This is a genomic window from Streptomyces sp. NPDC005808 (assembly GCF_042871385.1).
In the GTDB taxonomy this organism is placed as follows: Bacteria; Actinomycetota; Actinomycetes; order Streptomycetales; family Streptomycetaceae; genus Streptomyces.
Genome location: NZ_JBIAIK010000003.1, coordinates 56756 through 114426, shown reverse-complemented (window position 1 = coordinate 114426; position 57671 = coordinate 56756). Strand labels below are relative to the sequence as shown.

Annotated in this window: 47 protein-coding genes, 1 tRNA gene and 1 pseudogene (2 of these 49 running past the window's edge); 6 read left to right on the top strand and 43 right to left on the bottom strand. The window is 69.4% G+C overall.

Annotated elements, in window-relative coordinates:
• The 3 genes from ACFYPC_RS07515 to ACFYPC_RS07505 all read right to left on the bottom strand — a co-directional run.
• Positions 1-526: the 5' portion of an RNA polymerase sigma factor gene (locus ACFYPC_RS07515; protein ID WP_388672315.1), read on the bottom strand. Its footprint begins 11 nt before the window's first position; only the first 526 of its 537 coding nucleotides appear in the window; its start codon is at positions 524-526; its stop codon lies off the left edge, out of view.
• A gap of 69 nt (positions 527-595) precedes the next feature.
• Positions 596-1261 carry a M15 family metallopeptidase gene (locus ACFYPC_RS07510; protein ID WP_388672312.1) on the bottom strand — a complete coding sequence of 222 codons (666 nt, stop codon included), beginning with the start codon at positions 1259-1261 and terminating at the stop codon, positions 596-598.
• Positions 1262-1343: 82 nt separating this feature from the next.
• The gene (locus ACFYPC_RS07505; RefSeq protein ID WP_388672309.1) at positions 1344-4445 is read right to left on the bottom strand and encodes a BTAD domain-containing putative transcriptional regulator; all 3102 of its coding nucleotides are present in this window, start codon (positions 4443-4445) and stop codon (positions 1344-1346) included.
• A gap of 388 nt (positions 4446-4833) precedes the next feature.
• Here ACFYPC_RS07505 and ACFYPC_RS07500 point away from each other — a divergent pair, with 388 nt between their 5' ends.
• Positions 4834-5721 (top strand): hypothetical protein, encoded by an 888-nt coding sequence (locus ACFYPC_RS07500; RefSeq protein WP_388672306.1) that lies wholly within the window; start codon positions 4834-4836, stop codon positions 5719-5721.
• 83 nt (positions 5722-5804) lie between these two features.
• Positions 5805-6263, top strand: a complete 459-nt coding sequence (locus ACFYPC_RS07495; protein ID WP_388672303.1) for a hypothetical protein — start codon at positions 5805-5807, stop codon at positions 6261-6263.
• 141 nt (positions 6264-6404) lie between these two features.
• Here the strand turns inward: ACFYPC_RS07495 and ACFYPC_RS07490 are convergent.
• From ACFYPC_RS07490 to ACFYPC_RS07460, 7 genes are all read right to left on the bottom strand, one after another.
• Positions 6405-6477: transfer RNA gene (locus ACFYPC_RS07490), tRNA-Ala, on the bottom strand.
• Between the two features lie 116 nt (positions 6478-6593).
• Positions 6594-7265 carry a histidine phosphatase family protein gene (locus ACFYPC_RS07485; protein WP_388672300.1) on the bottom strand — a complete coding sequence of 224 codons (672 nt, stop codon included), beginning with the start codon at positions 7263-7265 and terminating at the stop codon, positions 6594-6596.
• A complete protein-coding gene (rsfS, locus tag ACFYPC_RS07480) occupies positions 7262-7705 on the bottom strand; it encodes a ribosome silencing factor (RefSeq protein WP_388672297.1) in 444 nt (147 codons plus the stop codon). Before rsfS ends, ACFYPC_RS07485 begins: the two co-directional genes overlap by 4 nt.
• A 231-nt stretch (positions 7706-7936) precedes the next feature.
• A complete protein-coding gene (locus ACFYPC_RS07475; RefSeq protein WP_388672294.1) occupies positions 7937-9769 on the bottom strand; it encodes a LytR C-terminal domain-containing protein in 1833 nt (610 codons plus the stop codon).
• A gap of 19 nt (positions 9770-9788) precedes the next feature.
• On the bottom strand, positions 9789-10586 hold the full coding sequence (gene nadD, locus ACFYPC_RS07470) for a nicotinate-nucleotide adenylyltransferase (RefSeq protein ID WP_388672291.1): 798 nt from the start codon (positions 10584-10586) through the stop codon (positions 9789-9791).
• Between the two features lie 68 nt (positions 10587-10654).
• Positions 10655-10819: a hypothetical protein gene (locus ACFYPC_RS07465; RefSeq protein ID WP_192583393.1), complete on the bottom strand. Its 165-nt coding sequence runs from the start codon at positions 10817-10819 to the stop codon at positions 10655-10657.
• A gap of 237 nt (positions 10820-11056) precedes the next feature.
• Entirely contained in the window at positions 11057-11215 is a 159-nt protein-coding gene (locus ACFYPC_RS07460; protein ID WP_388672288.1) for a hypothetical protein, read from the bottom strand.
• A gap of 96 nt (positions 11216-11311) precedes the next feature.
• Here ACFYPC_RS07460 and ACFYPC_RS07455 point away from each other — a divergent pair, with 96 nt between their 5' ends.
• On the top strand, positions 11312-12460 hold the full coding sequence (locus ACFYPC_RS07455) for a M48 family metallopeptidase (RefSeq protein ID WP_388672285.1): 1149 nt from the start codon (positions 11312-11314) through the stop codon (positions 12458-12460).
• A gap of 84 nt (positions 12461-12544) precedes the next feature.
• On the opposite strand, the gene ACFYPC_RS07450 is transcribed toward ACFYPC_RS07455, so the two are convergent.
• The 21 genes from ACFYPC_RS07450 to ACFYPC_RS07350 all read right to left on the bottom strand — a co-directional run bounded on the left by ACFYPC_RS07450 (position 12545) and on the right by ACFYPC_RS07350 (position 39637).
• Positions 12545-13609, bottom strand: coding sequence for a hypothetical protein (locus ACFYPC_RS07450; RefSeq protein WP_388672282.1), 1065 nt, complete (start codon positions 13607-13609; stop codon positions 12545-12547).
• A gap of 195 nt (positions 13610-13804) precedes the next feature.
• Positions 13805-14440: a hypothetical protein gene (locus ACFYPC_RS07445; RefSeq protein ID WP_388672279.1), complete on the bottom strand. Its 636-nt coding sequence runs from the start codon at positions 14438-14440 to the stop codon at positions 13805-13807.
• Between the two features lie 189 nt (positions 14441-14629).
• Positions 14630-15916 carry a glutamate-5-semialdehyde dehydrogenase gene (locus ACFYPC_RS07440; protein ID WP_388672276.1) on the bottom strand — a complete coding sequence of 429 codons (1287 nt, stop codon included), beginning with the start codon at positions 15914-15916 and terminating at the stop codon, positions 14630-14632.
• Positions 15917-15989: 73 nt separating this feature from the next.
• Positions 15990-16448 (bottom strand): hypothetical protein, encoded by a 459-nt coding sequence (locus ACFYPC_RS07435; RefSeq protein WP_365441819.1) that lies wholly within the window; start codon positions 16446-16448, stop codon positions 15990-15992.
• A 209-nt stretch (positions 16449-16657) separates the two neighbouring features.
• A complete protein-coding gene (gene proB / locus ACFYPC_RS07430; protein WP_388672273.1) occupies positions 16658-17764 on the bottom strand; it encodes a glutamate 5-kinase in 1107 nt (368 codons plus the stop codon).
• A gap of 223 nt (positions 17765-17987) precedes the next feature.
• On the bottom strand, positions 17988-20174 hold the full coding sequence (locus tag ACFYPC_RS07425; protein WP_388672270.1) for a hypothetical protein: 2187 nt from the start codon (positions 20172-20174) through the stop codon (positions 17988-17990).
• A 138-nt stretch (positions 20175-20312) separates the two neighbouring features.
• A complete protein-coding gene (locus ACFYPC_RS07420; RefSeq protein ID WP_388672267.1) occupies positions 20313-21812 on the bottom strand; it encodes a D-ribitol-5-phosphate cytidylyltransferase in 1500 nt (499 codons plus the stop codon).
• 225 nt (positions 21813-22037) lie between these two features.
• A complete protein-coding gene (locus ACFYPC_RS07415) occupies positions 22038-23243 on the bottom strand; it encodes a hypothetical protein (RefSeq protein WP_388672264.1) in 1206 nt (401 codons plus the stop codon).
• A gap of 155 nt (positions 23244-23398) precedes the next feature.
• Positions 23399-24835, bottom strand: a complete 1437-nt coding sequence (obgE, locus tag ACFYPC_RS07410; RefSeq protein ID WP_388672261.1) for a GTPase ObgE — start codon at positions 24833-24835, stop codon at positions 23399-23401.
• Positions 24836-24979: 144 nt separating this feature from the next.
• Positions 24980-25234: a 50S ribosomal protein L27 gene (rpmA, locus tag ACFYPC_RS07405; protein WP_028802588.1), complete on the bottom strand. Its 255-nt coding sequence runs from the start codon at positions 25232-25234 to the stop codon at positions 24980-24982.
• Positions 25235-25248: 14 nt separating this feature from the next.
• Entirely contained in the window at positions 25249-25569 is a 321-nt protein-coding gene (rplU, locus tag ACFYPC_RS07400; RefSeq protein WP_081221565.1) for a 50S ribosomal protein L21, read from the bottom strand.
• Positions 25570-25851: 282 nt separating this feature from the next.
• Entirely contained in the window at positions 25852-26646 is a 795-nt protein-coding gene (locus ACFYPC_RS07395) for a class I SAM-dependent methyltransferase (protein WP_388672257.1), read from the bottom strand.
• Between the two features lie 96 nt (positions 26647-26742).
• Positions 26743-27339: a dTDP-4-dehydrorhamnose 3,5-epimerase gene (gene rfbC, locus ACFYPC_RS07390; RefSeq protein WP_388672255.1), complete on the bottom strand. Its 597-nt coding sequence runs from the start codon at positions 27337-27339 to the stop codon at positions 26743-26745.
• A gap of 20 nt (positions 27340-27359) precedes the next feature.
• The gene (locus tag ACFYPC_RS07385; protein ID WP_388672252.1) at positions 27360-28952 is read right to left on the bottom strand and encodes a glycosyltransferase family 2 protein; all 1593 of its coding nucleotides are present in this window, start codon (positions 28950-28952) and stop codon (positions 27360-27362) included.
• On the bottom strand, positions 28949-29848 hold the full coding sequence (gene rfbD, locus ACFYPC_RS07380; protein WP_388672249.1) for a dTDP-4-dehydrorhamnose reductase: 900 nt from the start codon (positions 29846-29848) through the stop codon (positions 28949-28951). Before rfbD ends, ACFYPC_RS07385 begins: the two co-directional genes overlap by 4 nt.
• The gene (rfbB, locus tag ACFYPC_RS07375) at positions 29845-30855 is read right to left on the bottom strand and encodes a dTDP-glucose 4,6-dehydratase (protein ID WP_388672246.1); all 1011 of its coding nucleotides are present in this window, start codon (positions 30853-30855) and stop codon (positions 29845-29847) included. The genes rfbD and rfbB overlap by 4 nt, the downstream gene beginning before the upstream one ends.
• Positions 30852-31919 carry a glucose-1-phosphate thymidylyltransferase gene (locus ACFYPC_RS07370; protein WP_388672243.1) on the bottom strand — a complete coding sequence of 356 codons (1068 nt, stop codon included), beginning with the start codon at positions 31917-31919 and terminating at the stop codon, positions 30852-30854. Before ACFYPC_RS07370 ends, rfbB begins: the two co-directional genes overlap by 4 nt.
• A 277-nt stretch (positions 31920-32196) precedes the next feature.
• Positions 32197-36246: an Rne/Rng family ribonuclease gene (locus ACFYPC_RS07365; RefSeq protein ID WP_388672240.1), complete on the bottom strand. Its 4050-nt coding sequence runs from the start codon at positions 36244-36246 to the stop codon at positions 32197-32199.
• Positions 36247-36491: 245 nt separating this feature from the next.
• Positions 36492-37391 (bottom strand): TIGR03936 family radical SAM-associated protein, encoded by a 900-nt coding sequence (locus ACFYPC_RS07360; RefSeq protein WP_388672237.1) that lies wholly within the window; start codon positions 37389-37391, stop codon positions 36492-36494.
• Between the two features lie 48 nt (positions 37392-37439).
• A complete protein-coding gene (locus ACFYPC_RS07355; protein WP_388672234.1) occupies positions 37440-38663 on the bottom strand; it encodes a hypothetical protein in 1224 nt (407 codons plus the stop codon).
• A 182-nt stretch (positions 38664-38845) separates the two neighbouring features.
• The gene (locus ACFYPC_RS07350; protein ID WP_388672231.1) at positions 38846-39637 is read right to left on the bottom strand and encodes a MerR family transcriptional regulator; all 792 of its coding nucleotides are present in this window, start codon (positions 39635-39637) and stop codon (positions 38846-38848) included.
• A gap of 47 nt (positions 39638-39684) precedes the next feature.
• Between ACFYPC_RS07350 and ACFYPC_RS07345 the strand changes: the two genes are divergently transcribed.
• From ACFYPC_RS07345 to ACFYPC_RS07335, 3 genes and pseudogenes are all read left to right on the top strand, one after another.
• A complete protein-coding gene (locus ACFYPC_RS07345) occupies positions 39685-40164 on the top strand; it encodes a DUF6194 family protein (protein WP_388673374.1) in 480 nt (159 codons plus the stop codon).
• A 281-nt stretch (positions 40165-40445) separates the two neighbouring features.
• Positions 40446-40656 (top strand): annotated as a pseudogene (locus tag ACFYPC_RS07340) (recombinase family protein); the annotation flags it as partial.
• A gap of 136 nt (positions 40657-40792) precedes the next feature.
• Positions 40793-41644, top strand: coding sequence for a maleylpyruvate isomerase family mycothiol-dependent enzyme (locus tag ACFYPC_RS07335; protein WP_388672228.1), 852 nt, complete (start codon positions 40793-40795; stop codon positions 41642-41644).
• 94 nt (positions 41645-41738) lie between these two features.
• Here ACFYPC_RS07335 and ACFYPC_RS07330 read toward each other — a convergent pair whose 3' ends face one another.
• From ACFYPC_RS07330 to ACFYPC_RS07275, 12 genes are all read right to left on the bottom strand, one after another.
• Positions 41739-42104, bottom strand: a complete 366-nt coding sequence (locus ACFYPC_RS07330; protein WP_388672225.1) for a hypothetical protein — start codon at positions 42102-42104, stop codon at positions 41739-41741.
• 471 nt (positions 42105-42575) lie between these two features.
• Entirely contained in the window at positions 42576-44525 is a 1950-nt protein-coding gene (locus ACFYPC_RS07325; protein ID WP_388672222.1) for a TIGR03960 family B12-binding radical SAM protein, read from the bottom strand.
• A gap of 166 nt (positions 44526-44691) precedes the next feature.
• Positions 44692-46260, bottom strand: a complete 1569-nt coding sequence (locus ACFYPC_RS07320; protein ID WP_388672219.1) for a CHAD domain-containing protein — start codon at positions 46258-46260, stop codon at positions 44692-44694.
• A 127-nt stretch (positions 46261-46387) separates the two neighbouring features.
• Positions 46388-47587: a rod shape-determining protein RodA gene (rodA, locus tag ACFYPC_RS07315; protein ID WP_388672216.1), complete on the bottom strand. Its 1200-nt coding sequence runs from the start codon at positions 47585-47587 to the stop codon at positions 46388-46390.
• Positions 47584-49860 (bottom strand): penicillin-binding protein 2, encoded by a 2277-nt coding sequence (mrdA, locus tag ACFYPC_RS07310; RefSeq protein ID WP_388672213.1) that lies wholly within the window; start codon positions 49858-49860, stop codon positions 47584-47586. The genes rodA and mrdA overlap by 4 nt, the downstream gene beginning before the upstream one ends.
• Before the next feature lie 86 nt (positions 49861-49946).
• A complete protein-coding gene (gene mreD, locus ACFYPC_RS07305; RefSeq protein ID WP_388672210.1) occupies positions 49947-50618 on the bottom strand; it encodes a rod shape-determining protein MreD in 672 nt (223 codons plus the stop codon).
• 13 nt (positions 50619-50631) lie between these two features.
• On the bottom strand, positions 50632-51570 hold the full coding sequence (mreC, locus tag ACFYPC_RS07300) for a rod shape-determining protein MreC (RefSeq protein ID WP_388672207.1): 939 nt from the start codon (positions 51568-51570) through the stop codon (positions 50632-50634).
• Positions 51571-51755: 185 nt separating this feature from the next.
• The gene (locus tag ACFYPC_RS07295) at positions 51756-52775 is read right to left on the bottom strand and encodes a rod shape-determining protein (protein ID WP_168528104.1); all 1020 of its coding nucleotides are present in this window, start codon (positions 52773-52775) and stop codon (positions 51756-51758) included.
• A 335-nt stretch (positions 52776-53110) separates the two neighbouring features.
• Positions 53111-53524: a nucleoside-diphosphate kinase gene (gene ndk, locus ACFYPC_RS07290; protein WP_365441692.1), complete on the bottom strand. Its 414-nt coding sequence runs from the start codon at positions 53522-53524 to the stop codon at positions 53111-53113.
• A 103-nt stretch (positions 53525-53627) separates the two neighbouring features.
• Positions 53628-53999, bottom strand: coding sequence for a DUF4233 domain-containing protein (locus ACFYPC_RS07285; protein ID WP_388673372.1), 372 nt, complete (start codon positions 53997-53999; stop codon positions 53628-53630).
• A gap of 5 nt (positions 54000-54004) precedes the next feature.
• Positions 54005-55534: a bifunctional folylpolyglutamate synthase/dihydrofolate synthase gene (locus ACFYPC_RS07280; protein WP_388672202.1), complete on the bottom strand. Its 1530-nt coding sequence runs from the start codon at positions 55532-55534 to the stop codon at positions 54005-54007.
• 173 nt (positions 55535-55707) lie between these two features.
• On the bottom strand, positions 55708-57671 hold the 3' portion of the coding sequence (locus ACFYPC_RS07275; RefSeq protein ID WP_388672199.1) for a valine--tRNA ligase. The gene runs 688 nt beyond the window's last position; the window shows 1964 of its 2652 coding nt (coding positions 689-2652); its start codon lies beyond the right edge, outside the window — the gene reads right to left on this strand; its stop codon occupies positions 55708-55710.

Sequence of the window (57671 nt, the reverse complement as noted above, 5' to 3'; positions counted from 1 at the left end):
GCGCGTCGCGCATCTTGGCCAGGCCGCGCATCCGGTTGCGCTGGACCGTTCCGCGATGGGCACCGAGCCGTTCACCCGCGGTGTCGTGGCTGAGTCCCTCCAGGTCCACGAGGATCACCGCCGCGGCCTCCTTCTCGGAGAGGAGGCCCAGCAGCGCCAGCGTGGTCTGCGACGCCTCATAGGAGGCCAGCCCGCCGTCCCAGCCCGATTCGGGCAGCCGGTCGGTGGCCTGCTCGCGCCGGGAGGGGTGCTGCCACGAGTCGCGCAGCAGGTTCAGGGCGACGGTGCAGGTGTAGGCGTACGGGTGCTGCTGCCGCGTCAGGTTCTGGGCGCGGGCGCGTCGGGAAAGCCGTAGATAGGTCTCCTGCAGCAGGTCGTCGGCGTCGTACGGGTTGCCGGTCAGTGCCAGCAGCCGTCGGCGCAGGCGTGGCATGTCGGCGGCGAAGGACATGTCGAAGTCCCTCGGACTCATCCGGTCGCCGTCCTCGCGCTGCGATGGCGGGACGGCGCAGGTGCTGGTCTCCAATGCTCTTTCCCCCTCGGTCGTAGGCTCGTTCGTACGGTGTGGTCGTGGCGTGTCCCGGCCGGTGGCTGGTCAGACCGTGGAGCCGGGTGGGGCGGCGGGGCCGTAGCGGGCGGCCGGCGCCCGGCGCAGCAGCGCCCAATAGCGGTCGCCGTACGACCAGTGCCACCATTCGGTCGGGTAGTTGACGAAGCCGGCCGCGTCGAGGGCCCAGCTCATGAGGGCCCGGTTGGCGCGTGCCTCGGCGTTGATACCGGACGCCTGGGTGCGGCAGGCGCCTTCGCTCTCTTCGGGAGTCGCGTTGACCTCTGTGCCCAGCGGCAGTTCTCGGCCGTCCCGGTCGCACAGCGTCAGGTCCACGGCCCCGCCGCTGACGTGAGGTGCGACCTCCGGCGGGGAGATGTACGCGCTTGCCAGTTCGCGGATCCGTTCCGGCGAGGCGTCCGGGTTGGCCAGGCGCATGGTCTGCGCGTACTCCTCGAAGTACCGGCGCTGCAGATCGGGCGGCCGGTACCCCTCCACCACCAGGAACCGGACTCCTGCCGGCAGCAGCCGCTGGGCTCGCAGCAGCCGCCGTAGCGCACCGGCCCTGAGGTGGGCGTAGCTGCCGTCGTCGTCGGCCTGCCGGTGGTCGAGCCGCAGGTCGCCCGTTTCGCGCAGGTCGACCAGCGGGTCGCCGCAGTCGTCCTGGGCGACCGCGGCGACCCGGGCGTCGGAGAGCATGATGATCTCTGTCACGCACACCAGCATGGCGGGACCCTCTGCAAGTGCTCTGCAAGTTGCCTGCAAGCACCCACCAGGACTTCTGCAGCGTACGGATCTACCCGGCGCCCGCCGTCGGTTCCTGTGCCTCGCGGCAGCCCAACTCCCGGAAGACGCCGAGTGCTTCGGCCCTGGCCGCCCGTGCCGCCGCCGCGTCGCCGTGTGCCTCCCGTACCTGGGCCAGGTCCCGAAGCGTGCGTGCCCGCCACAGTGGCAGCCGCAGGGCCTCCCAAATCGACAGTGCCCGCTCCAGCGGCTCCTGCGCGCTGTCCGGATCATCGGCGGCCAGATGCCACTCCCCCAGCGTGCGCAGGACGAGCGCCTCGCCGAAGCGGTCCTGGCGCTCGCGGACCACGGTCAGGCACCGGCCGAGCCGCGCCCGTGCCTCGTCGAGGCGGCCGAGCCGCAACTCCGTCTTGGCCAGCGACTGTTCGGTGTACATCACCCCGAAGGTGTCCTGCAGGCCCGAGAAGATCCGCAACGCCTGGTGCAGCAGCCGCTCGGCGTCCGCGAGCGCGTCATCGGCCCGGTGGCACAGAGCCAGCGCCCGCAGCGTCAGCGCCTCGCCGTGCCGGTCGCCCTCCGCGCGGTACAGGTCCATTGCCTGCGCGAAAACCTCCCTGGCCCGCACACCGCGCCCCTGTTCCCGGTGGACACATCCCATGCCGTACAGCACCCGGGCCCGGCTGCCTCGCCCGGCGGACTCCCCGAAGCGTTCCAGCGCTGTGTCCAGAAGCTCCAACGCCTCGGCATACCCGGCCTGTTCGCGGCGGGCCGTCGCCATCCCGACGAGTGCGAGCGCCACACCCTCGGGCACGTCGCCACGCGCCTCGAACAGCCGCAGGGCCTTGCCGAAGTAGGTGTACGACTCCTCGAACTCGTCCTGCTCATAGCGCAGTTGGCCCAGCCCCGCGAGCAGCCACGCCTCTCCCTCGGCATCCCCGCCACGGTGTACGGCGGCCATGGCCGCGGCGTGCGAGCGGGACCACGCGTCGAACTGGTTGTACAGGGCGGCCGAGCTCGCGATCAGCGCTCCGGCCAGGTCGCGGGCGGCGCGGACCATGCCATGGTCGGCGCAGTACTCCACCGCCGCGAGCAGACAGGCCTGTTCGGCGGCGAACCAGGACGTGGGCCGCTCCAGCAGCTCTTCCTCGGTCTCCGCGTCGAGGGGCCGTACGGCGGCCGGTTCGGGGAAGCGCCGGGCGGCTCCGCCCGGGCCGAGGGCGGCCGCCTTCTCGGCCAGCCCCAGCCAGGAGGCCACCAGCCGCAGCACGGCCGTCTCACGCTCCTCGGGGCTCTCCTCGGACAGACAGCGCTCGCGGGCGTGTTCGCGGGCCAGGTCATGGATGCGGTACCGGCTGCGCCCCGTGTCGTCGACGCCGATCACGTCAATGAAGTGGCAGTCCACCAGCCGCTCCACGGCCTCCTCGGCCTCCTCGGTGTCGATGTCAAGGAGCGGGGCGGCGATCCATGCCGCGAAGTCCGGCAGGTCGAGCAGGGCCAGTCGGCGCAGCGCCCGGCGCTCCGGAGGGTCCAGGTCGGCGTAGCCGAGTTCCAGGCTGGTGCGCAACTCCAGGTCGCCGGCGCGCAGTTCGTTGAGCCGGCGGCGTTCGTCGCGCAGTCGTCCGGCGAGCCGGGCGGGCGGCCAGTGCGGGCGGGCCGCCAGCCGGGCGCCCGCGATGCGCACTGCCAGCGGCAGCCGTCCGCACAGCGAGACGATCTCGGCGGCCCGCTCCGGCTCCGCGCTCGTGCGTTCAGGTCCGCCGACGCGGCGCAGCAGTTCGAGCGCCTCCGCCTGGTCGGGCACGGCCAGGTCCAGGTGGTCGGAGCCTTCGAGAGCCACCAGTCGGCGCCGGCTCGTGACGAGGACGGCGCAGCCCGGGCCGGGGGGCAGCAGGGGTCGTACGTGCGCCTCGCCTGCCGCGTTGTCCAGGATCAGCAGGACGCGCCGGTGCCCGATGTGGGTGCGGTACAGCCCCGTCAGTTCCTCGACCGAGGTCGGGAGGGTCTCGGGGTCGGCGCCCATGGCGCGCAGGAGCCGGGCGAGGGCGTCGGCAGGTTGCAGCGGCGTGGTGTCGGCCGCCCGCAGGTCCACGAACAGGCGGCCGTCCGGGAAGAGTTCGGACGTGCGGTGGCCGACGTGCACGGCGAGCGCGGTCTTGCCCGTTCCGGACCGGCCGGAGATCACTCCGACCGGCGGAGCGGTACGGCCTGTCTCATCGACCCTGCCCACCAGAGAGGCGGCCCAGGCGATCTGCGGGGAGCGGCCCACGAAGTCGGCTATGTCCGGCGGGAGATGGGACGGTGCGCGCCACGCCCGGGGGTTGGGCGTGGCGCGGCCGGCGCCCGGCGGCGACTTCCGGGGCCTTGCCGGTTCCCGCCCGGTGCCGTTCGGGCGTGCGGTGCCCGACAGCTGTGTGTCGTTGGTCAGTACCTCCTGGTGCAGTGCCTGTAACTGCGGGCCGGGATCGATGCCCAGCTCCTCGCGCAGGATCGCGCGGCCCTCCTGGTACGTACGCAGGGCGTCGGAGACGCGGCCGGTGCGGAACAGCGCGGTCATCAGCTGGCCGCGCGGCCGTTCCCGCAGGGGGTGGGCGGCGACGTGTGCGAGCAGCGGAGCGATCGTCCGGTCCTCTCGGCCCAGATCGAGTTGCAGTCCGAAGAACTCCTCCTGGGCGATGAGCCGCAGTTCGGCCAGCCTGGCCGACTCGATCCGGGCGAACGACTGGCCCAGTCCTTCCAGCGCTTCCTGGCCGCGCCACAACCCCAGCGCCTCGGGCAGCAGCTCTGCGGCCTCCTCGCGGCGGCCCGCCGCGGCCGAGGCCCGGCCCGAGGTGAGCAGGTCCTCGAATCGGCGGGCGTCGATCTGGAACGGTTGGAGGTCGGCGACATAGCCCGGCGCTCGCGTCCGGACGACCGGGGTCGCCGTGACCTGGGCCAGTGCTCGGCGTACGGCGGAAACATGGGTGGCCACCAGGGCGCCCGCGGTGGCCGGCGCCTGCTCGTCCCAGACGCAGTCCACGAGCCGTTCGGTGGAGAGCACCTCGCCGAGGTGGACGACCAACGCCGACAGGACCGCGAGGGGTCTCACGCCGCCGAGCGGGACCCGCCTGTCGCCGTCCCACACCTCCACCGGACCGAGCAGACGCACTTCGAACATCGTTCCCCGATCGCCGCACCACCCGCCCATGGAGCACGGCAAAAGATATCGGCGAACATGGCCACGACACAGCGATGACCGGACCGCCGTGACTGGATTCGATCGATTCGGCGGACCGGTGTCCCTCACCTGCAAACTCATTGCGGGTAAGGCCTGTTGCTCGCGCCTCGGTCAGCGGTCGGCTCCTCCCTCCTCTCGCCGGTTGGCTGGTTTCCGCCAGCCGACGAGGTCGGTCGTGTGCGGGGAAGACGGTTCGCCCGCCGCTCTCGTATGAGCGCCGGAGGAAGAAAAGAACCTTGTGATCCGGGGGCATACGAACGGGTCGCACGGGGCGTCAACAGCTCGAAAGCACGACGTCCGTTCGACCAGAGCCCCCGGGAGCCGCCCCATGCACCGCTGGACCTTGGCCCTGATGACCGCCGGTCTGCTGGCGACGACGGCCACCGGATGCGCGGGCACCACGACCACCTCCGGGGCGACCGGGAGCAGCACGCCTCAGGCCGCGGGCAGCACGGCGGAGACGCTACGGCTCGCGGAGCAGCTCCTCATCAAGGAGTGCATGGAGAAGGAAGGGCACAAGTACTGGGTCGAGCCGCCCCGGGCGGACGACGTCTCGATCCGGTTCCCCTACGTCGTGGACGACCCGGCATGGGCCAGGGCCCACGGCTATGGCACCGATCTGCGGCGGCAGCGGGAGGCCGAGGTCCAGCGCGATCCCAACCAGCAGTACTTCCGCTCCGCGCCGGCCAGCACCAAAGCTGTTCTGGTGAGCGACCTCAACGGGGCGCAGCCGCAGGGGCTCTCGGTCCGGCTCCCGAACGGCATGCAGGTCTCGCACAGCGACCAGGGCTGCGAGGCCACCGCTGAACGACAGCTGTACGGGGATCTCGAGGCCTGGTTCCGTGCCACCCGGGTGACCGACAGCCTGGCCGGCATACGCCTCGGCCTCGTGACGAACGACAAGCGCTACAAGGCGGCCGTCGAGCCGTGGGCGCGCTGCATGCGCGAGCGGAATTACACCTACGCGGACCCCGCCCGGGCCCGTGCCGCGGCCACCCAGCCACAGGCTCCGTGGCCGCGCGCCAAGGAGGTACGACTGGCATCGGCCGAGGCGGCCTGTGCCGCCTCCAGTGGCCTGTCGTCCGTGGCGGAGTCCCTGGACTCCGAGTACCGGGACCGACTTCGGCGAAGCCACCCCCGAGAGACGGCCGATCTCGCACGCCTCAAGCGCGAGGCGCTGCCCCGCGCCCGTGTGATCGTCGCGCGCGGCGACTGAGCCCGGCTCGCCTCCCCACCGACCACCACGGCCGTCGAGCCGTGGTCGCATCACCCCCATCCACAACGAGAACGAGGGAAACCATGTCCGTCAAGCGTCTCCTCACCGTCGCGGCCTCGGCTGCCGCCGTCGCCGCGCTCTTCTCCCCGGTTTCCAGCGCCAGCGCGCTGGACGCGGGCTCCCAGGGGACCGGATCCGCGCAGCTCGTCGCCGCGGACGGCAAACTCCACGTCTACACCCAGCCGTACGGTGGCGGCCTGGAGTGCTCCTGGACCGGCAACTCCAACGACTGGGGCAGCTGCCGCAACCTGACTTCCGACATCTGGAACAACGGCTACGCGGGCGGCCCCGACGCCGTCGACCTGTACACCGCCCCCAACGCCGGCGGCGCACACGCCTGCATCAGCCAGGGCGACCGCTGGTACGACACCAAGTCCGGCACCTACCGCTTCACCTACGGCGCGGGTCTGGAGCAGTTCGGCGCCAGCGTCAACAACAACATCTCCTCGCACCGCTGGGTGGACTACTGCAGCCAGGGCTGAGGACCCGACGGACTCGCCCCGGTACGCCTGCGCACAGGAATACCGGGGCGATCCCCGGAAACGCGAGATCCCGTCCAATCGAACTCGATTGGACGGGATCTCGTGAACCACCTCTGAGCTGTCCCAAGAACAGCCCTTCTGTGGAGCTAAGGAGAATTGAACTCCTGACCTCCTGCATGCCATGCAGGCGCTCTACCAACTGAGCTATAGCCCCGTGTGTTCTTCCCGCCCGGCGGGGCGAACAAGAAGAACTTTAGCCTGCGACCAGCCGGAAAGTGAAATCCGGTCCCGAGGGGTCCGCGGGACCGGAGACCGGCCTGCCGGGGCCGCTCAGTCGTCGTCGCCGAGCACCGGTTCCGGCAGCGTGCCGGCGTTGTGCTCCAGGAGACGCCAGCCGCGGGCGCCCTCCCCGAGGACCGACCAGCAGCAGTTGGAAAGGCCACCGAGGCTCTCCCAGTGCTGGGACTCCAGACCGAGAAGGCGACCGATGGTGGTGCGGATCGTGCCGCCGTGGCTGACGACCACAAGGGTGCCTTCGTCGGGGAGCTTTTCGGCATGCCGCAGCACTACGGGGGCGGCGCGGTCGGCGACCTCGCTCTCCAGTTCGCCACCACCGCGGCGCACGGGCTCACCGCGCTTCCAGGCGGCGTACTCATCACCGTGCCTGGCGATGATCTCGTCGTGTGTCAGCCCCTGCCAGACGCCCGCGTAGGTCTCGCGCAGGGCCTCCTCGTGGGTGATGTCGAGGCCGGTGAGCACGGAGAGCTCGGCGGCCGTGTCGGCGGCGCGCTTGAGGTCCGAGGCGACGATCACGTCGGGCTTCAGCGAGGCGAGCAGCCGGGCGGCGCGGCGGGCCTGCCCGATGCCGGTCTCGGTCAGCTCGACGTTCGTGGTGCCCTGGAAACGCCGCTCCACGTTCCAGGACGTCTGGCCGTGCCTCCAGAGGATGATGCGGCGGCCTCGGCCGGGCTTCTTCCCGGCCTCGGCACCCGCGGCGCTCACCGCAGCTCTCCGAGCTCGGCGACGTCCTCCGCATCCTGGAGCTTGGCGTGCTCGGCGCCCTTGCCTCGGGTCGCCTTGGCGTCGGCGGGCAGGTCGAGCTCCGGGCAGTCCTTCCACAGCCGCTCCAGAGCGTAGAAGACGCGCTCCTCGCTGTGCTGCACATGCACGACGATGTCGACGTAGTCGAGCAGTACCCAGCGGGCCTCGCGGTCGCCCTCGCGGCGCACCGGCTTGGTGCCGAGCTCCTTGTTCAGCCGCTCCTCGATCTCGTCGACGATCGACTTGACCTGGCGGTCGTTGGGAGCGGACGCCAGCAGGAAGGCGTCGGTGATCGAGAGTACGTCGCTGACGTCGTACGCGATGATGTCGTGCGCGAGCTTGTCTGCGGCCGCCTGTGCGGCGGTCTTGATGAGCTCGATGGAGCGGTCCGTGGCGGTCACTACGCGGCTTTCCGTCGGCGGTCAGTAATGACCCAAGGGTCTCACGGACCGCCGACGACACCCCACGCGTTTCTCCGGCCATGGTCCGGGCTCCCCGGGGAGGGCCGGCGCCCCGCCCCGGGGAGCGGGGCGACGGCCGCCACCGGGGCCGGGGCTCCGCCATACGAACCGCGGGCCACCGGGGCCGGCGCTCCCCCCTAAGAACCGCGACCAGCGACCCCTGACCCGCCCCTACGGCGACGAGGGGTCGTAGTCCTGGCCGAGGACCACGGACACGTCCGCGTTGGAGGTGACCGTGCCCTTCTTCACCGAGGTGGTGGGCAGGCCCAGGGTCTTGGCGACCTCGACGGCGTTGTCCTTCTGGGCGTCGTCCGCGTACGTGATCTGGGACACGCTCTGGGCAGCGGCTGCCGTACCGGAGTCCAGGAAGGTGTAGCCGCCGTTGACCAGGACGACACGGGCCGCCTCGGTGGTGTCCTTGTCGCCGGTGGCGTTCTTGATGCCCACGCGGACGGCTGCACCCTCCTCGGGGCTCTTCACGGTGCCTCCGAGCACGTCCTTGACGACGCTGTCGGTGGCCTCCTCGCTCAGGGTGCCGTCCTGCTGCACGGGCAGCAGCGCCGTCTTGTAGTCACCGCTCTTGGCGTCGTCGGCCAGCTTCGCGAGGAAGGTGCCCAAATCTTTGTCGGTCAGCGACGGGTCGAGGATCTGCGCCAGGGTCTGCACGGTGGTCGTGGCGGCCTGCGGGTCGGAGGACAGTTTGCGCAGCACGCCCTGCATGACCTGACCGAACCGCTCCAGCTGGGCTGTCTGCGACTCGCCGGAGGCCTGGTAGGTGGCGTAGGCGACGGCCATCTTGCCGCTGAGGGACTGGTCCGCGCCCTTCTTCACGAGGGGTGCCTCGCCCTCCTTGTCCGCACTGGGGTCCGGCACCTCTGCGTTGGTGTCGACCTCGATGCTGCCGACGAGTTCGACGAGGTTGTTGAGGTACGGGGTGTCCAGGCGCCAGGTGCCCTCGATATCGGTACCGAGCACCGTGTCGATGGCGTCCAGGGTGCCGGCCGAACCGTCGTCGTCGACGGACTTGGCGAGCGTGGTCGCGCTGCCGTCGTCCCCCGTCAGGGCAAGGGAGTTGGGCAGCAGAACGGTGGTGCCCTGCTTGACGGTGGTGTTGTTGACGAGCAGCATCGTCGAGGTGCCGCTGCCGCTGGTGTTGTGCAGGTGGACGACGATCACGTCACGCTGCTGGGCGGCCGCGGACGTGGCGGTGCCGGTTTTGCCGCTCGCCGTCGACAGGCCGGGGAGCTTGCCCGCGTACCAGAGGTAGCCGACTCCACCGGTCGCGACCAGTGCGAGCGCCACGACCAGGCCGATGATCCGGCCGCGGGTGCGACGCTTGGCCTCCTCACGGCGTTCGGTGCGGTTCTCGGTGAACTTCAGCCAGTCGATGACGTCTTCGGACTCGGCTTCCTGCTCCTCGACAAAGGCGAACTGCTCGGTGCGGTAGTCCCGGTCGGCCCGGGGTTCGCCCTGCTCCGCGGGACCCGCCTGCTGCGGGATGTACGCGGTCTGCTCGGCAACCCGGGGCTGCTGACCGGTACTTGAGGTCTGCGCAGCCTGCCCGGTCCGCCCCACCTGCCCGGCCTGACCCGTCTGACTGGTCTGGCCGCCCTGCCCATGCCTGGTCCGCCCGGCCTGACCGCCTTGCCCTGCCTGCTCGTACGGGTCGTACGCCGTCGACGTTCCGCCGGCCACGGGCGCACCGGCGCCGTACGGGTCGTAGGAGTCGGGCGAGTTGTAGGTGGGGACGGACGGCTGTTGGCCGGTGTCATGGGACGACACCTGTTGCTGCTGACCGGTGTCATACGGCGACACGGGCGGCTGCTGGCCCGTCGCGTAGGGGTCGTAGCCGTAGCCCTGCGGCTGCTGCTGTCCGTAGGTGTCGTAGCCCTGCTGCTGAGGCTGCTGGGGCGACACCTGCTGGTACACAGGCTGCCCGAACTCGTCGTAACCGACGAGCTCGTACTGGTCGCCGCCCGCGTACCCGTCGTATCGGTCGTTCACCGGTGCCCCTCTCGGCTCACTAGCCGCGGTACAGCTCACGCTTGTCGATGTAGCGCACCACACCGTCCGGCACCAGGTACCAGACAGGATCGCCCTTGGCGACCCTGGCACGGCAGTCTGTGGACGAGATGGCGAGTGCGGGGACCTCGACGAGCGAGACACCGCCCTCGGGAAGTCCCGGATCGGTCAGGGTGTGACCGGGCCGGGTGACTCCGATGAAGTGCGCGAGGGAGAACAGCTCTTCCGCGTACCGCCAGGTGAGGATCTGGCCGAGCGCGTCCGCGCCGGTGATGAAGAAGAGGTCCGTGTCGGGGTTGAGTGCGCGCAGGTCGCGCAGGGTGTCCGTGGTGTAGGTCGGGCCACCGCGGTCGATGTCGATGCGGCTCACCGAGAACGTCGGGTTCTCCGCGGTCGCGATGACCGTCATCAGATAGCGATCCTCGGCCGGGGTGACCTTGCGGTCGGTCTTCTGCCACGGCTGCCCGGTCGGCACGAACACCACCTCGTCGAGGTGGAACTGCGCGGCGACCTCACTGGCCGCCACGAGGTGTCCGTGGTGGATCGGGTCAAACGTTCCGCCCATGACTCCGAGGCGGCGCTTGCCCGGATTCAAGGGGGCGTTCCCGGGGCCGATCGTCAGACGCTTCACCACGTCAGGACTCACCTCGCCGGAATTCACCTCGCCGGAATTCACCACGACAGGGTCCACCGCGCCACCACCGACGGCGCCACCACCGACCGCGCCGCTCGCGTTGCCGCCGGCCGCGCCGCTCTCCGTGTCGCTCGCCGGACCGGTAGGCATGTCCTGCTCTCCCATGCGTGCAGACCCTACCGGCCCGACCTACGAGCCCTGATCGACAGGGGTCCTCGAAGGCCCGTCGGGGGTCAGCGATCCCGGTTGAAGCGCGTGGTGATCCACAGCAGCAGGAGGAGAACGAAGAGGGCGCCGCCGCCGGTGAGGTAGGGGCTGAGACTCTCGTGGTTGCCGCCGTGCTCCTCGCCCTCGGCGGCGAGCGTGACCAACTGTGCGGCGGTGCTGTGGAAGCTCATCTCGGCAGACCTATCCGGTGTGGGCGGGATAAAGACGTCGGCCCATCGTAAGCGTGGGCCTCGGCCACGATCACGCCGACTCCGCCGTTGGTGAAGGCGCACGGCGCTCAAGCAATCACCGACCGCCGACGGACCGCTCGGCCGCTACCCGCACCCCCGCCCAGCCACCGCCCAGTCGTCCCGCAGTTGTCGTCCCGCAGTCGTCCCGCAGTTGTCCCGCAGTTGTCCCGCAGTCGTCTAGTCGTCCCGCTTGTAGCCACGCAGCAGGAACCACGCCAGCAGGACGGAGCCCAGCACCATCACGATCAGCACGACACGGAGCAGATCGCCCGACCCCTGTCGGTCGGCGGCGTCGGCCGCCTGGGTCAGCCAGAGGGCCGCGGGAATGTGCTCCATGGGGATAGCTCCTTACGGTGTGCTGCCCCCTCACGGTATCTCCGCCTACTCTGGAGCTCGCTTCGGGGGCACGGCACTCAGAGCATGGGGGAACACATGTCCGATGACAGCCACGAGCAGAGCGGGCACGAGAACGTGCCCAGCAGGCAGCGCAGGCGCTTCGAGGGGATCTCCTCTCGGGCGTACGAGCATCCGGCGGACCGCTCGGCCCTGGTGGCCCTGCGCAAGCTCAGCGGCTTCGACACGGTCTTCAAGGCGCTCAGCGGCCTGCTTCCGGAACGCAGTCTGAGGCTGCTGTTCCTGTCCGATTCGGTGCGCGTCTCGGACGCCCAGTTCGCGCACCTCAACGACATGCTGCGGGACGCCTGTTACATCCTGGACCTGGAGAAGGTCCCGCCGCTGTACGTCAACCAGGACCCGCAGCCCAACGCGATGTGCATCGGCCTGGACGAGCCGATCATCGTCGTCACGACCGGCCTGGTGGAACTGCTGGACGAGGAGGAGATGCGGGCCGTCATCGGGCACGAAGTCGGCCACGCGCTGTCCGGTCACGCGGTCTACCGCACGATCCTGCTCTTCCTGACCAACCTGGCGCTCCGGGTCGCGTGGATCCCGCTGGGCAACCTCGCGATCATGGCGATCGTGACGGCGCTGCGCGAGTGGTTCCGTAAGTCGGAGCTGTCGGCGGACCGCGCCGGCCTCCTGGTCGGTCAGGATCTGCGGGCCTCGATGCGCGGCCTGATGAAGATCGCGGGCGGCAATCACCTGCACGAGATGAACGTGGACGCGTTCCTCGCGCAGGCCGAGGAGTACGAGGCGGGCGGCGACCTGCGCGACTCCGTGCTCAAGATTCTCAACGTGTTGCCACGCACCCACCCCTTCACCACGATCCGCGCCGCCGAGCTGAAGAAGTGGGCGGAGTCCCGCGACTACCAGCGGATCATGGACGGCCACTACCCGCGGCGCAGCGAGGACAAGGACACCTCGGTCGCGGACTCCTTCCGGCAGTCGGCGGCCAGCTACGCCTCCGACGTGCGGAACTCCAAGGACCCGCTGCTGAAGCTCGTCGGCGACATCGCGGGCGGCGCGGGCGACATCGGCGGCCGAGTGCGGCGCGGCTTCGGCGGCTTCGCGAGCAGTTCACCGAAGGACTCGGGCGACTCGCCCAAGGGCCCCACGGCCACCAAGGACCAGGACGCGCCGCCGCGGGCCACCGACGACGAGCGCCCCGACGAAAACAGCTGACCGGACGCCGGCCCAACGAAACACACCGGAGACCAGCCGAACCCGATACGTGAGCCCGGGGCGCCCAAGGCCCAAGCCCCGGGCTCAGACCGTCGGCTGTGCGCTCGTCGCCAACGATCCGCACAGCGCCGTGGCGCTGCCGGTCGCGTAAGGATCCGTACCGGCCGGGCCGCCCGCCTTCGCCGTCTGCCCCGCGAGCAGCGGGCGCAGTTGGTCGACCGAGTCCTCGGAGCAGGCGAGCGGTCCGGCCTGGACGTAGGAGACGACCAGCTCGGCCTGGTGCATGCGGAGGTCGTCGCGGTCGAAGCGGAAGTGCAGCTCGCGCCGGACGGTGAAGAGCGAGGCGTCCGCCTTCTCGTCCGAGCCCGTCGGCTTCAGCGCGTACACGAGGGTGTGGTCGGCGATGACCTCAAGGGTGTTCGAATCGAACTCCGCGGCCTGGAGAGAGCCCTGTACCCGGATCTTGGTGTCGGCGAGCTGGACACTCGGGTCGAAGCGCACCAGCCAGCCGGTGGGGGCGTGCCGTCCGTCGGCGGTCGGGTGGTCGAAGCTCTGGTCGAACTGGTCAAGTTGCTGCGGGTCGAGCAGAATCCGTACGGGCCTGGTGGCGCCGCCCGTGAGCACCTCCGGGTCCAGGGAGGACTCGACAAGGTAGTCCTTGACGGTGGTCAGGGCGGTGACGACCTGGCTGTCGGAGAAGTGGGCGGTGCGCCGTGAGGCGGGCAGCGTGATGCCGTCGGCGCCGATACGGAACTGGGCGGCCGGGCTGTTCGCGTACAGGTCCTCGGGGCTCGTGGCCCCCGGTACGGCGGTCTGCGGCGCGAGCGGGATCACCGTCATCCGCAGTGGCTCGGGGGGCTGGGCCACCGGGGTCTGGTACGGGTGGCGTACACCCATGTAGATCGCGGTTCCGAAAGCGACGGCGATCAGCAGGACCAGGATCAGCGCCTGCCGGGAGAGGCCGCGGTGGCGGGGCGGGCGGCGGCGTACGGCCGGGGCGTGATCGGCGATGCGCTCCTGCGCGGAGAACTCCTGGAGGCGGGCAGCGCGGACGAACGACTCGTCGAAGACGACGGATCGGTACTCGTCCTCTCCACCTGCGGGAGCCCCCTCGGGCGTCCCCTCAGGTGGGTCTCCAGGCCCGCCCATATCTTCAGAGTAGGTCGCGGGGGGCTCCGGTAAACGCCCCGCTGCACGACAAGTTCTGACAGGTTCTCACCAGAGTCGTCCCGGCGTTCGCCCCGGATTCGCCAGGGTGATCACATCAGGTTCGCCCGCACTGATCACATCGCTGATCGCACCACTGACCACGTCGCTGATCGCACCAGCGATCAGGTCAGGTCGTCACGGTGTGCGAGGCACCGCCGACACCGCCGGCTGGGAATAGTCGGCCGATGCGGAAGGACTGCTGCCGGTGACTTTGTCCAGGCCCTGTTCGAGGCCCGTCGAGGCGGGCGACGGGACCTGCTCCTGGCGGCTGGAGGACGCTCCCCGGTAGACCGCCGTGAAGGCCAGCGCGACCATACCGACGCCCATCACCAGGGCGAGCATCCAGGCGACGGGGCGCTGCCAGCGGGTGTGCTTCCCGTAGGCCCTGCCGTACATGCCCGGCGCGCCGTAGCGACGCTCCAGGGTCTCGGAGTCGTCCAGGTCGTCCAGATCCGGGTCATGGCCGAATTCACCACGTCCGTCGGGGCCGAACCCGTCCTCGTAGCGCTCGTCGTCGCCGCGTGCGCCCCGGGTGTGCGCCCGGCGCGCCTCGGCCTCGGAGGCCTCCGCGCGGGCCTGGGCCGCGGCGAGCAGCCGCTCCACGGCGGTCGGCTCGTGGATGGCGGCTGCCCGTACGAAGTCCTCGTCGAAGACCACGGCGGCGAACTCTTCGTCCGCACCCCCGCGGTCGTCGTCGGGCTCCCAGCCGTCGGGAAACGGCGAGCCCCCCACGTCCTCCGGCACGAATCCAGAGTAGACCTGGGGGGTCATTTTGGGCAGACGGTATGGAAATTCATCCGCCTGGCGAGACGCGCCTCACGCACCGCGCGCCCCGCCTCCGCGCCGGACGCGCCCACCGAGAACACCCCTGAACACCCCTGAACGCACCTGAACGCACCTGAACGCACCTGCCGAAATCCGTACGCCACCTCAGCGCCGAACGTGTCCGCCCCCGCCACCTCAGCGCCGGATGTGTCCGTCCCCCGTGACGATGTACTTCGTGCTCGTCAGCTCCGGCAGCCCCATCGGCCCCCGCGCGTGCAGCTTCTGCGTGGAGATGCCGATCTCGGCGCCGAAGCCGAACTGGCCTCCGTCGGTGAACCGGGTCGAGGCGTTGACCGCGACCGTCGTGGAGTCGACCAACTGGGTGAAGCGGCGGGCCGCCTGCTGCGAGGTGGTGACGATGGCCTCGGTGTGGCCGGAACTCCACAGCCGGATGTGCGTCACGGCCCGGTCGAGGGAGTCCACGACGGCCGCGGCGATGTCGTACGACAGGTACTCGGTGTCCCAGTCCTCGGCCGTGGCCTCCACGACGGTGGCCCTGGAGCCCTTGGCGTAGGCGAGGACGCGCTCGTCGGCGTGCACGGTGACCCCGGCGTCCGCGAGGGCGTCCAGGGCCCGGGGCAGGAACTCGGGGGCGATGTCCTGGTGGACCAGGAGCGTCTCCGCGGAGTTGCACACGCTGGGCCGCTGCGCCTTGGAGTTGATCAGGATGTCGATCGCCATGTCGAGGTCGGCGTGCGCGTCGACGTACACATGGCAGTTGCCGGTGCCGGTCTCGATGACCGGGACGGTCGATTCCTGGACGACCGTGCGGATCAGCGAGGCGCCGCCGCGCGGGATGAGGACGTCGACCAGGCCGCGGGCGCGCATCAGCTCGCGGACGGACTCGCGGCCCTCGCCGGGGACGAGCTGGATGGCGTCGGCCGGCAGCCCGGCGCCGCCGACGGCGTCGCGCAGGACCCGGACCAGGGCGGTGTTCGACTCGAACGCCGAGGACGAGCCGCGCAGCAGCACGGCGTTGCCGGACTTCAGGCACAGGGCGGCCGCGTCGACGGTCACGTTCGGGCGGGCCTCGTAGATGATCCCGACGACGCCGAGCGGGACGCGGACCTGGCGCAGGTCGATGCCGTTCGGAAGGGTCGAGCCGCGGACGACCTCGCCGACCGGGTCGGGCAGCGCCACGACGTCGCGTACGTCCGAGGCGATGGCGCGCACGCGCTCGGGCGTGAGCGTGAGCCGGTCGATGACGGTCTCGCTGGTGCCGGCCTCGCGGGCGCGGGCGATGTCCTTGGCGTTGGCGGCGACGATCTCGCTCGTACGGACCTCCAGCGCGTCCGCGATCGCGAGCAGCGCGTCGTCCTTCTCGGCCCGCGGCAGGGGCGCGAGGTCGGCGGCGGCGGACTTCGCGCGGTAGGCGGCCTGGGTGACCGGAGACATCGAGTCGTACGGCGAAAGCGTGGTCATGTCGGCAGCGTAATGCTCCGAACGGGTCTGTTCAGCCCATGTCCCAAACCCCGAGACACACGGCGAAGGTGGCTCAAAAGGGATGAACGCCGACAGGTGTGGCCGGCAGCGGCCCGTACCCCTCCGCGATCCGCTGGTGGTAGGTCTCGCGGTCGATGACCTCCAGGCCCACGATCTCCCACGGCGGCAGCTTGGCGGTCTGCCGGTGCTCGCCCCACAGGCGCAGCGCGACGGCCGCCGCGTCGTGCAGGTCGCGGGCCTCTTCCCAGTAACGGATCTCGGCGTGGTCGTTGGCGTACCGGCTGGTCAGCAGAAAGGGGTGGTCGTGGGCGAGCTGCTCGAGGCCGCGCCTGACCTCCTTCAGCGGTGCCTCGTCACCCGAGACGCTCAGCGTGACGTGCCACAGCCGGGGCTGGTCGGCCGGTTTCTCGCTCTCGTACGTGTCTCCGGCCGCGACGCTCGTCAGCGCCCGTTCCTCACCCACCGCACGGGAGGCGGCACCACCGCGGGACGCCGCCGCCCCAGGGCGCACTTGTCTCACGACGGCCTCCTTTACGCAATGGTTGGTGATGAATCTCGGGGTCCCCCTGAAACAAAGTTGAGCAGGTGGGGCGCCGTCGCGTGGCGGTTTTACGGAACGTCCCCCGGCGGGGGACGGGCTTTCGGACGTTTATGGGGCAACTCCACGACAACTGCACATGCAGGTGCACGAGGTCCAGCACGTGCGGGACCTCGAAACACCTACGGGTGGAGGAGGACGAGAGCGTCCCTGTGTACGACTTCGCGTTCGTACGCGGGCCCCAGCTCGCGCGCCAGGTCCCTGGTCGAGCGTCCGATGAGCTGGGGGATCTCCTTGGCATCGAAGTTCACGATCCCCCGCGCGACCGCCCGCCCCGTGCTGTCGCGCAGCTCGACGGGGTCACCCGCGGTGAACTCACCCTCGACGGACGCGATACCCGCGGGCAGCAGCGAGGTGCGGCGCTCGACGACCGCGCGCACCGCCCCGTCGTCCAGGGTGAGCGCGCCCTGCGGGGTCGAGGCGTGCTGGAGCCAGAGCAGCCGGTCGGCGGAGCGGCGGCCGGTGGGGTGGAAATACGTGCCCGTGTCCCGGCCCGCGAGGGCGTCGGCGGCGTGCACGGCGCTGGTCAGCACCACCGGGATGCCCGCGCCGGTCGCGATCCGGGCCGCCTCGACCTTGGTGACCATGCCGCCGGTGCCGAGGCCGGCCTTGCCCGCGCTGCCGATGTCGATGCCGTCGAGATCGGACGGCCCGCGTACTTCGGCGATCCGCGACGTACCAGGTCTGCTGGGATCGCCGTCGTACACGCCGTCCACGTCGGAGAGCAGGACGAGGAGGTCGGCGCGTACGAGGTGGGCGACGAGCGCGGCGAGCCGGTCGTTGTCGCCGAAGCGGATCTCGTCCGTGGCGACGGTGTCGTTCTCGTTGACGATCGGCAGGGCGCCCATCGCGAGGAGCTTGTCGAGGGTGCGGGAGGCGTTGCGGTGGTGGGCGCGGCGGCTGGTGTCGTCGGAGGTGAGGAGCACCTGTCCGACGCGGATGCCGTGGCGGGCGCAGGAGGCGGTGTAGCGGGCGACCAGGAGGCCCTGGCCGACACTGGCCGCGGCCTGCTGCCGGGCGAGGTCCTTGGGGCGGCGGCGCAGCCCGAGCGGGGCGAGCCCGGCGGCGATGGCGCCGGAGGAGACGAGGACGACTTCCCGCTCGCCGCCGCCGCGCACCTTGACCAGTACGTCGACGAGGGCGTCGACCCGGTCGGCGTCGAGGCCGCCCGCGGCGGTGGTCAGTGACGAGGACCCCACCTTGACGACGATCCGGTGAGCCTGCGCCACGGCCTGCCTTGCCCCTGCCACCTGCGTGCATCCCCTCGCGTTCGGTCCGGCTGCCCCGCCCGGCAATTTACGCGAAGGGGACCGGGCATCGCGCATCGGTCCACTTCCCGGACAGGCGTCTTGCGCCGTTTCGTCCGGTACGCGGGCCTCCCGGACGCAAAGGGCCCGCCTCCCGGGGTAGATCCCCGGGAGCCGGGCCCTGCGGCACACACTGAGCGGCAGGTCAGTCCTGGACCGCCGGCTCGCCGGACTCGTCGGTCGCCCCGCGGCCCGGCAGCGCGCTCGCCAGGTTCATGGCCGTGGCCGAAGCGGCCGAGGCGTCCGGAGCGGAAGCGTCCGGCTCCGGGGCGCCAGGAGCCGGGACATCCTCAGCCGAAGCGCCCGAACTGGCGGTCTCCTGGCCGAGGTTGCGCTTCTCGGCCTTCTGCGCCAGTTGCCGCACCGCGGAGTTGAACTGGTCGATCGAGGTCGGCTCGTCGGGGCCGAGCAGATACCGCTTCAGCTCCTGTCGTTCGGCGGCCTGCGCGTCGGCCGCCGGGTCGCGCACCGCGGTGAGCAACTCGGTCAGTTCGGCAGCCGAGTTGGACAGGATCACGGCGGCCCGCACCGCGGTGTTCTGCCGCTTGAACTCCTCGACGCCGAGCTCCGCGGAGTCCGTGACGGCGTACGGCTTGCCGCTCGCGATGAAGTCGGAGACCACGCTGGAGATGTCGGAGACCATCGCGTCGGAGACGTTGAAGCAGTCGTACAGGCGCGGCTCGGCGCCCATGATGACGCGGTGCTCCCACGTTCCGGCCGACCGCCAGTACGCGTCGTCCCACTCGGCGCGCAGCCGCAGGATCTCGGCGTGCTTGGCCACGTCGACCATGCCGTCGCGCGTGGCCTCCGCCTCGTCGCCTGCCTCGGTGCCGCCGGTCAGCTTGGCGAGGCGGGCCTCGATGCGGGTCAGTTCGGCCTGCGCCGCGCTCCGGTCCGCGCCGTCGGCGGCGAAGCGCGGGTCGGCGGCGCGCTCGGCGGCCGCCTTCACGATCAGCGCGACGATCCGCTCGTGCGCGGTCTTGGCCTGCGCGCTGACGGTGCCGGTGAAGGGGTGCGGCTTGTAGAGGACCCGGACCGGCGGGTCGGCGGCGAGCAGCCCCCGCACGATGTTCTGGCCCGCGAGCAGGAGCGAGGTGTTGCCGGGGTTGCCGTCCCAGCCCTCCCAGGTGGGCGCGTACAGGACAGTCGGCATGCCGCCGTCGGCGGCTCCCTCCGGCGCGCCCCGCCAGGTCTGGATCGGCGCCAGCTGCGGGCGGCCGACCTCGACGATGTCCTCGTCGCGGACGCCGACGTCGGCGATGGCGTAGCGGTCGCGGCCCGCGCGCCCGGCGGTCCACACCTCGTCGTACGCCTTGCTGAACGGGTTGACGCTGGCGAGCTTGTCGCTGTCGCCGTGGCCGATGAAGACGTGCTTCATGGTCGGTACGCGCAGCAGGTGGATGTTCTTGCCGACGTTCGCCGCGTACAGCGCGACCCGCACCGTGGACAGGTCCATGTTCATCAGGTGCACCCCTCCGGGCACGCAGACGACCGGCACGGTGGTGGGCGCCATGAGCTCCAGGATGGCGCGTTCGCGGAGGATGATCAGCGGCCGGGTGTCCAGCTGCTCCATCGTCTCCAGCCACATGTTGACCTGGTACGCCGAGTCCTTGGAGCCCGAGAAGTAGAGCGCCGTCTCCGGGCGGTACTCGCGCAGCCAGGCGTCGGCCGCCGCCAGGACCTCGTCCGCGTTCGGCGGGGTGCTCTTTCCACGGACGTACGGGACGAGCACGGCGACGTAGGCGAAGGCCAGCACCAGTGTGATGCCGATGCCGACGAACCCGTACACGGACGAGTCGGTCGCCGCGGTGACGAGCACGCCGACGACCGCGGCCAGGTCGAGGTGGAGCATCTTCTCGGCGGACCGGTCCAGCAGGCCGTTCGGGGGCGCGTCCGGGATGCGGATGCGGGACCCGAGGTCGACGTTGCGGGTGGCGACGGGCATCTTGCGGCGCGACCGGATCAGCGTGACCAGCGCGCTGTGCGGGGCCTGGAAGCCGAAGAAGGTCAGGAAGCCCGCGATCGCCGCGTAGAAGACGATGGTGTCGGCCAGGTCCAGGCGTGCCAGGAGCAGCACCAGGAGCAGTTCCCGGATCAGGAACCTGATGGACAGACCGGCCCGCACCTTGCCGAGGCGGTTGATGAGATAGCTGCCGCGCCGGTGCAGATAGTGGTCCGCCAGATAGGTCACGGCGGCCGCGGCCGCGAAGGCGGGGACGCTCGGCAGCAGTGCGGCGAGCATCAGGCAGGGGAAGCCCAGCATCATGAGGGCCGCCGCGGCCAACTCGGCCGCACTGCCCACCCGGGCAACGCGAATAGCGGTGGAAATCACGAAGGAACCTGCTCTTGGGAGTGAGTGCGGGTTTGATGCCAAAAGAAGAGAGTTTGAAAATTTACGGATTCAGGCCTCTGCGAATGCGCGGAAAACACGCAACCACAGAGGCCTGAATTCTGAAGATCGATTAATTGATTATGCCACGCCGTCCTGGCGGTCGAGAACACCGGCCAACGCCGCCTCGAAACCGGAGGCCTTTCCGGCTTCGGCCGTCGGATCCTGCTGACGGACGTCGATGACGTGCCCGGTGAGTTCGGAGAGCAGAACGTCGAGCGAGGTCCGCGCGACGGCCTCGGAGGAGAGCAGCGAACCCGCGGGCTCCTGCCCGAACGCCTTGGTCCGCATGGGGGTCGCGGTGCGCTCGGGGTTGATGCAGTTGACCCGGACACCGTCACCGGCCCACTCGTCGGACAGCGCCTGGGTGAGGTTGACCATGGCGGCCTTGGTCGAGGAGTAGAGGCTGTACTCGGCACGCCCGCGGGTGTAGCTGCTGGACGTGTAGAGGAGCAGTTGGCCCTTGGTCTCGGCCAGGTACTTGTACGAGGAGCGGGCGATCTGCACCGGCGCCAGATAGTTGACCTTCAGCGCTTCCTCGATGGTCGCGTTGTCCGTCTCGGCGAGTTTGCCGATGCGCAGCACGCCCGCGGTGTTGATGACGTAGTCGATGCGCCCGGTCTCCGCGTACGCCGTGGACAGCGCGTCGTCGACCTCCTCCGGGTTCTCGACATGCGTGCCGGTGGTGGAGCGGCCCAGCGCGTACGCCTTGGCGCCGTAGCTCTCGGCGAGCTCGGCTATGTCCTTGCCGATGCCGTACGAACCGCCGAAGACCACGACGGTCCTGCCGGTGAGCAGCTCGCGGTAGGCGGCCTCGTCGGCCTGCTCCGGCGCGGCGGTGGAGGCGAGCTGGAAGAGCTTGTCGGCGAGGAAGACGTCGACGGGCTGGGTGACCTTCATGTTGTACTCGTCGCCCGCGACGACGTGGATCGGCACGTCCGGCAGGTACTTGAGTACGACGCTGCAGTCGTCGGTGGCCTGGAAATTGGGGTCGTTCGCGGCGACCTCGTAGGCCCGGCGGATGGTGGACAGCTTGAACGCCTGGGGCGTCTGGCCGCGGCGCAGCCGGGAGCGGTCCGGGATCTCGGTGATGAACTCGCCGTCCTCGCCGTGGGTGCGGGTCACGATGATCGTGTCCGCGGACGGGATGGCGACGTCGACGGCCTGGTAGCGCTCCAGGGCGGTGACACAGTCGTCTATGACACGCTCGGACAGCAGCGGGCGCACGGCGTCGTGGAACAGGACGTTGGCGTCCTCGCCCTCGGCAAGGCCCTCGCCGAGAGCCGCGATGGCACGCTCCGTGGTCTCGTTCCGCGTCGCGCCGCCCTCGATGATTCTCGTCACCTTGGCGAAGCCCGCCTTGGCGACGATCTTCTCGACGTCCGCCACATAGCCCGGCGCCATCAGCACGATGATGTCGTCGATCGAGCCGGCCTTCTCGAAGGTGGCCAGCGTGTGCTCGATGACCGCCTTGCCGGCGATCTTCAGCAGCTGCTTCGGAATCGACAGACCGACGCGCTGACCAGTCCCACCGGCAAGGATCACTGCGGTGGTACGGGGCTTGGCAATGTGCTCAGACACAGGCGACCTACCTTGGGGCAACAGGGAACGTTTGAATGGTCCCACTTTCGGTTACCGCCATGCAAGGTGAGCGACGTCTGCTGCATATGTGCGCGCAACCGATTATTCACCTTGCATGCAGGACTCTTCCCAGCGGCCGAACCGGATTGTCCGGATTTGCTGTGAGTAACTGCACACGATTTCCGTGCGCCCTTCGCGGCGGCGCCGGACGCGGACGCCGACAGCTCAGGTCCGCTTCAGCCGCCTGAGGACCCGGTGGCCCAGCACCCGCACGAGTTCCCTGGACGGGGTCTGGTGAACCGTACGTGCCGGGGCCTGGCGCGCGGGTACGGCGGCCGCGGCGGCGAGCGCGCCGTACAGCGCCTGGGCCGCCACCTCCGGGTCGATCCGCACGGGCACCGGCTCCGCGCTTTCCGCATTCCCAGTGCTTTTCGCAGCGGGTACGGCGGACAGCAGCGCCGGATCACCGAGTACCCGTACACCCATGGTCCCGATCCGCTCGGTCATTTCCGCGCCGATTCCCGCGGCCGCCTCCAGCGCCCATGCAGGCGTGCTGATCCGTGCGTCTTCCGGGGCCGGGCGGCAGGTGTTTTTCATATGCAGGACCGCGCCCCCGCGGACGAGCTTGGAATACAGCTCGTCGGGCAGGCCATTTCCGCGGAATTCCCTGTTGAGCTTCCGCAGCATTTCGGTCTCGGCCAGCGTGAGGGAGCGGTTGACCGTGTCCGGATCCGGCACCAGAAGACCGCTGGGCAGACCGAGGAGGGATTCGAAGGTACGCATGAGGCCGCCCCGGTCACTGTCGTCGACCACGACGACGGTGAGGTTCTCGGCGCCGACGACCCGCACCCAGCGCTCGACGAGCCGGTCATGGCGGTGCCGCCGCCAGAAGCTCGGGTTGGGCTTCTCGTACGGGGCTTTGCGCAGCATGTGGGTGAGCCAGTCCTCGTAGCCCATGCGCAGCCCGTTCTGCACGTACTGCTGCCACTGCGAGGGCATGATCTTCGCCAGCGGGCGCAGGGTGATCAGGACGTGGACACGGTCCCGGCCCAGGTCGTCGACGATCCGCGCGATGGTCTCGTCGTCCGGAGCGTCGGCGAAGAACTCACTGCTGACCACCGAGGTGCGCTTCCCGGTGGCCCCCACCAGCTCCACGAGCCGCAGCCAGTGCTTCTCGGTGGGCCGGGTGTCGCCGATCATGCCGGACCGGGCACAGACCGCGAGCGCGGCCTCCATGGGGTGTCTGCTGTGCGCCGGGAAGTCGATGCCGTGCCCGGCCATCGCGTCCTTCGCGGCGAACAGCGCGCCCTGGATCGAGGTGGTCCCGGTCTTGTGGGGCCCTATGTGCAGCAGCCGGGTGCCTACGGGAAGCGGTGCCGGCGCGGCCGTTTCGACGGCCGTCTCGTCAGATGTCGAACAGTCGATCTCCATGGTAAGAGGACGTTAAGACCAGATGCTGAGGGGACACTGAGAATGCCCTGGGACTCAGGTGAGTCCCAGGGCATCGGGTTGTTCGCGGGAGTGGGCCCCTGTCGGCACGTTCCCGCCTGCCTCGCGGGCGGACGCCGGGAATGTGACGACAGGACCTAGAACGGCTTGAAGTCGTCGTACTCCTTGTCCGACTCGTCCCGCTCCGCCTGCCTGTCACGGCGGCGCTGCTCGGCGGGCCGCGGAGCTTCGAGGCGGTGGTCCTCGCCACGACGGCCCAGCATCTCGGCGCCGGCCATGACCGTGGGCTCCCAATCGAAGACGACCACGTTCTCCTCCGGGCCGATGGCGACGCCGTCGCCCGAGCGGGCGCCCGCCTTCATCAGCTCCGTCTCGACGCCGAGGCGGCTGAGGCGGTCGGCGAGGTAGCCGACGGCCTCGTCGTTGCTGAAGTCGGTCTGGCGGACCCAGCGTTCGGGCTTCTCGCCGCGGACGCGGTAGAGGCCGTCCTCCTCGCGGGCGACGGTGAAGCCGGCGTCGTCGACCGCCTTCGGGCGGATGACGATCCGGGTCGCCTCTTCCGCCGGCTTGGCGGCACGTCCCTGCGCGACCACGTCGGCGAGCGCGTAGGACAGCTCCTTGAGGCCCGTGTGGGCGACCGCGGACACCTCGAAGACGCGGTAGCCGCGCGACTCGAGCTCGGGCCGCACCATCTCGGCGAGGTCCTTGCCGTCCGGTACGTCGATCTTGTTGAGGACGACCATGCGCGGCCGGTCGCCGAGGCCGCCGTACTGCTTCAGCTCCTCCTCGATGATGTCGAGGTCGGAGACGGGGTCGCGCTCGGACTCCAGGGTCGCGGTGTCCAGGACGTGGACCAGCACGCTGCAGCGCTCGACATGGCGCAGGAACTCCAGGCCGAGACCCTTGCCCTGGCTGGCGCCGGGGATGAGCCCGGGCACGTCGGCGATCGTGTAGACCGTCGAACCGGCCGTCACCACACCGAGGTTGGGGACGAGGGTCGTGAAGGGGTAGTCCGCGATCTTCGGCTTGGCGGCGCTCAGCACCGAGATCAGCGAGGACTTGCCCGCGCTCGGATAGCCGACGAGGGCCACGTCCGCGACGGTCTTCAGCTCAAGGACGATGTCCTGGAGGCCACCGGGCACACCGAGCAGCGCGAAGCCGGGCGCCTTGCGGCGGGCCGAGGACAGCGCCGCGTTGCCGAGGCCACCGCGGCCGCCCTCGGCGGCGACGTACGAGGTGCCCTGTCCGACCAGGTCGGCGAGGACGTTACCCGCCTTGTCCTGCACGACCGTGCCGTCCGGCACCGGCAGGACCAGGTCCTGTCCGTCCTTGCCGGACCGGTTGCCGCCCTCGCCGGGCTTGCCGCTGGTCGCCTTGCGGTGCGGGGAGTGGTGGTAGTCGAGCAGGGTGGTCACGGACTGGTCGACGACGAGGATGACGTCACCGCCGTGGCCGCCGTTGCCGCCGTCCGGGCCGCCGAGCGGCTTGAACTTCTCCCTGTGTACGGAGGCACAGCCGTGACCTCCGCTACCCGCGGCGACATGCAGCTCGACGCGGTCCACGAAGGTGGTCATGGGATGTGCCTCCAGTTACGTACGGAAAGTCTTTAAGTCTTTGGGATGCCGCGCCCACTCTTAGGGCCTCATCCATTGAAAACACGCGAAAGGCGGACCCGCTTCCCGTGGGGGAAGTGAGGTCCGCCTCGCGAAAAGTACCGGTCAGGCGACCGGAACGATGTTCACGACCTTGCGGCCACGGTGGGTACCGAACTCCACCGCACCGGCGTCAAGGGCGAACAGCGTGTCGTCCTTGCCACGGCCGACGCCGTTGCCCGGGTGGAAGTGGGTGCCGCGCTGGCGGACCAGGATCTCACCGGCGTTGACGACCTGACCGCCGAAGCGCTTCACGCCGAGCCGCTGAGCATTGGAGTCGCGACCGTTCCGAGTGGACGATGCGCCCTTCTTGTGTGCCATCTCTCCTCAGTCCCTTACTTCGCAGCCGCGGGGATCTCAGTGACCTTGATCGCCGTGTACTGCTGGCGGTGGCCCTGACGACGGCGGTAACCGGTCTTGTTCTTGTACCGAAGGATGTCGATCTTGACGCCCTTGTGGTGGTCCACGATCTCGGCCTGGACCTTGATCCCGGCGAGGACCCACGGGTCGCTGGTCACGGCTTCGCCGTCGACAACGAGCAGCGTAGAGAGCTCTACGGTGTCGCCTACCTTGGCAGTGGAAATCTTGTCAACCTCAACGATGTCGCCTACAGCAACCTTGTGCTGGCGACCACCGCTGCGCACGATGGCGTACACGCGGATCTCACTCTCTGACTCGAAGCGGGACCCTCGCAGTCCAGCCGCACGCGGGGCGAGCGGCCTCTCCCGAAGACCGGGAGGCTTCCGGAAGAGCCCGGAAGGAAGGGTTTACGAGGGGCGTAGCGCGCAATGAACACGCCGACGGTCTAGGTTACGGGGCGCCGGTCGGGGGGTCAAACCGGGTCCGGGCAGCCGCCGCCCCGCGAAATCAGGTGCGTACCCCTCGGGCCGGACGCTCTCGGCCCGAGGGTCGAACCGGTATCAGCGGTCGAGCCGGTATCAGCCGGTCACTGCCTCGATGCGGCGCCGGATGGGCGCGAACGCCGAGCGAGGGCGCCGCAGATTACGGGCCCTGACCAGGGCCGGCCAGAAGTCCGCGTTGAGCAGGGCCTCGCCCTGGATGGCGTTCTTGCGTAGCAGGACTTCCTCGGGGACGACCTGCGGGTCGTCGGCGCGGTACTCCTCCATGATCTTGTCGTAGTTGTCCTTCAGCACGGTGCTGGTCGGGTCCGCCCCGAAGATCGCGACGACACCGGTCGGCTTCGTGTCGAGTTCCACCACAACCAGGTCGGGGCGGAAGCGCCTCAGCACCTGCGTCACCTTGAACACGTCGCCGGTCCACATCCCGGTGTGCCGGTCGCGGGCCGCCTCGTCGACGTCGCGCGGCAGCATGTCGTCCAGCACGATCACACTCGACCAGCGCGAGTGCCGCTCGACGTTCATGAAGTCACGCAGTGCGAACTCGAAGAGGTGCATGCCGTCGATGAACGACAGGTCCAGGGTCGGCTCACCCCCCAGGAGGTTCAGCGGGTCACGGCGGGCGAGCGCGCGGAACGGGTTGCGCCCGTTCCGCAGGTGGATCAACGGGTCCCTGCGCTCGAAGAAGGCGTCACTCGTGGCCTTGACCAGGTGCACATCGCAGCTGACCTCCGACGTCACCTTGAATGCCGGATCGATGGCGACCGTGGGTACTCGGGACAGCGTCAGGCTGCGGCCGTCATTGACTCCGATCTCAAGGTAGTTGCGGGGTCGATACACCTTGTGCAGCTGGCGAAGAATTCCGTGCCGATCCACGTAGAACGCGCCCTTCACTGGCAGTTGAGGAGATGACGATCCAACGGAAGCTAGCCGGGAGTTGACCGGGGAGTAAACACCTACCTGCGGGTAACTTCAGCGCTTGTGAAGGTCCGTGCGATAGGCGACGCAGTCCTCGAATCTGGGGAGCAGTCCCTGCGTCGCCGCGTCCGCCAGCGTCGGAGCGGCGGCATCCTTGTCCGACAGCAACAGCTCCACGTCCGTCGGCCATTCGATGCCCAACTCGGGATCGAGGGGGTGGATGCCGTGCTCCCGCTTCGGTGCGTAGCCCTCGGAACACAGATAGACGACCGTCGCGTCGTCGGTCAGCGCCAGGAAGGCATGCCCGAGACCTTCGGAGAGGTAGACCGAGGCGTGTGTTTCGTCGTCGAGCCGGACCAGCTCCCACTGCCCGTAGGTGGGGGAGCCGACCCGTATGTCGACGATGGCGTCGAGCACGGCACCGCGTACGCACTTCACGTACTTGGCCTGGCTCGGCGGCACATCGGCAAAGTGGATACCGCGCAGGGTTCCGCGGCGTGAGACCGAGCAGTTGGCCTGGGCCAGGGACAGGTCGTGCCCGGTACTCGCCCGGAAATCCGATCCGCCGAACCACTCGTGGAAGCTACCGCGCTCGTCCGGAAACACGTTGGGCTCGTAGAGCCACGCGCCTTCGATGGAGAGGGGTTTCATGATGTAGCGAGACCTCCGGGTCAGGATGCGAGAACTCGTTTGACCTTCTTGGCGACTCTGCGCCAAGTGGCCTGGGATCCAGCTGACTTGTCCGGCACCTTGTGCATGTTTCCGCCGATGTCGAGAGCCAGCCGCCCGTCCCGGGTCCAGTAGGGGGCAGCCTGGATGTTCTGGCGCTGCGACCGCTCACCGCCGCAGGGCAGCAGTTCACTCACCGGGCCGCCCTCGACACGGGCCATCCGCTCGATCCCCAGCAACTGGACGTTGACGTGAACGTCGTAGAGCCCCTTGGGGAGCCGACCGCCACATGCGGCGGTGTCGGGGTCGATGCGCAGGGTTCCCTCGATCTCCACAGTCCCGTCCGCGGCGACAGTCACCTTCGAATCGACTTCAGGGAACCAGGCCTGCGACTTGTTGCGCTGACGCAGCTGGAAATCTATGGCCGCACGGTTCTCGATGTCCTTGAAGGACCAGTCGGGCCCGCCGTCGATCCCATGGACCAGGGCGAGGTCGAGGCCGTAGCCGTCGCTCAGCTTCCTGACCTTCACCGGGGCACCGTCCTCGTACCGCAGCCTGGCACGGAACGGCGCCACCAGCACACCCTTCCGCCAGCGCACCGGTCCGCTGAACTCGACCTCGCTGATGGCGTCGCGGTAGCGCTGGGCCACCTTGCGCAGGTCCTCGACGCGGTCCGCCTCGAGCAGTTCGGCGCGGAACCGCCACAGCGGCGGCAGCCCCTCACGGACGGAATCGGTGTACTCCTCGACGACTACCTTTCGGGCCGCCTCGTAGTGCCCCATGCTGAAGGGATCGCCCTTCAGGAATCCCTGCGTGGAGGTGTTCCGCAGGACTTCGACCCGGTAGTTGCGCGTCAGGAAGGCGTCGCGCGCCGGTCCCGGGGTCGTGTTGGCCTTGACGATCTGTGCGGTCTTGGCCAGCCACGGGTAGTAGTCCGCCGGCTCGGTCCTGCTCTTGCTGTTGTTGCTGCCGTCGTCGCGCTTGCTCCAGTCGTAGCAGACGACATCGCCGACGATCGTGATGTTCTTGGCGAGCGGATAGGCCTTCGCCAGGAACATCTGGTCCTCCAGGCGACAGCGCCCTTCCTGGAAGATGATCTCGTTGTCGACCAGGAACTTGCGCCGGAACATCTTGTGCGGAGTCAGCGTCTCGTACAGCTCGGCGAACTCCGGGCCGGTCCGGTCGACCGACTCCCGGAAAAGGCGAATGGGGCCACGCATATTGCCCTTGACCTTACCGACGACGATGTCGGAATTGTTCCGCAGGGCCCGGTCGTACATGACCTCCAGCGCCTTCGGGCCCAAGCCGTCGTCCTGGTCGAGGAAATGCACGTACTCGCCGACCGCGTTGGCGACACCGACATTTCGGGGACGCCCGGGCCAGCCCGAGTTCGGCATGGAGAGCACTCGGAAGTTCTCGGTCTTGTCGGCCACCTCATGGAGCCGCTCCGCGGAATCGTCGGTCGACCCGTCGTCGACGAAGATCACCTCGAGCTCGTCCTGCGGCAGTGTCTGCTTAAGGATCGAGCTGATCGGGCGCTCGATGTACTCCCCCGCGTTGTAGACCGGGATGATGATGCTGACCTTCACGGTCATGAGTTCCCCTCCTGGAGCTCGGCGGCCAGCACGGGCATCGCCGAGCTGAGTCCTTCCGACCAGTCGCGTATCGGTTCGATGCCGGCCTGCTGCCAACGGTCGTGACCCAGCACGCTGTACGCGGGCCGGGGCGCGGGGCGGGCGAACGCCGCGCTGGTGGTCGGCCGGACCCGCGCCGTATCGGCGCCGAGCAGCCGGAAGATCTCGCGGGCGAAGCCGAACCAGGTGGTCTCGCCGCTACTGGTGCCGTGATAGACACCGGCCGGAGCGGTGCCGGCCAGCGCAGCCTGGCCCAGCAGGACCAGCCGGTCGGCCAGATCCACCGTCCAGGTGGGCTGCCCCCGCTGGTCGTCGACGACGTCGAGGGTGTCCTTGACGCCCTCCAGCTTGATCATCGTACGGACGAAATTGCCGCCGCCCGCGCCGTACAGCCATGCCGTACGGACCACGAACCCGCTGTCGGGAAGCGTCGAGAGGACCGCCTGCTCGCCTGCCAGTTTGGTACGGCCGTACGCGCTGCGCGGGCCGGTCGGGGCGTCCTCGGCGTACGGCTTGTCGGCGTCGCCGGGGAAGACGTAGTCCGTGGAGACGTGCAGGAGTACGGCGTTCAGCTCGCGGCAGGACTCGGCGAGGTGGCGTGCGCCGTCGCCGTTGATCCGCAGCGCGTCGTCCTCACGGGTCTCCGCGTCGTCGACAGCCGTCCAGGCCGCGCAGTTGACCACGACGGACGGGCGGTGCTCCGCGAGGACCGCGCGCACGGCGGCGGGGTCGGTGATGTCCAGCTCGGTGCGGGTGACCGCGACCGCCGGGACACCGGCGTCCGCGAGCCGGGCCAGGACATCCTGCGCGAGCATCCCGCCCGCGCCGGTCACCAGCCAGTTCCGGGTGTCGCTCACAGGGCCGCCCGCTCCTTCAGCGGCTCCCACCACGAGCGGTTCTCGCGGTACCACTGGACCGTCTCCGCGAGCCCCTGCTCGAAACTCTTGCGCGGGACGTAGCCCAGCTCCTCGCGGATCTTCGTGCAGTCGACCGAGTAGCGGCGGTCGTGGCCCTTGCGGTCCTCGACGTACTCGACGCTCGTCTCCCAGTCGGCGCCGCACGCCTCCAGGAGCAGCCCGGTGAGCTCCTTGTTGGAGAGCTCGGTGCCGCCGCCGATGTTGTAGACCTCGCCCGCGCGGCCCTTGGTGCGGACCAGCTCGATGCCCTGGACGTGGTCGTCGATGTGCAGCCAGTCGCGGACGTTGCCGCCGTCGCCGTACAGCGGGACCTTCTTGCCGTCGAGGAGGTTGGTGACGAAGAGCGGGATGACCTTCTCGGGGAAGTGGTGGTGCCCGTAGTTGTTCGAGCAACGGGTGACGCGGACGTCCAGGCCGTGGGTGCGGTGGTACGACAGCGCGATCAGGTCGCTGGACGCCTTCGCCGAGGAGTAGGGCGAGTTGGGCTCCAGCGGGTGCGTCTCGGGCCAGGAGCCCTCGTCGATCGAGCCGTAGACCTCGTCGGTGGAGATGTGCACGAAGGTCTTGATGCCGGTCCGGTGCGCCGCGTCGATGAGCGTGTGGGTGCCGACCACGTTCGTACGCACGAACTCCGCGCCGCCGTCGATGGAGCGGTCGACATGCGACTCGGCGGCGAAGTGCACGACCTCGTCGTGCTCGGCCATCAGCTTGCCGACCAGCTCGGGATCGCAGATGTCGCCCTGCACGAAGGCGAATCCGGGGTGCGCGCGCACCTCGTCGAGGTTGGCCGGGTTGCCCGCGTACGTCAGCTTGTCCAGGACGGTGATCGAGACATCACCGGGACCCTGCGGGCCGAGCAGCGTACGGACGTAGTGGGAGCCGATGAAGCCGGCGCCGCCGGTGACGAGAATCCGGGTCGGGCGCGCGGGAGAAGAAGGGGTGGTCATGAAGAGATCTGTACCTTGCTGTGGTCACCGAGCACGAGCCGGTGGGCTGCGGGGTTGCGGGGGGCCGGCGTGACTTCGACATTGCGGCCGATCAGCGAGGCCTCGACACGGCGCACGCCGGTCACGGAGGAGCCGCGCAGCACGATGGAGTACTCGATCTCGCTGTCCTCGATCCGGCAGTCCTCGGAGACGGAGGTGAACGGACCGATGTACGCGTCGCTCACCACCGTGCCGGCGCCGATGATCGCGGGTCCGACGATCCGGCTGCCGCTGACCCGGGCACCCGCCTCGATGCGCACCCGGCCGATGATCTCGCTCTCCTCGTCCACCGTGCCCTCGATCACCGGGTCCACGGTCTCCAGGACGGACCGGTTGACCTCCAGCATGTCGGTGACGTTGCCGGTGTCCTTCCAGTAGCCGGAGATCGTGGTGGAGCGGACGTCACGCTTCTCGTCGATCAGCCACTGGATGGCGTGCGTGATCTCCAGCTCGCCGCGCCAGGAGGGCTCGATGGAGCGGACGGCCTCGTGTATGGCCGCGGTGAACAGGTACACGCCGACGAGCGCCAGATCACTCTTGGGCTTCTTCGGCTTCTCCTCCAGGCCCACCACCAGGCCGGCGCCGTCGAGCTCCGCGACACCGAAGGAGGTGGGGTTGGGGACCCTGGTCAGCAGGATCTGCGCGTCGGGCCGGTCCGCCCGGAACTCCTCCACCAGGCCGGTGATGCCACCGACGATGAAGTTGTCGCCGAGGTACATGACGAAGTCGTCGTCACCGAGGAAGTCCTGTGCGATGAGCACGGCGTGGGCGAGACCCAGCGGCGCGTCCTGCGGGATGTAGGTGACCTTGATCCCGAACTGGGAACCGTCGCCCACCGCCTCGCGGATCTCGTCCGCGGTGTCTCCCACGACGATCCCGACCTCGCTGACGCCGGCTTCGGCGATCGCCTCCAGGCCGTAGAAGAGCACGGGCTTGTTCGCGACCGGTACCAGCTGTTTGGCCGACGTATGCGTGATCGGGCGGAGGCGGGTGCCCGCTCCCCCGGAGAGCACGAGAGCCTTCACTTGTTGCCCCCAGATCCAATGTTCATACGGGACAGATATCCCATTTTTTCTTAGTTTGACGTCAATCTCGCTCCTCATCTTAGCCCGACCGTGCATCGCCGATTCACATGTCGTTCACCTATGCGATTTCCGAAGGACGGCTCGTGGGGCGGGTGCGCAACACGGAACGGCGGTGGCCCGTCCGGTTCTCACCGGGCGGGCCACCGCCGTTCTTCCGCCTCGTGACAAGGCGCCCTCAGTCCCGCGAGGGAGTCGCTCCGTCCCGCGAAGGACGCGCTCAGTCCTCCGTGAGCGCCGACACCGTCGGCTGTTCCTGCTGCTCCGCCGCCGCTGTCTTCTTCGACGCCGCCTTCTTGGTGGTCGTCTTCTTCGCGGCGGTCTTCTTCGCGACTGTCTTCTTGGCCGCCGCCTTCTTGGTGACGGCCTTCTTCGCCGTCGCCTTCTTGGCGGTCTTGCGGGCGGCCGCGTTCGTGGCCGGAGCCTCCGCGTCGGCCTCGGCCGTCTCGGTCACCGTCTCCACGGAGACCGACGGGACGACCACGACGGCCGCCTCCTCGGACGCGGTGGGCGCGGTGGCCTTGCGGACGGCGCGACGGCGCGGGCGGGCCGGAGCGCCGCTCTCGACGGGCGCCTCGGCGGCCTGCTCCGCGGCGGGCTCGGGCTTCGGCTCCTCCGCGACAGGCGCCACGACCGGCTCCGCGACTGTCACCACGGTCTCTTCCGCCACCTTCGGCGAACCGGCCGGCGCCGACACCTTCCGGGTCGCACGACGCCGCGTACGGCCCTTGGGAGCGGCCTCGTCCTCCTGCTGTACGGCGGCGACGGGAGCCGGAGCCGACTCAGTCACCTCCTGGACAGCCGGAGCCTCGACGACCGGAGCGTGCGCGCCCGGCGCCTCGACAACCGGGTCCTCGATCGCGACGGGCTCGGCCTCGGCGGCGTCGCGGGACTTGGGCGCCCGCTCCTCACGCCGGCCCCGGGGGGTCCGCTCCTCGCCCCTGGGCGCACCCGCGGGAGCCGACGCGCGCCGGGTCGCCCGGCGACGCGGACGCCCACGGGAAGCCGCGGCCTCCGCCTCGGCGGCGCTGCTGTACAGGTCCTCGTCGGGTACGAACTCCGACGGGGCAGCCTGGGCGAACGGGACGGGCGCGGCGACCTCGGCAGCCAGTTCGGCCTCGGTCTCGACCTCGTCCAGCGCCTCGGCCTCGGCGGTCTCCGTGGTCAGGACGTCGTGGTCGTGCTCGTGGGTGTGCTCCTGCTCGGAACCGCCCCGGCCGCGCTTCTTGCGCTTGCCGCCGCCTCCGACGGAGGTCGGCTGCTCCATGTGCACGATGACACCGCGGCCGTTGCAGTGCACGCAGGTCTCGGAGAAGGACTCCAGCAGACCCTGTCCGACGCGCTTGCGCGTCATCTGGACCAGGCCCAGCGAGGTCACCTCCGCCACCTGGTGCTTCGTACGGTCGCGTCCCAGGCACTCGAGGAGGCGCCGCAGCACCAGGTCCCTGTTGGACTCCAGGACCATGTCGATGAAGTCGATGACGACGATGCCGCCCAGGTCGCGCAGCCGCAGCTGGCGCACGATCTCCTCGGCCGCCTCCAGGTTGTTCCTGGTCACGGTCTCTTCGAGGTTGCCGCCCTGACCGGTGAACTTGCCGGTGTTGACGTCGACCACGACCATCGCCTCGGTCTTGTCGATCACCAGCGAACCGCCGCTGGGCAGCCAGACCTTGCGGTCCAGCGCCTTCATCAACTGCTCGTCGATCCGGTACGTCGCGAAGACGTCGACCTCGGATGTCCACTTCGACAGGCGGTCGGTCAGGTCGGGCGCGACATGGGCGACGTACCCGTGGATGGTCTCCCAGGCGTCCTCGCCGCTGACGATGACCTTGGTGAAGTCCTCGTTGAAGATGTCGCGGACGACACGGACGGTCATGTCCGGCTCGCCGTACAGCAGCGTCGGCGCGTTCGAGGCGCCGCCGCTCTTCGACTTCTTCTGGATGTCCTCCCACTGCCCCTGCAGCCGCTCGACGTCACGGCGCAGTTCGTCCTCGCTCGCGCCCTCGGCGGCGGTGCGCACGATGACGCCCGCGTCCTCGGGGACGATCTTCTTGAGGATGGTCTTCAGACGCGCGCGCTCGGTGTCGGGCAGCTTGCGGCTGATGCCGGTCATCGAGCCCTCGGGCACGTAGACCAGGTAGCGGCCGGGGAGGGACACCTGGCTGGTGAGGCGGGCGCCCTTGTGGCCGATCGGGTCCTTGGTGACCTGCACGAGCACCGACTGACCGGACTTCAGCGCGCTCTCGATACGACGCGGCCCGTTGGCCATGCCGAGCGCCTCGAAGTTGACCTCACCGGCGTAGAGCACGGCGTTGCGGCCCTTGCCGATGTCGATGAAGGCGGCCTCCATCGAGGGCAGGACGTTCTGCACCTTGCCGAGGTAGACATTGCCGACGTACGAGGTCGACTGCTCCTTGTTGACGTAGTGCTCGACGAGCACGTTGTCCTCAAGGACACCGATCTGGGTGCGCTCGCCGCTCTGACGGACGACCATCACACGCTCGACGGCCTCACGGCGGGCCAGGAACTCGGCCTCGGTGATGATCGGAACGCGGCGGCGGCCCTGCTCGCGCCCTTCACGGCGACGCTGCTTCTTGGCTTCGAGGCGGGTCGAGCCCTTGATGGACTGCACCTCGTCCGTGCCATCGCCGGACCGCTCGTCCCTCTTGCTGCTGCGGGGCTCGCGGACCTTGACGACGGTGCGCTCGGGGTCGCTCCCGGCGGGCTCGGCATCGGTGCCCGAGTCCCCGGCGCGACGGCGACGGCGCCGACGGCGACGGCTGCTGGTGGAGCCGGAACCGCCCGCCTCGTCGCGCTCGTCGCCCTCCTCGGCGTCGTCCTCGATCTGCTCGGCGGTGTCCTCGGCGTCCTGCGCGACCTGCTCGGCGGCGTAGTCGTCGTCGCCGGACTCGCCGTCCGACTCGGCGGACTCGCCGCGACGACGGCGACGGCCACCGCGGCGACGACGGCGGCGCGAGCCCGCGGACTCCTCGTCACCCTCATCACCGTCGACGGTGTCCTCGGCGGACTCGGCGTCCTCGGGCTCCTCGGGCTCCTCCACCTCGTCGATGACGGGCTCCGGGGCCGCGGGCTCCTCCTCGACGGCCCGGCGGCGACGGCGCCGACGCGACCCTGTCTCCTCCTCGACGGCCTCAGGGGCTGCGACGGCCTCGCGAGCCTGCGGAGCCGCGGCGGCCCGGCGCGGCTGCCGAGCCACGGGGGCCTCGACGAGCTCGGGGACCTCCTCGACGTCCTCCGCCGCCTCGGCGGCAGCCGCGGCAGCGGCCCGCTCCGGCGTCTGGAACATCGGCTCGGTGAACACGGGCGCCTGGAACACGGCGACGGCCGGACGCGCCGGCTTGCGCGCCGACTCGGCTTCCTTCGGCGCGGGCGCGGAGAAACCGACGGCGGCCTTGCGGGTGGCGCGACGGCGGCCACGACGCGGGGCTTCGTCCTCGGCCTGCGCGGGCTCGGCCTGCGTGAACTCGGCCTGTGCGGGCTCCTCGGACTGGGTCTCGCTTGTCACGGGCGCCTCCACACGCTCGTCGCCGGTGCCGCCCTCGGGCGTACCGGCAGGTGCGGAGACGCGCCGGGTGGCGCGACGTCGGGTCGTACGACGGGGGGCGGCTTCCTCGGCGACGGGAGCGGTCTCCGCGTCCTCGGGCTCGGCGACGGCAGCCACCGGCTCCTCGACGGCCTCAGCAACGGTGACCGGCTCTTCGACGGTCGGGCCCGCCTGTACAGGCTCGGCCTGTACGGGCTCGGCCGCCCGGGGAGCGCCGGTGGGCGCGGAGGCGCGGCGGGTCGCACGGCGACGCGGACGGCCGGCGGAGACGGGTTCTTCAGGTTCCACTGCGGCAGCAGGGGTCTCGGCGGGCACGGCCTCGGCCGTCACCGCGGGCACCACGGTCTCGGCCACCTCAGCGGCCCCAGCCGTCTCCGCGGCACCGGCGGGTGCGGACACCCGACGGGTGGCACGACGACGGGCACGACGCGGCGCGGCGTCGTCGACGGCGGTTTCAGCCACCGCCACCGCCTCATCGGTCTCTTCAACCGTTTCAGCCACTGCTGTCTCGTCCGCCTCCTCCACGAGGTCGGCGGACGCCACGGCCGGTATGGCCGGCGCGGTGGTCTCGGCCGCGGCTTCGGCGGCGCCCGTGGGCGGGCCGGCGGGGCGCGAAGCTGCGCGGCGGCGACGCCGCGGCGGCAGGGTGTCGCTGGGGGTGTCGTTGTTGTCGGAACCCTCGATGGGTTCGGTCGGTTCGAGCATGCGGGTGGATCTCCCGTCAGGCTCCCGGGCGCCGCACCTGGTCCGGCGATGCCGGTGACGTCCGCGGCTCGCGCGATGCGCGGTGCCGCCGTCCGGGGCGCGGGCGCCGCACGGGAGCTCTCTGTGTCCTGTCTCGCCGGTTCCGTACGCCATGTGTGCGTACGGCCTGGCGAAAGTCTTGTGGTCGGTGCGCTGCCCGACCCAGGTGGCTCCCGAGTACGAGGGCGGCGCTACGACATCTGTCCTTACGCGGTACCTACCGGCACCGGCGCCTTCGCGGCGGCGGTTTCGGCGACCCCGGTGCGATCGGCTGGGGCTGCCGTGACTGCCTCGCGGTCGGGCGCGAGCGGGTCGGTCACCGTGCCGGTCTCTTCATCGAACAGCCCCTGCGCCAGCCTGGTCACCGAAGCGGCGACCGGCGGCGCCAGGTCGGCCACGGCGCGAAGACCGGACAGGACGTCGTCGGGTCGAACGGCAGGCGTCACGTGCCGAACAACCAGCCGCAGTATCGCACAGGCCCGGTCGCTCGGCCTATCAGCCTGTGGACTGTTCGTCCCACTGGCTGTCTCGCCGCTTGTCTCTCTGCTCGCTTCAGGGCTTGTTGCACTGCTCGCATCAAGGCTTGTGGCACTGCTCGCACCGAGGCTTGCTGCACTGCTCGCTTCAAGGCTTGCCACGGCGGCTCGGGCGTCGAACGTCCGGATGCCGTTCTTGGCTTTGCGCTGCACCTCGACGACATCCGCCGCCTTGAAGGCCTCGACCGCACGCTCCGCGTCCGCCGGGTCCACGCCATCGAGGCGCAGCTCCCAGATGGAGGCGGTGAGCCGGTCGGCGAGCCCGGACGTCCGGGCCTCGACCGCCTCGATGATGTCGAGCCCGGCAGGCATCGACTCGTCGAGAAGATCGCGCAGCTTGTCCGGGTCACGCACCGCGGTGAGCGCGATCTCCAGGTACTCCGCCTCACTGCCCGTGCCGGTGGGTGCGGCATTGGCGTACGACACCTTGGGATGCGGCGTGAACCCCGCCGAGTACGCCATCGGAACCTCGGCACGGCGCAACGCACGCTCGAAGGCGCGCTGGAAGTCACGGTGGCTGGTGAACCGGAGGCGGCCGCGCTTGGTGTAGCGCAGTCGGATGCGCTGCACCGCGGGTGCGGGCGGCGGGCCTTCGGGCTGTCGCTTGCCCAGTGTCGTTCAGTCCTTCGTGAGAGCGGTCTTACTCCTACCTAGAGTACGTGTCTCGTCGGCTCCCGGTTCCCGCAGGGAGCCGGCGAGAGGGGCGGGCGAGGGCTCCAGCGGCACCGGCACGGGCTCCAGGGGCGTCCCGAAAAGCATCCGCCGGAGGTCGGCACGGGCCTGCCGGGCGGACTCCCGGGCGGCGGCGAGGGCCTGCCGTGTCCCCCGCCCCACACTGCGCGCGGCCTCGGCGGCGGGCCGCAGGACCGTGTCACGGACGGCACGCCCGACGGGCGTCAGGACGGTCTGGTACACCCATCTAACCGGCTCCACGAAGATCCACCGGAAAAGTCGCGCGAGAAACCTCCCGACAACGAGCGAGAGGTGACCGGCGACGCGCCAGGCGTGCCCGAGCGCCGTACCGACCTCCCGCCCGACGACGGCCAGGACGCGCCCGACCGGCACGAGCACCCACCGCCACACGGCCAGCGCGGGCAGCACCAGCAGCACGCGCAAGGTCCAGTAACACGCGATCCCGATGCCGGTGAAGATCATCCGTACGAGCCACCCGAGCCCCCGTACGGCCCAGGCGATCCCCCTCCCGACGGGCGCGAGGATCCCCTCGTACAGCCATATGCCCGGTACGACGAGCAGATGGCGGACCAGCCACACGACGACGGCGTACAGCCCGGTCCCGACAGCCGCGAGTACCGTCCCCACGCCCTTGCCCAGCCAGGCGATGGCATGCCCGACGGGCGTGAGTACCCACACGTACATCCAGCCGATCCCGGCGCCGATCCCCCGCACCACCCATCCGATGCCGGACGCGATTCCCCGCATCACCCAGCCGATCCCGGCCCCGATCCCCCGGGCCGCCCAGGCGACCGCATGCCCGATCGGCGTCAGCACGGTCCGGTAGAGCCACACCAGCGGCACCACGACCAGGACGTACCCGAGCCACCCGACCGCTTTCGCGAGCGGCACGACGACATACCGCCACACCGTCACGCACGGCCAGACGAACACCGCCCACGCCACCCAGGCCAGCGCCCGCCCCACCGGCCGCAGCGCGTAGTCCCGCAGAAACCGGCCACCGACGACCAGTGCGTCCCACACCATCCGCACCGGCAGAACCAGCACGAGCACCACGATCCGCACCGGGATGCGGATCGCGACCGCGAGGCATCCCTCGGCCTGCGTCTGCGGTACGGGCCGCTCAACGGGCGTTTTCTCCAGATCCATACCGAGGTAGACGCGCCGGCCCCCCGACTGGATGCACTCAAGGCAGATGTTCACTCAACGCGCCGACTGACCGGAGTCCTTCTGGGCTGCGACAGTTGCGACGGCGCTCGCGTACACGGCAGCGGATGTCCCCGATCATCCGCTGGATCCTCTGGCCAAACCACCACACCGACGACCGGTGCCTACCAGCCGTGGTCACCGAGGTCACCGAGGTCACCGGGGTCACCATCTCCTGATGCGGACCGGGTTGCCGTCACGACAGATGCCAGGTCTGCGCCGGCCCGGAGTAGCGCCACGGTCCGTATGGCGATCTGGTCAAGACGCTGCCGCAGGATGCGTTGGGTCTCTCCCCGGCCGTCGAGCCTGGCCAGGGAGTCCATGATCTCGCGTACTGCGGGAATGCCGTACCCGGTGCCGCGAAGGGCCACAACGATACGGGCCGCTCCGACGGCTGAAGCCCCGTAGCGACGTGCTCGCAGTGATGTCACCCGCTCGGGGCTGACAAGCCCTTCCTGCTCCCAGAACCGCAGGGTCGAGGGACGTACGCCGAGCGCGGCAGCGAGTTCTGTGATCGTCATCGCGTCACTCTCCTGCTCGAACTCGGTTGTGTTCGCCTCGGCCCCGATCACGCGCAACGCTTGTTGAGCGCGCAGAGCCTCCTCTCGTTCCCGAGCGAGCCGAACGTGAGCCGCGTTGATCACTGCGGCTGCCTCCGCCGGCGTCCCCGTCCGCAGCTCCGCGAACATCTGCCGGGCCGCGACAGGCCCCACAGCACCTGCGAGCCCTCGATAGGCGCGAAGAGCCTGCACGTGAAGCGGCGTGTAGCAACGGTAACCGTTGCTGGATCGAGCGGCTGAGGGAATGACTCCCAACCGCTCGAGGTCGCGAACCTGTTGCACCGAGTACCCGGACTCCCTGGCGACATCGACGGTTCGGAGCGGTACCCGTGGCGAACCGCTCACCAGCTCTCCCATCCGCCAACCCCACATAAGCACTTGAAGGTGATGCTTGAACCATGAGTATGGAACAGATCATCGCGACCGTGCGAGCCTTCACCGGCGCGCTCGTGGTTGTCCCGGAACCGGGCAGCAGCTTCCCCGAGTTCGCCTGGGGGGACGCGTTCTTCTACTACGCCCCGGACGGACAGATGCCTCAGAACATCCAGCCCTACGGGACGATCGTCACCAAGAACCAGCCCGGCGACGCCGTCTCCGACCTTGATCCCCCAGACCGCTGGCGTGTGAACATCCACGTCGACCGTGCGACGTTCCGGGAACTCACGGAGGAGGACCCGCGAGCCCTCACCCGAGCTCGCGATTACACGGCCGCCGACACTGTGATGCCGCACCCGGTGTACGGAGCGCTCAGCTGGATCTCCGTCGTCAATCCTGGCGACAGGACGACCGACACGGCCATGCAGCTTCTGCGCGGCGCCCACGACGCCGCTCGCGGCCGTTTCGCCCGGCGACACGAACGGGGAAGGTCGCCGGGGAATGACTGACGCGGTCCCGGATGAAGCGGATTGAGAGCGGGCGTTGCACTCACCCGAGCGAGAGCATTGCTCGCCTCAGCTCCCCCAGGGCTCGACGCCGTCTCCGCGACCGTCAACGGCAGCAGCTTCCTGCCCGTGGGCCTTGTACCGTGGGCCTTGTAGTTCGCTCGCTCTGCCGCGAGCCGTCGCTGTCCTCGTTCCCCCATGACATCAAGGCTGAGCGCACCGCAACCGACGTTGCTCTGTTGGACGAACGGAAGCGAGCCGAGGTCCGGTTACCCGAGGACGCGCACTGGGCTCGGCGTAAGGCGCTTCGAGGACACTCCGCCCGGTACGCGGTGCGCTGCCTGAAGCGGTCCGGCCTCATGAGTCAGGGCCTCACCGTCGCAACGCTCCATCGCCGGCTCCGCAACCCCGCGCTCCTCGGCTACCGAGTAAGAGGACAAGCAGGGAGGGCAACGGCGCTCGAAGCCGATCCTCGGCAAGGACGGCAACCCTGTTCACGAAGTAGCAGGCAGAGGCGACTGTCGGCAAGCTCATCGGGGAGCTGGCCAGCACTGGGATGATGACGGATGACTGACCGAAGCGAGGGGGTATTCGCTGGAAGACCGAGTATCCCAGCTGACAGGCTCTGGCCATGAGTCTCCGGCCCAACGGCGTATGCGACCCCTCTTGGCTGGGCAAGCCGATCGATACTCGCCCGCTGTTCGGGCCAGAGCTGGCGTCGCTCCTCGACGTGCTACGCGCTCTGCGGCGCAATGAGTGGAGCAAGGCCGCAGTCCCGGGCTGGACCGTGCAGGATATTGCCGCCCACATCCTCGGCGACTACCACGGCCGTCTCGGCTGGAGCACAGAGAGCCACCAGCGCGCCAGGGCGGCCGGAGAGACGCTGGAAGCATTCATCCACCGAGTCAACCAGGAATGGATAGACCTCTACGCCGATCACAGCCCCGCCGAGCTCATCGAAGCCCTGGAACTGGCCGGGACCCAGGTCACCCGTCAATTCGAGGGCACCGACCTCCACGCAACGGGCCTGGGGGTGTCCTGGGCAGGAATCGATCCGGCGCCCAAGTGGCTGGACATCGCCCGGGAGTTCACCGAGTACTGGACCCACCGCCAGCAGATCCGCCAGGCCACCGGCCAGAACACCGACCCAGAGCCCAACGCTCTGTCCGCGGTCCTGGACACCTTCATGAGGGCATTGCCCCACACGCTGCGTGACACGCCCGCGCCCGCCGGGACGCAGCTCCAGGTGACCATCGATGAGCCAGCCATCGGCACCTGGACCGTGACCGCCACCGCGGACCGCTGGTCACTGACCGATACGCCCACCGGCCGGCCGACCGCAACAGTACGGCTGGACCCAGAGACCGCCTGGCGACTCTGCACCCGCAGCATCGACCCCGGCACTGCCCTCGACCGAGCCCGCATCAGCGGAGAGCGCCGGCTCGCCGAAGCCGCCTGCCAGATAGTGTCCATCGTCTACTGATGAACCCCGCTCCTGCGCTGTGACCCGAGGTACAACGGCTAACCCAACACGCTCAGTTGTCAGTGAGCGATAGGAGGAGTCGCAGAGGCACCCGTCAGCCCGCGAACCGGATCACCTTCGTCACCTTGCACGCCACCTTCTGAGTGACCTGGTCCAAGCCGAGAACCGAGGTCTTCACCTTCTGGTCAGGCGCAACTGTCAAGGACAGAGTCGCGCCCTCAGCCAAACGCGTTCCATTCGATGCAGTGAACTCAACGCTCACGCTGTACGTCGAAGCCTTCGAGCTGCGGTTGCGGATCTCAAGCCCGGCCGAAGGAAACCGAGTTACCGGATCGACCGTGCATGACGTGACCTTCACATCGGCCGACGGGGGGTTCGCCGGCGGATCCTTCGGGTCGTTGACCGCGTCCCCCAACCCGATCACCAGCACAACAACAACGATGACGACCACAACAGCCAAGGCCCCCGCGCACCCCCAGAGACAGCCCCGCCCCCGGCGCCTCTTCTGCGGTGGCCACGCAGGAGAAGCCCATCCCCCGGAACGAGTTTGGTCGTCGTCCGGACTCCCCCACCGAGGACCATTCGCCGGCGGCCCATTCGAAGGCGGCTCACTCCCTGACATGGCTGCCTCCTCCGTAGCGGATATCGCCACGTTAGGAAGCCAGGGAGCACCCCGCGAACTGAGAGAGCCACTCAGGCGACGGCCCTCGCGTACGAGCCCCTCGCGAGATCTCAGTCCCTCAGACCCACGCCACCTCGGATTCGACAGCAAGAGCCCTCAGGCAACGGCAGAAGCGTTCTCGGCGCCTCCCGCACGATTCCCCGCCGCTCGCTCCGAGCGCTGAGGGCCCGGGCCCTCAGGACAGTAGCCACCTCTTCCTCGCCACCATCCCCCAGAGCCTCCACGACCCGCCGCAACCCCCCACTCACCTCAGTGAGCGTGTCCGCCCCCCGCAGCGCCATTGACCGTCAACGGCAGCAACTTCCTGCCCGTCGGCCCGATCTGAATCGTCGTGTCCATGGCGGGGCACACCCCACAGTCGAAGCAAGGCGTCCACCGGCAGTCCTCGACCTCCGTCTCGTCGAGGGAGTCCTGCCAGTCCTCCCAGAGCCAGTCCTTGTCGAGGCCGGAGTCGAGGTGGTCCCAGGGGAGGACCTCCTCGTAGGTGCGCTCGCGGGTGGTGTACCAGTCGACGTCCACGCCGAAGGCAGGGAGGGTCTTCTCGGCGCAGGCCATCCAGCGGTCGTAGGAGAAGTACTCGCGCCAGCCGTCGAAGCGGCCGCCGTCCTCGTAGACCGCGCGGATCACGGCGCCGATGCGGCGGTCGCCGCGGGAGAGCAGGCCCTCCACGATGCCGGGCTTGCCGTCGTGGTAGCGGAAGCCGATGGAACGGCCGTACTTCTTGTCGCCGCGGATCTTGTCGCGGAGTTTGGTGAGGCGGGCGTCCGTCTCCTCGGCGGAGAGCTGCGGTGCCCACTGGAACGGGGTGTGCGGCTTCGGTACGAAGCCGCCGATGGACACCGTGCAGCGGATGTCGTTCTGGCCGGAGACCTTGCGGCCCTCGGCGATGACGTTCATCGCCATGTCGGCGATCTGGAGGACGTCCTCGTCCGTCTCCGTCGGCAGGCCGCACATGAAGTACAGCTTCACCTGGCGCCAGCCGTTGCCGTACGCCGTGGAGACCGTCCGGATCAGGTCCTCCTCGGAGACCATCTTGTTGATGACCTTGCGCATGCGTTCCGAGCCGCCTTCGGGGGCGAAGGTGAGGCCCGACCTGCGCCCGTTGCGCGTCAGCTCGTTCGCCAGGTCCACGTTGAAGGCGTCCACGCGGGTGGAGGGGAGGGAGAGGCCGATCTTGTCCTCCTCGTACCGGTCCGCCAGGCCCTTCGCGATGTCGGCGATCTCCGAGTGGTCCGCGGAGGAGAGGGAGAGGAGGCCCACCTCCTCGAAGCCGGTCGCCTTCAGGCCTTTCTCCACCATGTCGCCGATGCCCGTGATCGAGCGTTCGCGCACCGGGCGGGTGATCATGCCCGCCTGGCAGAACCGGCAGCCTCGCGTGCAGCCGCGGAAGATCTCCACCGACATCCGCTCGTGGACCGTCTCCGCGAGCGGGACGAGCGGCTGCTTGGGATACGGCCACTCGTCGAGGTCCATGACCGTGTGCTTGCTGATCCGCCACGGGACGCCCGACTTGTTCGGTACGACGCGCGCGATACGTCCGTCGGCGAGGTACTCAACGTCGTAGAACGCCGGGATGTACACCGATCCGGTCTTCGCGAGGCGGAACAGGACCTCCTCGCGGCCACCGGGCCGGCCCTCCGCCTTCCACGCGCGGATGATGTCCGTCATGTCGAGCACGGCCTGCTCGCCGTCGCCGATGATCACCGCGTCGATGAAGTCGGCGATCGGCTCGGGGTTGAAGGCCGCGTGGCCGCCGGCCAGCACGATCGGGTCGTCCAACCCCCGGTCCTTCGATTCCAGCGGGATCCCCGCCAGGTCCAGCGCCGTCAGCATGTTCGTGTAGCCCAGCTCCGTCGAGAAGCTGAGCCCGAACACGTCGAAGGCCTTCACCGGCCGGTGGCTGTCCACCGTGAACTGCGGGACCCGGTGCTCCCGCATCAGCTCCTCCAGGTCCGGCCACACGCTGTAGGTACGCTCGGCGAGCACGCCCTCGCGCTCGTTCAGTACCTCGTAAAGGATCATGACGCCCTGGTTGGGCAGCCCCACCTCGTACGCGTCGGGGTACATGAGCGCCCAGCGGACGTCACAGGCGTCCCAGGGCTTGACCGTGGAGTTGAGCTCCCCGCCGACGTACTGGATCGGCTTCTGCACATGCGGGAGCAGAGCTTCGAGCTGCGGGAAGACCGATTCGGCTGGCATCTGGCGAACCTTCGTGAGCTGAGTGGGCCTACAGGGCGGACTGAGAGGGTGAGCTGACAAAGTCGGCTGACAGAGTGGCTGACAAGGGTGGCCATCCAGACTAACGCGGCCTGCACGGCCCCCCGCACCGCTCTGTCCACCGCCCGGACCGCACCCACGTCCGCGATCAGACCGCCGCCCGGCTCCCGATCGTCTCCCAGGCCTCCGGCAGCGCCGCCTCGGCCTCCGCCGCCCGCTGTTCCTCCCTCCCGTACAGCACCCCGTACGTGAAGGCGCTCTCCCCCGCCGCGTACGCCTCGGTTCCGAGTTCGAGCACCGCCTCGCGGGCCATCACGCTGTCCTGGTGGTCGCCGAGCAGGGTCTGCAGGGACTTCATCGACTTGACCAGGTCGGCGGCCGGTGTGCCCAGGGCGGGGGCGGCGGCCTCGGCCGCGTACCGGGTGCGCTTGGCCTTCTTGCGGGCCTCGTGCATCGCGAGGTCGCGGTCGGTGCCGGAGGGGCGGTCGAGGGCCTCCGCGATCAGGTCGGAGACCTTCGCGAAGTCCTTGCGTACGGCCTTCGCGATCACCGTCGCCGGGTCATCCGCCGCCGCCTTGAGCAGCGGCGGATCCGCGACGAGCGCGTCGAGCGCGATCAGCAGGCCGAGGTAGCGCTCGCCGTCGAGTACGGCGATCAGCCGCTGCCGGGAGCCGCCGCGGCGGGCATCCGACCAGGTGCTCAGACGGGTGGGGACGGGCCCGGAGAGAAGGCTGTGCGGCAGGTCGTCGAGGGCCCGCGTCAGCCGCTCGGTGAGGACCTCCTGGTCGCGGTCGACGCCCAACTCGCCTGCCAGCCACTTCAGTTCGTCGCCGATCGGGTCGGTGACGGCACGGTCGAGGATCTTGCCGTACGAACGGAACGTGCTGCGCATCCGTCGGGTGGCGACGCGCATGCTGTGCACGGAGTCGTGGAGGTCGCGCCGGACGGCGGGGTCCAGCTCGATGATCGCGTCGCGCTGGGCACGGATGTACGCGAGGACGTGATCGCCGGCGCTGACAGGCGCCTTCTCCAGCGCGTGCGCCTTCTCCACAGCGTGCGCCTTGGCCTTCTTCCCCTTCCCCTTCCCCTTCGACTTCGACTTCGACTTCGGCGCCGTCTCCCCCAGCGCCTTCGCCAGTTTGGACGCCGACGAGGAGCGGGCCAGGCCCGCCTTGCGGAGCTTCTTCTCGACCTTGTCGAGGAAGGCGGGGTCGCCGTCGTCCGCGAGCTCCACCTCGATCTCGGTCCACTCGGCGGTGCCCTTGCCGCCGCTGAGCCGCTCGGCGCGCACCCGGTCGAGGCTGACCTCGGCGAGCAGGGCGCCGGAGTCGTCGACGAGGTGGCGGACATCGCGGGCCGAGCGCAGCCTTACGAGGGGGACGAGCTCGGCGTCGCGCACCCGGGAGCGTACGAGGCCGGTCAGCTCGTGGGGCAGGTCGTCGGAGAGCGGAGCCCGGATCTCGTCGCGTACGTCTGCGGAGACGGGGAGTTTGAGGTGCCAGCCCGCGTCGTCGCCGCCGGTGCGGCGGCGCAGTGTGAGGGAGGCGGCGGCGAGCCGCTGGTCGGCCGTGTCGTAATAGGTGGCGTCGAGTTCGGCGATGCCCTTGTCGATGACGGATGCGACCCCCGCGACGCCCGTCAGGTCTGGCAGGCCCGCGTCGCCCTTGTCCGCGGGACCCTCGTACTTACGCTCGATCTCGCGCTTCGTGTCCGCCATGAACTGAATCTAGACGCGATTTCGGCACACGGGCAGCCCCCCATGTGTGCGGAGTTGTCATCTGAGCCACATGTTCCGTTGTTCCCGGTGTCGCCGCACGTTCCCGGCGGCGACACCGGGGCGTCACCTACGCCGACATGGGCCGCTGCACCCTGATCGACTGCAACAGCCCTATGGCCACCCACACCGCGAACATGGATGAGCCGCCGTACGACACAAAGGGCAGTGGCAGCCCCGCGACCGGCATGATGCCGAGAGTCATGCCGACGTTCTCGAAGGACTGGAAGGCGAACCAGGCGATGATGCCGGCGGCGACGATCGTGCCGTACAGCTCGGTCGTCTCGCGGGCGATACGGCAGGCGCGCCACAGGATGACGCCGAGGAGCACCAGGATGAGCCCGGCGCCGACGAAGCCGAGTTCCTCGCCCGCGACGGTGAAGACGAAGTCCGTCTGCTGTTCGGGGACGAACTGCCCGGTGGTCTGCGAGCCCTTGCCGAGGCCGGTGCCGAAGAGGCCGCCGGAACCGATCGCGATACGTGCCTGGTTGGTGTTGTAGCCGACGCCTGCCGGGTCGAGTTCAGGGTTGGCGAAGGCGGCGAAGCGGTTGATCTGGTACTCGTCGAGGATCTTCAGCTGCCAGACCGCGATCGCGCCGAGCGCACCCGTGCCGAGCAGCCCGAACACCCAGCGGTTGGAGGCGCCAGAGGCGAGCAGTACGCCCAGCACGATGATGACCATGACCATGACCGAGCCCAGGTCGGGCATCAGCATGACGATCATCATCGGCACGGTGGCCAGGCCGAGGGCCTGGAGGACCGTGCGGTGGTCCGGGTAGGGCTTGTCGCCCGCGTCGACGCGGGCCGCGAGGAGCATCGCCATGCCCAGGATGATCGTGATCTTCACGAACTCCGAGGGCTGGAGCGAGAAGCCGCCGCCGAGAACGATCCATGCGTGAGCGCCGTTGACCGTGGCGCCGAGCGGGGTCAGCACCGCGAGGATCAGGGCGACCGAGAGGCCGTACAGGATCGGGACGGCCGTGCGCAGGGTGCGGTGGCCGAGCCAGACCGTGCCGACCATCAGGCCGAAGCCGATGCCGGTGTTCATGAGGTGGCGGATCAGGAAGTAGTACGGGTCGCCCTGGTTGATCTCGGTGCGGTTGCGGGTCGCCGAGTAGACGAGGGCCGAGCCGATGACCGAGAGCGCGACGGCCGAAAGGAGTATCGGCCAGTCGAGCCGGCGGGCCAGCGAGTCGCGGGCGAACAGCCGCGAGAGGCTGCCGCGTTCGGGTCCGTACCCGGAGACGGAGAAGTTGTTCGCGCCGGTCATGTGAGCAGTCTCCGGTTCCCGGTCGTCCTGCGCCTGCCACACCCGCGGCCTCGGGCTCGGCGCCGTCGGGTGTCACGGTTCTCCGCCGACGGCGAGGACGTCGTCGCCCCCGGGAGCTGTCCGTCCACACCGCCGAGCGGCGCGGTCTCGCTGGCCTGTTCCTTCTTCGGGTCGTACTTCTCGATCTTCGGGGAGTCGATCGAACCGTCGGACTCGATCTTCGGCAGGCTCTTCTGCGGGGTGGGCAGCAGGGCCTTCTTGCTGTCGATCTTGCCGTCCGGGGAGACGCCGTAGAGCGCGTTGTAGATGTTGCGCACGGCGGGGCCCGAGGCGCCGGAACCCGTACCACCCTGGGAGATGGTCATGACGACCGTGTAGTCCTTGGTGTACGTGGCGAACCACGAGGTCGTCTGCTTGCCGTAGACCTCGGCCGTACCCGTCTTGGCGTGCATCGGGATCTCGTCCTGCGGCCAGCCGCCGAATCGCCAGGCGGCCGTACCGGTGGTCGCGACTCCCGCGAGGGCTCCGTCTATTTCGTCGCGCGTCTTGGAGGTCATCGGCAGCTTGCCGTTCGCCTTCGGCTCGATCTCCTCGACGGTCTTGCCGTCGGCGCTGACGATGGCCTTGCCGACGGTGGGCTCGTACAGCGTGCCTCCGTTGGCGATCGCTCCGTAGATCGCGGCCATCTGGATCGGGGTGACGAGGGTGTCGCCCTGGCCGATGGAGTAGTTGACGGAGTCACCGGCGCGCATCTTGTTGCCTTCGAGGCAGTTCTCGTACGCGATCTGCTCGGCGTACGTGCCGCCCTTCTTGCCGTACTTGCACCAGGCGTCCTTGTTCGCCTCCCAGTAGCTCTGCTTCCACTGGCGGTCGGGGATGCGCCCGGTGACCTCGTTCGGGAGGTCGATGCCGGTCTCGGCGCCGAGGCCGAACTGGTGTGCCGTCTTGTAGAACCAGTCGTCGGGGTTCTTCTTCGGGTCGATGCCGCCGTCCTTCTTCCACTCCTCGTGCGAGAGACGGTAGAAGACGGTGTCGCAGGAGACCTCCAGGGCCCGGCCGAGGCTGATCGGTCCGTATCCCTTGGACTCGAAGTTCTTGAAGACCTGGCCGCCGACGGAGTACGAGCTGGAGCACTCGTAGGGGCCGTCGAAGGAGTAGCCCGCGTTGACCGCGGCGGCCGTGGGCACGACCTTGAAGATCGAGCCGGGGGCCGACTGGCCCTGGATCGCCCGGTTGAGCAAGGGATAGTTGGAGTTCTTGCCGGTGAGCTGGGCGTAGTCCGTGCCGGAGATGCCGCCGACCCAGGCGTTCGGGTCGTACGTCGGGTTGGACGCCATGGCGACGACCCGGCCGGTCTTGGCCTCCATCACCACGACGGCCCCGGAGTCCGCCTTGTAGTTCTCGCCGGTGTTCTTGTCGAACTGGGTACGGGCGACCTTCATCGCCTCGTTGAGCTCGTACTCGGCGACGCTCTGCACGCGGGCGTCGATGCTGGTGACGACGTTCGAACCGGGCTGGGCGGGGTCACTCTCGGCCTGGCCGATGACGCGGCCGAGGTTGTCGACCTCGTAGCGGGTGACGCCCGCCTTGCCGCGCAGCTCCTGGTCGTACTGGCGCTCCAGGCCCGAGCGGCCCACCTGGTCGGAGCGCAGGTACGGCGAGTCGGTGTCCTCGGCCTTGGTGATCTCGTCGTCGGTGACGGGCGAGAGATAGCCGAGCACCTGCGCGGTGTTGGCCCCGCCGGGGGCGGCGTAGCGGCGTACGGCCTGGGGCTCGGCGCTGATGCCGGGGAAGTCCTCGGAGCGCTCGCGGATCTGCAGGGCCTGCCTGGCGGTGGCCTCGTCGGTGATGGGGATCGGCTGGTAGGGCGAGCCGTTCCAGCAGGGCTGCGGCGTCTCGGCGTCGCAGAGGCGGACCTTCTCCATGACCTCCTTGGGCGTCATGCCCAGGACGCCGGCGAGCTTGGTGAGGACGGCCTCGCCGTCGTCCTTCATCTTCAGCAGGTCGGTGCGCGAGGCGGAGACCACGAGCCGGGTCTCGTTGTCGGCGATCGGCACCCCGCGGGCGTCCAGGATCGAGCCGCGTACGGCGGGACTGACGACCTGCTGGACGTGGTTGCCGGAGGCCTCCTTGGCGTACTCGTCGCCGTTGCGGATCTGGAGATACCAGAGGCGTCCGCCAAGGGTGCCGAGGAGGGAGAGTACGAGAACCTGGATGACGACGAGTCGGATCTGGACCCGTGGGGTCCGACCGGTCTCGGGGATGTTGGTCACTGCTGCTGCCTCCCCCTCTCAGTGTGCGTACGAGTCATACGAGTACACGGTGAACCTGTGCGTCCAGGCCACCAACTGGTGCGCGTTCAAAGCCGCTTGACCCCCTTGATGCGTCCTGCCCGGGCGACCCGCGCCTTGGCGGCCTTCACTCTGAGTCCGCCGCGCTGGCTGCCGATGCGCAGCCCCGTGCCCGAGGACAGCCAGCCCGCGGCGACATCGGCCGACTTGCCGCCCGAGTTGGCCTCGGCGAGCGGGTCGTTCTCGGCGCGTCTGGCCAGGGCCATGAGCCCCGGGACCACGAAGGGCGCGAGCAGCAGGTCGTACAGGGCGGCGCTGAACAGCAGGCCGGAGAGGCCCACATGGCGGGCGGAGGTGTCGCCGACGAGGGCGCCCACACCGGCGTACAGGAGGGTGGATCCGATCGCGGCGGCGACGACCACGGCCATCGGTCCGGTCGCGGACTTGAGCTGGCCGTTGTCGGGCTTCGCCAGGCCGGCCAGGTAGCCGATGATGCACAGTACGAGCGCGTAGCGCCCGGCCGCGTGGTCGGCGGGCGGGGCGAGGTCGGCGAGGAGGCCGGCGCCGAAGCCGATGAGGGCGCCGCCGACATGGCCGTAGACCATGGCCAGGGCCAGCACGGTCAGTAGCAGCAGGTCGGGGACGGCGCCCGGGAGGTGGAGCCGGGCGAGGACGCTCACCTGGATCACCAGGGCGACGACCACCAGGGTGGTGGAGAGCAGCATCCGGTTGAAACGCATGGGGATTCGGCTCCTACTGCAGCTGGCCGTCGACGGGCACGTCCGCCGAGGGGATGACCGTCACGGTCACCGTCGGCGTGGGAGTTGGCTTGGGTTTGGGCGGCAGCACGGCGTCGCGCGGGTCCTTGTCGGGGGTCTGCACGACGACACCGACGATGTCGAGCTTCGTGAACGAGACGAACGGCTTGACGTAGAGGGTGCGGGTCAGGTCGCCACCGGACGGGTCGACACGGGAGACGACACCGACGGGTACGCCGGGCACGAACGGCTTGTCGGCCTGCGAGCCGAAGGTGACCAGCCGGTCACCCTTGTTGATCTTGGCTTTGCCGTTGAGCAGTTCGACGCGCAGCGGCTGGTCGCCCTGTCCGGAGGCGAAGCCGAGTTCGTCGGTGGCCTCCATGCGCGTGCCGACGGTGAAGTCGGGGTCGTTGGCGAGCAGCACGGTTGCGGTGTTCGGGCCGACCGTGGTGACGCGCCCGACCAGGCCGTCTCCGTTGAGGACGGTCATGTCGCGGGTGATGCCGTCGCCGGAGCCCACGTCGATCGTCACGGTCCAGGAGAAGCCCTGGGCCGCTCCTATGGCGATGACTTCGGCGCCCTTGATGCCGTACTGGCCGGCGCCCGCCGTCTTGAGCATCTTGTCGAGCTGGGTGAGACGGCTGCTGTTGCGGTCGTCGCTGCCGAGCTTCGCCTTCAGCGCCGCGTTGTCCTGTTCGAGCTGGGAGATGCGGTCGTGCCGCTCTCCCGAGTCGCGGACCGCCGCGATCGCGTTGCCGACGGGGTCGACCGCGGACGCCACCCCGTTCTCGATCGGGCCGAAGACCGTGGCGGCGGCCCCCCGGGCACCGTCGACCGGTGACTCCTCGCCACCGCGGATGTCCACCGTGATCAAAGCGAACGCGATGGCGATCAGCAGCACCAGGAGCAGCCGGCTCTCTCGTGTGTCCCTCACGTGCGGCGGCCGTGCCTTCCTACGTCGGAATGGTTCAGGAATGAGTTCGGGATGCGTCAACAGGGGCGCACCCCGAGCAGAAATGCCAAGGGTGTTGAGAATGTTATGGGGGAGCCTATGCCTGAATATCAACGATCCGCCGTACGAGAAGGGTGCATCTCGTACGGCGGAATCGAAGAGTTACCTCATCTGCGCGGCTGGGCGTCCAGAACCTGCTGGAGTGCCTCGAACTCCTCGACGCACTTGCCGGCGCCGAGCGCCACGCTGTCCAGCGGGTCCTCGGCGATATGGATCGGCATGCCCGTCTCGCGGCGCAGCCGCTCGTCGAGACCGCGCAGCAGGGCTCCGCCGCCGGTCAGAACGATTCCGCGGTCCATCACGTCGCCGGAGAGCTCCGGCGGGCACTTGTCGAGGGTCGTCTTCACCGCGTCGATGATCGCGTTGACCGGTTCTTCGATGGCCTTGCGCACTTCGGCCGCGGAGATGACGACGGTCTTGGGCAGCCCGGACACGAGGTCCCGGCCACGGATTTCGGTGTGTTCGTCATTGTCGAGGTCGTACGCCGAACCGATCGTGATCTTGATCTGTTCGGCAGTCCGCTCACCGAGAAGAAGCGAGTACTCCTTCTTGATGTGCTGGATGATCGCGTTGTCCAGCTCGTCGCCCGCGACGCGGATGGACTGGGCGGTGACGATGCCGCCGAGCGAGATGACCGCGACCTCCGTGGTGCCGCCGCCGATGTCCACCACCATGTTGCCCGTGGCCTCATGGACCGGCAGGCCGGAACCGATGGCGGCGGCCATCGGCTCCTCGATGATGTGCACCTGGCGCGCCCCGGCCTGGGACGACGCCTCGATGACGGCACGGCGCTCGACGCCCGTGATGCCCGAGGGCACACAGACGACGACACGGGGGCGCGCGAGGTAGCGCCGCTTGTGGATCTTCAGAATGAAGTAGCGGAGCATGCGCTCGGTGATCTCGAAGTCGGCGATGACACCGTCCCGCAACGGACGCACGGCAACGATGTTGCCGGGGGTCCGGCCGATCATCTTCTTCGCTTCCGAGCCGACCGCGAGAATGCCACCGGTGTTGGTGTTGATCGCGACGACGGAGGGCTCGTTGAGTACGATCCCGCGACCCCTGACGTACACCAGCGTGTTGGCGGTCCCGAGGTCGACAGCCATGTCACGGCCGATGAACGACATTGAGTTCCCCATCAGGATTCGTCTGGCCTTCCCAAGTGGAGCTTTGACGGCTTTTTAGGACGGCGAGTTGGGTGCAGTGAGGTGAAGGCTTACATCGTAGACGCGCCTGCACGAACACTGCGCGAGGGTCTTCGCCATTGTCAGCAGATGAGACGACGCCCCGCTCCTGGAGACGGGCCATCGGGGGTACGCGTTCCCCCGATCGGCACGCATATGCCACGGGACGGCCGTAAATACACGGCCGTCCCAGGTCAGACAGGAGAGTGGGGCTGACGCCCCCTCAGAAAGATTCTCGAAAAATACTTATGGCCCGAAGCTCACGCCCCGGCGCCCGTTCAGCCGCGGCCGGGGAAGAAGATCTTCAGCTCGCGCTCGGCGGACTCCTCGGAGTCGGAGGCATGGATCAGGTTCTCGCGGACGATCACACCGAAATCGCCGCGGATGGAGCCCGGAGCGGCGGCGATCGGGTCGGTGGGACCAGCGAGCGCGCGAACTCCCTCGATGACCCGCTCACCCTCGACGACGAGCGCCACGACCGGCCCCGAGGCCATGAACTCCACCAGCGGCTCGTAGAAGGGCTTGCCCTTGTGCTCGCCGTAGTGCTGCTCCAGCGTGTCCTGGTCCAGCGTCCGCAGCTCCAGCGCGGTGATCTGCCAGCCGGCCTTGCGCTCGATACGGCTGATGATCTCGCCGGTCAGGCCGCGACGGACGGCGTCGGGCTTGAGAAGGACGAGGGTGCGCTGGCTCACTTGATGGCTCCTTCAATCACATGGCGTGGGGGAACCGAGGCTACAGGGCGTGTCTGGGTAGGTGTTACGCAACGTCAGGTGATACGGGGGTACGCCGCCACCACTACGCCGCGTTGCCCCCCGGCTGACCCTGCGCCGGGTCCTGGGCCTGCGCCGCGAACCGGGCCTTGGCCTCGTCGATCTCCCGCCCGTAGTGGATCGACGCCCACCACAGGGCGGCGAAGATCAGCCCGAGAATGAACATCGACGGCACGAAGAACCCACTGGCGATCAGCGCGATCTGCAGCGCCCAGCCGAGCTGGAGGCCGCCCGGCCGCGTGATCACGCCGCAGAGCAGGATGCTCAGCGCCATCAGGATCCCGCTGACCGTCCACACCGTGGAGGTCGCCAGATCGGGATCCTTCATCGCGACCAGCGCGGCGAACCCGATGACGAAGAACTCACCGATCAGAGTCGAAGCACAGAGCGTACGCACAGCGGTCATCCCCTCCCCAACAGCAGCCGGGCCTCGCCGACGGTGATGACGGAGCCGGTGACAAGCACACCGCTTCCGGCGTACTCGCCCTCTTCCTCGGCCAGCGTGATCGCGGCCTCCAGTGCGTCGTCGAGCCGCGGCTCCACCTGCACCCGGTCGTCACCGAAGACCTCGACAGCGATCCCGGCCAGTTCGTCCGCGTCCATCGCGCGCTGACTGGAGTTCTGTGTGACCACCACTTCGGCGAAGATCGGCTCGAAGGCCTCGAGGAGCCCCCGTACGTCCTTCTCCGCACTCGCGCCCACCACACCGATCAGCCGGCTGAAGTCGAACGCCTCGCTGACGGCCTCGGCGGTCGCACGGGCCCCGGCCGGATTGTGCGCGGCGTCCAGCACGACGGTGGGCGAACGGCGGACGACCTCCATACGGCCCGGCGAGGTGACCGAGGCGAAGGCCTTGCGGATGTTGTCGATGTCGAGCCGCTGGGTCTGCCCGGCGCCGACGCCGAAGAACGCCTCGACGGCCGCGAGCGCCACCGCGGCGTTGTGCGCCTGGTACGCGCCGTGCAGCGGCAGGAAGATCTCCTCGTACTCCCCGCCGAGCCCGCGCAAGGTGACCAACTGCCCGCCGACGGCGACGCTCCGCGCGACCACCCCGAACTCCAGCCCTTCCCGGGCCACCGTCGCGTCCACCTCGACGGCCTTCTTCAACAGCACCTGCGCCGCGTCCACCGGCTGCTGCGCCAGGATGACGGTCGCGCCCGCCTTGACGATGCCGGCCTTCTCCACGGCGATCTCGCCGGGCGTGCCGCCCAGCCGGTCGGTGTGGTCGAGGTCGATGGGGGTGATGACGGCGACATCCCCGTCGATCACGTTGGTGGCGTCCCAGCTCCCGCCCATGCCGACCTCGACGACGGCGACGTCGACCGGCGCGTCGGCGAAGGCCGCGTACGCCATACCGGTCAGCACCTCGAAGAAGGACAGCCGGTACTCCTGCTGCGCGTCGACCATCTCGACGTACGGCTTGATGTCCTGGTACGTCTCGATGAACCGCTCGGCGGAGATCGGCGCCCCGTCGAGGCTGATCCGCTCGGTGACCGACTGCACGTGGGGGCTGGTGTACCGGCCGGTGCGCAGGTCGAAGGCGCCGAGCAGCGCCTCGATCATGCGGGCCGTGGACGTCTTGCCGTTCGTCCCCGTGATGTGGATCGACGGGTACGCCCGCTGCGGCTCGCCCAGCGTGTCCACCAGTGCGGCGATCCGGCTGACGGACGGCTCCAGCTTCGTCTCGCCCCAGCGCGTCGCGAGCTCGGCCTCCACCTCGCGCAGCGCCTTGTCGGTCTCGGGGTCGGCCGGGCGGCCGGGTACGTCGGCCTCCGGGCCGCCGACGCCCTGGGTACGCAGGGTTCGGCTGCCGGCCTCGATCACCGCGAGATCGGGGTCACGACCGGTCTCGGCCGCGACGATCTCCTCGAAGAGACCCAACGGATCCTGCGGTTCTGACTCGCTGCTGTCGTGCGGGGGGAGCTGGCTCACGGGGCCAGTCTACGGAGGGGTCGAAGGCCCTCCGGCGCGGGCAAGAGTTTCAGCCCGTCCGGCGTTTGAGGACGAGGCCGTTCAGGCCGAAGCGGGGGTCTGGGGGCGGCAGCCCCCAGGAACGGGACGGGCAGGGGCGGAGGGGGCGAAAAACTGCCCTCCCCGCCCCTCGCTCACGCCTGCGGCAACCGCTCCAGCTGCTCCTTGATCCGGGCAATGTCCTCGTCCGCCTTGGCGAGCCGCGTGCGGATCTTCTCCACCACCTGGTCCGGTGCCTTGGCGAGAAACGCCTCGTTGCCCAGCTTCCCGTGCGCCTGGGCCTTCTCCTTCTCGGCGGCGGCGAGATCCTTCGCGAGCCGCTTGCGCTCCGCGGCGACATCGATCGTGCCGGACAGGTCGAGCGCGACGACGGCACCGCCGACCGGCAGGGTCGCCGTGGCCGAGAAGCCCTCGCCCTCCGGCTGGAGACGCAGCAACTGCCGGATGGCCGCCTCGTGCGGGGCCAGCGCGGTCCCGTCGAGGGTCAGCCGGGCCGGCACCCGCTGGCCGGGCTGCAGGCCCTGGTCGGCACGGAAGCGCCGGACCTCCGTGATGACCTGCTGGAGCGTCTCGATCTCCCGCTCGGCGGCGTCGTCGCGGAAGCCGCCCGGGGTGTCCGCCCCAGGAACCAGCACAGCCTTCGGCCACTCGGCGACCACGACGGACTCACCGCCCGTGAGGGTGGTCCAGAGCGTCTCCGTCACGAACGGGACGACCGGGTGGAGGAGACGCAGCGTCACGTCCAGGACCTCACCGAGGACCCGGCCCGAGACCTTCGCCGGCTCGCCGCCCGCCATGAACGTCGTCTTCGACAGCTCGACGTACCAGTCGAACACCTCGTCCCACGCGAAGTGGTAGAGCGAGTCGGACAGCTTCGCGAACTGGAAGTCGTCGTAGAAGGCGTCGACTTCGGCGACGGTCTTGTTCAGCCGGGACAGGATCCACCGGTCGGTCGCCGACAGCTTCGACGCCTCCGGCAGCGGGCCCTGGACCGTCGCGCCGTTCATCAACGCGAAGCGCGTGGCGTTCCAGATCTTGTTGGCGAAGTTCCGGGACGCCTGGACCCAGTCCTCGCCGATCGGCACATCGGTGCCCGGGTTGGCGCCGCGGGCGAGCGTGAAGCGGACGGCGTCGGAGCCGTACTTGTCCATCCAGTCGAGCGGGTCGACGACGTTGCCGAAGGACTTCGACATCTTCTTGCCGCGCTCGTCGCGGACCAGGCCGGTGAGGGCAATGGTCTTGAAGGGGACCTCGCCGTCCATCGCGTACAGGCCGAACATCATCATCCGGGCGACCCAGAAGAAGATGATGTCGTGGCCGGTGAGCAGGACGTCGGTCGAGTAGAACTTCTCCAGATCGGGAGTCTGTTCGGGCCAGCCGAGCGTGGAGAACGGCCACAGCCCTGACGAGAACCAGGTGTCGAGGACGTCGGTGTCCTGGGTCCAGCCCTCGCCGCTCGGCGGCTCCTCGTCGGGGCCGACGCAGACGACCTCGCCGTCAGGGCCGTACCAGACGGGGATCCGGTGGCCCCACCACAACTGCCGTGAGATGCACCAGTCGTGCATGTTGTCGACCCAGTCGAAGTAGCGCTTCGACATGTCCGCGGGGTGGATGGCGACCCGCCCGTCACGGACGGCGTCGCCGGCGGCCTGGGCCAGCGGGCCGACCTTGACCCACCACTGCATGGACAGGCGCGGCTCGACGGTCGTGCGGCAGCGCGAGCAGTGCCCCACGCTGTGGACGTACGGGCGCTTCTCGGCGACGATCCGGCCCTGCGAGCGCAGCGCGCCGACGATGGCGGAGCGGGCCTCGAAGCGGTCGAGGCCCTGGAAGGGGCCGTGGACGGTGATGACCGCCCGCTCGTCCATGACGGTGATCGACTCCAGGCCGTGACGCTGGCCGATGGCGAAGTCGTTCGGGTCGTGGGCGGGGGTGACCTTGACGGCGCCGGTGCCGAACTCGGGGTCGACGTGGGTGTCGGCGACGACGGGGATGGTCCGGTCGGTGAGGGGCAACTTGATGCGCCTGCCGACCAGATGCCTGTAGCGCTCGTCGTCCGGGTGAACGGCGACGGCGGTGTCACCGAGCATCGTCTCGG

What these genes read in the sequence shown, in the direction of transcription:
- ACFYPC_RS07495 (WP_388672303.1), top strand. Translation starts at nt 5,805, where the DNA reads ATGTCCGTCAAGCGTCTCCTCACCGTCGCGGCCTCGGCTGCCGCCGTC.
- ACFYPC_RS07415 (WP_388672264.1), bottom strand. Translation starts at nt 23,243, where the DNA reads ATGGAGATCGACTGTTCGACATCTGACGAGACGGCCGTCGAAACGGCC.
- rfbB (WP_388672246.1), bottom strand. Translation starts at nt 30,855, where the DNA reads ATGACCACCCCTTCTTCTCCCGCGCGCCCGACCCGGATTCTCGTCACC.
- rpmA (WP_028802588.1), bottom strand. Translation starts at nt 25,234, where the DNA reads ATGGCACACAAGAAGGGCGCATCGTCCACTCGGAACGGTCGCGACTCC.
- ACFYPC_RS07355 (WP_388672234.1), bottom strand. Translation starts at nt 38,663, where the DNA reads ATGGATCTGGAGAAAACGCCCGTTGAGCGGCCCGTACCGCAGACGCAG.
- obgE (WP_388672261.1), bottom strand. Translation starts at nt 24,835, where the DNA reads ATGACCACCTTCGTGGACCGCGTCGAGCTGCATGTCGCCGCGGGTAGC.
- rodA (WP_388672216.1), bottom strand. Translation starts at nt 47,587, where the DNA reads ATGACCGGCGCGAACAACTTCTCCGTCTCCGGGTACGGACCCGAACGC.
- rfbC (WP_388672255.1), bottom strand. Translation starts at nt 27,339, where the DNA reads ATGAAACCCCTCTCCATCGAAGGCGCGTGGCTCTACGAGCCCAACGTG.
- mreD (WP_388672210.1), bottom strand. Translation starts at nt 50,618, where the DNA reads ATGCGTTTCAACCGGATGCTGCTCTCCACCACCCTGGTGGTCGTCGCC.
- ACFYPC_RS07465 (WP_192583393.1), bottom strand. Translation starts at nt 10,819, where the DNA reads ATGAGCTTCCACAGCACCGCCGCACAGTTGGTCACGCTCGCCGCCGAG.
- ACFYPC_RS07335 (WP_388672228.1), top strand. Translation starts at nt 40,793, where the DNA reads ATGAGTCTCCGGCCCAACGGCGTATGCGACCCCTCTTGGCTGGGCAAG.
- ACFYPC_RS07345 (WP_388673374.1), top strand. Translation starts at nt 39,685, where the DNA reads ATGGAACAGATCATCGCGACCGTGCGAGCCTTCACCGGCGCGCTCGTG.
- ACFYPC_RS07500 (WP_388672306.1), top strand. Translation starts at nt 4,834, where the DNA reads ATGCACCGCTGGACCTTGGCCCTGATGACCGCCGGTCTGCTGGCGACG.
- ACFYPC_RS07450 (WP_388672282.1), bottom strand. Translation starts at nt 13,609, where the DNA reads ATGGGCGGGCCTGGAGACCCACCTGAGGGGACGCCCGAGGGGGCTCCC.
- ACFYPC_RS07350 (WP_388672231.1), bottom strand. Translation starts at nt 39,637, where the DNA reads ATGGGAGAGCTGGTGAGCGGTTCGCCACGGGTACCGCTCCGAACCGTC.
- ACFYPC_RS07460 (WP_388672288.1), bottom strand. Translation starts at nt 11,215, where the DNA reads ATGGAGCACATTCCCGCGGCCCTCTGGCTGACCCAGGCGGCCGACGCC.
- ACFYPC_RS07320 (WP_388672219.1), bottom strand. Translation starts at nt 46,260, where the DNA reads ATGGCGGACACGAAGCGCGAGATCGAGCGTAAGTACGAGGGTCCCGCG.
- ACFYPC_RS07325 (WP_388672222.1), bottom strand. Translation starts at nt 44,525, where the DNA reads ATGCCAGCCGAATCGGTCTTCCCGCAGCTCGAAGCTCTGCTCCCGCAT.
- ACFYPC_RS07505 (WP_388672309.1), bottom strand. Translation starts at nt 4,445, where the DNA reads ATGTTCGAAGTGCGTCTGCTCGGTCCGGTGGAGGTGTGGGACGGCGAC.
- ACFYPC_RS07440 (WP_388672276.1), bottom strand. Translation starts at nt 15,916, where the DNA reads ATGACCACGCTTTCGCCGTACGACTCGATGTCTCCGGTCACCCAGGCC.
- nadD (WP_388672291.1), bottom strand. Translation starts at nt 10,586, where the DNA reads ATGGGAGAGCAGGACATGCCTACCGGTCCGGCGAGCGACACGGAGAGC.
- ACFYPC_RS07445 (WP_388672279.1), bottom strand. Translation starts at nt 14,440, where the DNA reads ATGACCCCCCAGGTCTACTCTGGATTCGTGCCGGAGGACGTGGGGGGC.
- ACFYPC_RS07455 (WP_388672285.1), top strand. Translation starts at nt 11,312, where the DNA reads ATGTCCGATGACAGCCACGAGCAGAGCGGGCACGAGAACGTGCCCAGC.
- ACFYPC_RS07385 (WP_388672252.1), bottom strand. Translation starts at nt 28,952, where the DNA reads ATGACCGTGAAGGTCAGCATCATCATCCCGGTCTACAACGCGGGGGAG.
- ACFYPC_RS07365 (WP_388672240.1), bottom strand. Translation starts at nt 36,246, where the DNA reads ATGCTCGAACCGACCGAACCCATCGAGGGTTCCGACAACAACGACACC.
- ACFYPC_RS07295 (WP_168528104.1), bottom strand. Translation starts at nt 52,775, where the DNA reads ATGTCGTTCATCGGCCGTGACATGGCTGTCGACCTCGGGACCGCCAAC.